Origin of the sequence: Streptomyces sp. NPDC053076, assembly GCF_044546845.1 — a bacterium.
Lineage (GTDB): Bacteria > Actinomycetota > Actinomycetes > Streptomycetales > Streptomycetaceae > Streptomyces.
In genome coordinates, this window is the sequence record NZ_JBITZL010000017.1 from 1 (window position 1) to 57,671 (window position 57,671).

The 57,671-nt window shown below is 69.0% G+C and carries 45 protein-coding genes and 4 pseudogenes (1 of these 49 running past the window's edge); 17 read left to right on the plus strand and 32 right to left on the minus strand.

Translation table 11 applies throughout. The features are described from left to right. Positions 1 to 1,191, minus strand: a 1,191-nt coding sequence (locus ACIGYR_RS37725; protein ID WP_400014453.1) for a helix-turn-helix transcriptional regulator, incomplete at its 3' end; no start/stop codon positions are given. Positions 1,192 to 1,352: 161 nt separating this feature from the next. Here ACIGYR_RS37725 and ACIGYR_RS37730 point away from each other — a divergent pair. Further along, a pseudogene (locus tag ACIGYR_RS37730) lies at positions 1,353 to 1,601 on the plus strand (DEAD/DEAH box helicase family protein); the annotation flags it as partial. Positions 1,602 to 1,830: 229 nt separating this feature from the next. Here ACIGYR_RS37730 and ACIGYR_RS37735 read toward each other — a convergent pair. Both ACIGYR_RS37735 and ACIGYR_RS37740 read right to left on the minus strand, forming a co-directional pair. Beyond that, positions 1,831 to 2,280 carry a hypothetical protein gene (locus tag ACIGYR_RS37735; protein WP_399608430.1) on the minus strand — a complete coding sequence of 150 codons (450 nt, stop codon included), beginning with the start codon at positions 2,278 to 2,280 and terminating at the stop codon, positions 1,831 to 1,833. Between the two features lie 142 nt (positions 2,281 to 2,422). Then, entirely contained in the window at positions 2,423 to 2,806 is a 384-nt protein-coding gene (locus ACIGYR_RS37740; protein ID WP_399608433.1) for a hypothetical protein, read from the minus strand. A 393-nt stretch (positions 2,807 to 3,199) separates the two neighbouring features. Between ACIGYR_RS37740 and ACIGYR_RS37745 the strand changes: the two genes are divergently transcribed. Continuing rightward, a complete protein-coding gene (locus ACIGYR_RS37745) occupies positions 3,200 to 3,766 on the plus strand; it encodes a hypothetical protein (RefSeq protein ID WP_399608436.1) in 567 nt (188 codons plus the stop codon). 117 nt (positions 3,767 to 3,883) lie between these two features. On the opposite strand, the gene ACIGYR_RS37750 is transcribed toward ACIGYR_RS37745, so the two are convergent. The 5 genes from ACIGYR_RS37750 to ACIGYR_RS37770 all read right to left on the minus strand — a co-directional run bounded on the left by ACIGYR_RS37750 (position 3,884) and on the right by ACIGYR_RS37770 (position 12,266). Continuing rightward, positions 3,884 to 6,412, minus strand: a complete 2,529-nt coding sequence (locus ACIGYR_RS37750) for a DEAD/DEAH box helicase family protein (protein ID WP_399608439.1) — start codon at positions 6,410 to 6,412, stop codon at positions 3,884 to 3,886. A 210-nt stretch (positions 6,413 to 6,622) separates the two neighbouring features. Further along, positions 6,623 to 7,153, minus strand: coding sequence for a hypothetical protein (locus tag ACIGYR_RS37755; RefSeq protein ID WP_399608442.1), 531 nt, complete (start codon positions 7,151 to 7,153; stop codon positions 6,623 to 6,625). Continuing rightward, positions 7,150 to 9,606: a hypothetical protein gene (locus ACIGYR_RS37760; RefSeq protein WP_399608445.1), complete on the minus strand. Its 2,457-nt coding sequence runs from the start codon at positions 9,604 to 9,606 to the stop codon at positions 7,150 to 7,152. Before ACIGYR_RS37760 ends, ACIGYR_RS37755 begins: the two co-directional genes overlap by 4 nt. Before the next feature lie 645 nt (positions 9,607 to 10,251). Next, on the minus strand, positions 10,252 to 11,202 hold the full coding sequence (locus ACIGYR_RS37765) for a TniB family NTP-binding protein (RefSeq protein ID WP_399608559.1): 951 nt from the start codon (positions 11,200 to 11,202) through the stop codon (positions 10,252 to 10,254). 176 nt (positions 11,203 to 11,378) lie between these two features. Next, positions 11,379 to 12,266 carry a tetratricopeptide repeat protein gene (locus ACIGYR_RS37770; RefSeq protein ID WP_399608447.1) on the minus strand — a complete coding sequence of 296 codons (888 nt, stop codon included), beginning with the start codon at positions 12,264 to 12,266 and terminating at the stop codon, positions 11,379 to 11,381. 119 nt (positions 12,267 to 12,385) lie between these two features. Here ACIGYR_RS37770 and ACIGYR_RS37775 point away from each other — a divergent pair. From ACIGYR_RS37775 to ACIGYR_RS37790, 4 genes and pseudogenes are all read left to right on the plus strand, one after another. Then, positions 12,386 to 12,920: pseudogene (locus ACIGYR_RS37775) on the plus strand (transposase); the annotation flags it as partial. Between the two features lie 153 nt (positions 12,921 to 13,073). After that, positions 13,074 to 14,183 (plus strand): hypothetical protein, encoded by a 1,110-nt coding sequence (locus ACIGYR_RS37780; RefSeq protein WP_399608450.1) that lies wholly within the window; start codon positions 13,074 to 13,076, stop codon positions 14,181 to 14,183. After that, a pseudogene (locus tag ACIGYR_RS37785) lies at positions 14,152 to 14,244 on the plus strand (hypothetical protein); the annotation flags it as partial. The gene ACIGYR_RS37780 and the pseudogene ACIGYR_RS37785, both read left to right, overlap by 32 nt. Positions 14,245 to 14,490: 246 nt before the next feature. After that, the gene (locus tag ACIGYR_RS37790) at positions 14,491 to 16,152 is read left to right on the plus strand and encodes a WD40 repeat domain-containing protein (RefSeq protein ID WP_399608452.1); all 1,662 of its coding nucleotides are present in this window, start codon (positions 14,491 to 14,493) and stop codon (positions 16,150 to 16,152) included. Between the two features lie 437 nt (positions 16,153 to 16,589). Here ACIGYR_RS37790 and ACIGYR_RS37795 read toward each other — a convergent pair whose 3' ends face one another. The 3 genes from ACIGYR_RS37795 to ACIGYR_RS37805 form a co-directional block, all read right to left on the minus strand. Continuing rightward, positions 16,590 to 20,081, minus strand: coding sequence for an NB-ARC domain-containing protein (locus ACIGYR_RS37795; protein ID WP_399608455.1), 3,492 nt, complete (start codon positions 20,079 to 20,081; stop codon positions 16,590 to 16,592). Positions 20,082 to 20,122: 41 nt separating this feature from the next. Beyond that, positions 20,123 to 20,560, minus strand: a complete 438-nt coding sequence (locus ACIGYR_RS37800; RefSeq protein ID WP_399608458.1) for a hypothetical protein — start codon at positions 20,558 to 20,560, stop codon at positions 20,123 to 20,125. 986 nt (positions 20,561 to 21,546) lie between these two features. Then, positions 21,547 to 21,717, minus strand: coding sequence for a hypothetical protein (locus ACIGYR_RS37805; protein ID WP_399608460.1), 171 nt, complete (start codon positions 21,715 to 21,717; stop codon positions 21,547 to 21,549). A 261-nt stretch (positions 21,718 to 21,978) separates the two neighbouring features. On the opposite strand from ACIGYR_RS37805, the gene ACIGYR_RS37810 reads away from it, so the two are divergent. After that, the gene (locus tag ACIGYR_RS37810) at positions 21,979 to 22,329 is read left to right on the plus strand and encodes a hypothetical protein (RefSeq protein ID WP_399608463.1); all 351 of its coding nucleotides are present in this window, start codon (positions 21,979 to 21,981) and stop codon (positions 22,327 to 22,329) included. An 874-nt stretch (positions 22,330 to 23,203) separates the two neighbouring features. On the opposite strand, the gene ACIGYR_RS37815 is transcribed toward ACIGYR_RS37810, so the two are convergent. Continuing rightward, on the minus strand, positions 23,204 to 23,716 hold the full coding sequence (locus tag ACIGYR_RS37815) for an RICIN domain-containing protein (protein WP_399608464.1): 513 nt from the start codon (positions 23,714 to 23,716) through the stop codon (positions 23,204 to 23,206). A 507-nt stretch (positions 23,717 to 24,223) separates the two neighbouring features. Here ACIGYR_RS37815 and ACIGYR_RS37820 point away from each other — a divergent pair. Both ACIGYR_RS37820 and ACIGYR_RS37825 read left to right on the plus strand, forming a co-directional pair. Further along, positions 24,224 to 26,416, plus strand: coding sequence for a hypothetical protein (locus ACIGYR_RS37820; protein WP_399608467.1), 2,193 nt, complete (start codon positions 24,224 to 24,226; stop codon positions 26,414 to 26,416). A gap of 21 nt (positions 26,417 to 26,437) precedes the next feature. Beyond that, positions 26,438 to 26,986 carry a hypothetical protein gene (locus tag ACIGYR_RS37825; RefSeq protein ID WP_399608469.1) on the plus strand — a complete coding sequence of 183 codons (549 nt, stop codon included), beginning with the start codon at positions 26,438 to 26,440 and terminating at the stop codon, positions 26,984 to 26,986. Positions 26,987 to 27,099: 113 nt separating this feature from the next. Here ACIGYR_RS37825 and ACIGYR_RS37830 read toward each other — a convergent pair whose 3' ends face one another. Both ACIGYR_RS37830 and ACIGYR_RS37835 read right to left on the minus strand, forming a co-directional pair. Further along, positions 27,100 to 29,001, minus strand: a complete 1,902-nt coding sequence (locus ACIGYR_RS37830) for a UvrD-helicase domain-containing protein (protein ID WP_399608471.1) — start codon at positions 28,999 to 29,001, stop codon at positions 27,100 to 27,102. Further along, entirely contained in the window at positions 28,998 to 30,878 is a 1,881-nt protein-coding gene (locus tag ACIGYR_RS37835) for an ATP-dependent nuclease (RefSeq protein ID WP_399608474.1), read from the minus strand. Before ACIGYR_RS37835 ends, ACIGYR_RS37830 begins: the two co-directional genes overlap by 4 nt. A 300-nt stretch (positions 30,879 to 31,178) precedes the next feature. Between ACIGYR_RS37835 and ACIGYR_RS37840 the strand changes: the two genes are divergently transcribed. Beyond that, a complete protein-coding gene (locus ACIGYR_RS37840) occupies positions 31,179 to 31,370 on the plus strand; it encodes a hypothetical protein (RefSeq protein WP_399608477.1) in 192 nt (63 codons plus the stop codon). Between the two features lie 461 nt (positions 31,371 to 31,831). Here the strand turns inward: ACIGYR_RS37840 and ACIGYR_RS37845 are convergent, their stop codons facing one another. From ACIGYR_RS37845 to ACIGYR_RS37860, 4 genes are all read right to left on the minus strand, one after another. After that, positions 31,832 to 32,920, minus strand: coding sequence for a helix-turn-helix domain-containing protein (locus ACIGYR_RS37845; RefSeq protein WP_399608480.1), 1,089 nt, complete (start codon positions 32,918 to 32,920; stop codon positions 31,832 to 31,834). Positions 32,921 to 32,986: 66 nt separating this feature from the next. Next, a complete protein-coding gene (locus tag ACIGYR_RS37850; RefSeq protein ID WP_399608482.1) occupies positions 32,987 to 33,490 on the minus strand; it encodes a hypothetical protein in 504 nt (167 codons plus the stop codon). 367 nt (positions 33,491 to 33,857) lie between these two features. Further along, entirely contained in the window at positions 33,858 to 34,058 is a 201-nt protein-coding gene (locus ACIGYR_RS37855; protein ID WP_399608485.1) for a hypothetical protein, read from the minus strand. Between the two features lie 253 nt (positions 34,059 to 34,311). Next, positions 34,312 to 35,340, minus strand: coding sequence for a hypothetical protein (locus ACIGYR_RS37860; protein WP_399608488.1), 1,029 nt, complete (start codon positions 35,338 to 35,340; stop codon positions 34,312 to 34,314). A gap of 461 nt (positions 35,341 to 35,801) precedes the next feature. Here ACIGYR_RS37860 and ACIGYR_RS37865 point away from each other — a divergent pair, with 461 nt between their 5' ends. Continuing rightward, a complete protein-coding gene (locus tag ACIGYR_RS37865) occupies positions 35,802 to 36,236 on the plus strand; it encodes a hypothetical protein (protein ID WP_399608491.1) in 435 nt (144 codons plus the stop codon). A gap of 236 nt (positions 36,237 to 36,472) precedes the next feature. Here the strand turns inward: ACIGYR_RS37865 and ACIGYR_RS37870 are convergent, their stop codons facing one another. The 7 genes from ACIGYR_RS37870 to ACIGYR_RS37900 all read right to left on the minus strand — a co-directional run bounded on the left by ACIGYR_RS37870 (position 36,473) and on the right by ACIGYR_RS37900 (position 40,860). Then, positions 36,473 to 36,970: a DUF6420 family protein gene (locus ACIGYR_RS37870; RefSeq protein ID WP_399608494.1), complete on the minus strand. Its 498-nt coding sequence runs from the start codon at positions 36,968 to 36,970 to the stop codon at positions 36,473 to 36,475. Between the two features lie 43 nt (positions 36,971 to 37,013). Beyond that, positions 37,014 to 37,838, minus strand: a complete 825-nt coding sequence (locus tag ACIGYR_RS37875; RefSeq protein ID WP_399608497.1) for a hypothetical protein — start codon at positions 37,836 to 37,838, stop codon at positions 37,014 to 37,016. 289 nt (positions 37,839 to 38,127) lie between these two features. Beyond that, positions 38,128 to 39,099 carry a hypothetical protein gene (locus ACIGYR_RS37880; protein ID WP_399608499.1) on the minus strand — a complete coding sequence of 324 codons (972 nt, stop codon included), beginning with the start codon at positions 39,097 to 39,099 and terminating at the stop codon, positions 38,128 to 38,130. Then, a complete protein-coding gene (locus ACIGYR_RS37885; RefSeq protein WP_399608501.1) occupies positions 39,096 to 39,434 on the minus strand; it encodes a hypothetical protein in 339 nt (112 codons plus the stop codon). The genes ACIGYR_RS37880 and ACIGYR_RS37885 overlap by 4 nt, the downstream gene beginning before the upstream one ends. Continuing rightward, positions 39,427 to 39,951: a hypothetical protein gene (locus tag ACIGYR_RS37890; protein WP_399608503.1), complete on the minus strand. Its 525-nt coding sequence runs from the start codon at positions 39,949 to 39,951 to the stop codon at positions 39,427 to 39,429. The genes ACIGYR_RS37885 and ACIGYR_RS37890 overlap by 8 nt, the downstream gene beginning before the upstream one ends. A gap of 427 nt (positions 39,952 to 40,378) precedes the next feature. Then, positions 40,379 to 40,618 carry a hypothetical protein gene (locus tag ACIGYR_RS37895; protein WP_399608506.1) on the minus strand — a complete coding sequence of 80 codons (240 nt, stop codon included), beginning with the start codon at positions 40,616 to 40,618 and terminating at the stop codon, positions 40,379 to 40,381. Beyond that, positions 40,513 to 40,860, minus strand: a complete 348-nt coding sequence (locus tag ACIGYR_RS37900; RefSeq protein WP_399608562.1) for a hypothetical protein — start codon at positions 40,858 to 40,860, stop codon at positions 40,513 to 40,515. The genes ACIGYR_RS37895 and ACIGYR_RS37900 overlap by 106 nt, the downstream gene beginning before the upstream one ends. Between ACIGYR_RS37900 and ACIGYR_RS37905 the strand changes: the two genes are divergently transcribed. Next, positions 40,850 to 41,221: a hypothetical protein gene (locus ACIGYR_RS37905; RefSeq protein ID WP_399608508.1), complete on the plus strand. Its 372-nt coding sequence runs from the start codon at positions 40,850 to 40,852 to the stop codon at positions 41,219 to 41,221. The two genes, ACIGYR_RS37900 and ACIGYR_RS37905, sit on opposite strands and share 11 nt — an antisense overlap. Continuing rightward, a complete protein-coding gene (locus tag ACIGYR_RS37910) occupies positions 41,218 to 41,721 on the plus strand; it encodes a Pycsar system effector family protein (protein WP_399608510.1) in 504 nt (167 codons plus the stop codon). The genes ACIGYR_RS37905 and ACIGYR_RS37910 overlap by 4 nt, the downstream gene beginning before the upstream one ends. 248 nt (positions 41,722 to 41,969) lie before the next feature. Here the strand turns inward: ACIGYR_RS37910 and ACIGYR_RS37915 are convergent, their stop codons facing one another. Then, complete coding sequence (locus ACIGYR_RS37915) at positions 41,970 to 42,221, minus strand: hypothetical protein (RefSeq protein WP_399608513.1); 252 nt, start codon at positions 42,219 to 42,221, stop codon at positions 41,970 to 41,972. A gap of 424 nt (positions 42,222 to 42,645) precedes the next feature. On the opposite strand from ACIGYR_RS37915, the gene ACIGYR_RS37920 reads away from it, so the two are divergent. Next, positions 42,646 to 43,986, plus strand: a complete 1,341-nt coding sequence (locus ACIGYR_RS37920; protein ID WP_399608516.1) for a WD40 repeat domain-containing protein — start codon at positions 42,646 to 42,648, stop codon at positions 43,984 to 43,986. A gap of 551 nt (positions 43,987 to 44,537) precedes the next feature. On the opposite strand, the gene ACIGYR_RS37925 is transcribed toward ACIGYR_RS37920, so the two are convergent. From ACIGYR_RS37925 to ACIGYR_RS37950, 6 genes and pseudogenes are all read right to left on the minus strand, one after another. Further along, positions 44,538 to 47,312, minus strand: coding sequence for an RNAseH domain-containing protein (locus ACIGYR_RS37925; RefSeq protein ID WP_399608519.1), 2,775 nt, complete (start codon positions 47,310 to 47,312; stop codon positions 44,538 to 44,540). Next, positions 47,309 to 50,677, minus strand: coding sequence for a hypothetical protein (locus tag ACIGYR_RS37930; RefSeq protein ID WP_399608521.1), 3,369 nt, complete (start codon positions 50,675 to 50,677; stop codon positions 47,309 to 47,311). The genes ACIGYR_RS37925 and ACIGYR_RS37930 overlap by 4 nt, the downstream gene beginning before the upstream one ends. Continuing rightward, the gene (locus ACIGYR_RS37935; RefSeq protein ID WP_399608522.1) at positions 50,674 to 51,717 is read right to left on the minus strand and encodes a hypothetical protein; all 1,044 of its coding nucleotides are present in this window, start codon (positions 51,715 to 51,717) and stop codon (positions 50,674 to 50,676) included. Before ACIGYR_RS37935 ends, ACIGYR_RS37930 begins: the two co-directional genes overlap by 4 nt. Positions 51,718 to 52,587: 870 nt before the next feature. Then, positions 52,588 to 52,800 (minus strand): annotated as a pseudogene (locus tag ACIGYR_RS37940) (ATP/GTP-binding protein); the annotation flags it as partial. Between the two features lie 1,194 nt (positions 52,801 to 53,994). After that, a complete protein-coding gene (locus ACIGYR_RS37945; protein ID WP_399608524.1) occupies positions 53,995 to 55,032 on the minus strand; it encodes a helix-turn-helix domain-containing protein in 1,038 nt (345 codons plus the stop codon). 12 nt (positions 55,033 to 55,044) lie between these two features. Next, a complete protein-coding gene (locus ACIGYR_RS37950) occupies positions 55,045 to 55,317 on the minus strand; it encodes a hypothetical protein (RefSeq protein WP_399608527.1) in 273 nt (90 codons plus the stop codon). Between the two features lie 1,028 nt (positions 55,318 to 56,345). On the opposite strand from ACIGYR_RS37950, the gene ACIGYR_RS37955 reads away from it, so the two are divergent. The 3 genes in view from ACIGYR_RS37955 to ACIGYR_RS37965 are tightly spaced (each overlapping or abutting the next) and all read left to right on the plus strand, a layout consistent with a single transcriptional unit that may run on beyond the window. Continuing rightward, positions 56,346 to 56,627, plus strand: a complete 282-nt coding sequence (locus tag ACIGYR_RS37955; RefSeq protein WP_399608530.1) for a hypothetical protein — start codon at positions 56,346 to 56,348, stop codon at positions 56,625 to 56,627. After that, positions 56,624 to 57,151 (plus strand): RNA polymerase sigma factor, encoded by a 528-nt coding sequence (locus tag ACIGYR_RS37960; protein ID WP_399608532.1) that lies wholly within the window; start codon positions 56,624 to 56,626, stop codon positions 57,149 to 57,151. The genes ACIGYR_RS37955 and ACIGYR_RS37960 overlap by 4 nt, the downstream gene beginning before the upstream one ends. After that, on the plus strand, positions 57,148 to 57,671 hold the 5' portion of the coding sequence (locus ACIGYR_RS37965) for a hypothetical protein (protein ID WP_399608535.1). 100 nt of this gene lie beyond the right edge of the window; only the first 524 of its 624 coding nucleotides appear in the window; it begins with the start codon at positions 57,148 to 57,150; its stop codon lies beyond the right edge, outside the window. Before ACIGYR_RS37960 ends, ACIGYR_RS37965 begins: the two co-directional genes overlap by 4 nt.

The following is a 57,671-nucleotide window of genomic DNA, read 5'->3' on the forward strand; positions in this document are numbered from 1 at the left end:
GAGAACCGGGTGCCCGTCGGGCGCCTCGCAAGGGGCCGGGTCCATCGGCTCGGTACCGAGAGAGCCGGGCCGGTGCTCGGAGTGGCGCCGGCCGTTGGCGTCCGGTTCGCTCGCGCGGGTCGGTGGGTTGAGCGCGGTCATCAGCTGCAGCCCAGTGACGGCCGCAGATCCGACCGGGGTCATCACCCGCGTCGCGTACAGGCCCAGCACCCGGGCAAGCTCTGCGGGCTCCAGTTGGGCGGCGTGGCCCCAGGCGCGGTCGTCGAGGGCGTGCCAGGAGGGGATGCACAGCTGCACGCATTGGCGCCGCCCGCCGTGGGCGGGGCGGTAGATCCGCGCCCACGGTCCCAGCCCGCGCCGGGTCAGCTTCCACTCGGCACGCTCAAGCTGCTTGATGACCTTGTGCCCCTCCGGGAGCCGCCCGGCGAGCCGCTCCTCGTGCGACAGCTCGGCAGGCAGGCCATAGCGCTCGCACGCCGCCTCGGTGAGCACCAACAGCGGATCGGCGTCCTTCCCCGAACCGTGCAGCCGCTCCGCCCCGAGCCGCGCCTCGGTCAGCGTCCATTCCACCAGCGCGGGCAGGGACTTGGCGGGCACGTCCAGGATCAGACCGCCGACGCCGTAGCCGGTCACGTTCCGGTCGGCGTCCGCGTCCAGGACGAGCAGCGGCCCGTGCGCGTACGCGCCGCCGACCGCGGGCGAGTGTGCCGGGGCCGCCTTATTCGCAGCCGGGCGGCGCGAGGTGGTCATCGGTCGGGAGGCGGGTGCAGGCCGGGACGTCGCGGCCGGGGCGGGAGGAGCAGCAGGGGCAGCGGGCGCCGTGGTGTCGGACGCGCTCGGGGCCGCAGCATCGGGCTCCGGGCCTGACGGCGCGGTCGGGGCCTTCGGCGCCGCAGGGGGAGCGGTCTGCGGCGCGGCGGTGGCTTCCCGCGAGGCACCGGCGCTGTCTGTGGCGGGGTAGAGCTGTGCGAGCTGCTTGAGCAGGCGCGCGTACGCGTCCCGCTGCGGCGGACGCGGTTCGGTCTTGCCCGTTTCCCAGTCGCCGACGGTCGCGCGCCGCACGCCCAGGGCGGCAGCTACTTCGTCGAGGGTGAGCGCGTGAGCCTGGCGCAGCCGCCTGCGCTCCGCCGCCGGCGGCAGCGGCGACCGGGACGCGACCAGCGCGTCCACGGCGTCGAACAACTCGGACATGAAGCACCTCCGACCCCACCCTAGCCCACTAACCGGCCACATCACGCACATTCACCGTACAAATAACATGCATTCCGCGTACGCGTGTGGTGTGGCGGTGATACGGTGCCGCGTACGGAAGCCCCTCCGGCAGCTTCCGCTGCGGATCGAGGAAGAGCTGAATGACTGTGGCCGCTGCTCCCGCATCAAGCCGACCCGGAAGGGCGGTACTGCATCCTGACCAGACCAAGGCCGTCTCGCGGCTGGCCCGTCATCTGAACCGCCCAGGTACCCGCGGGCTGTTCGTGTCGGCGACGGGGACGGGCAAGACGCTGGTGTCTATTCGGGTGGCGGACGAGCTCGGCGCACGGCTGGTGCTGTTCGTGGTGCCCACGCTGGATCTGGCGGCGCAGACCGCGCTGGCCTGGCGCGGGGACGGTCACAGTGAGCACATGGTGATCGTGTCCTCGATGGACGCCGCCGGCCGGGCCGATCTGGTGGCGGCCCGCGTCATGTCGACCACCGATCCGCATGGACGTCGCGGTCCGCGTCCGGGCAGGTTGCGACAAGCACGACGCCGCCTGGCGGCGTCACGCTCGACAGACTACGGACCCGCTCCGCCTCGCGACGGCACATGCGGCAGGTGGTCCGCAGGGGGCCTCACGCCACGTGCAGGTGCCGACCTCGGCGCAGGGTCTCCTCGTCCTTCGTGGCGGGCGGTTCCGGCACGGCCTGGAGGGGGCCCGTCTCGGCGGTGTCCTCGGGCTTGCGGTTCAGCTTCGACCTGAGGCCCTTGAGCTTGCTCTTGATGTGCGGCGCGGCCTTCACGGCGACGGCGCCGAGCGCGGCGGCGGCGACGGTGGCGGCGATGCCGATCACCACGCCGTTCGCGACGCCTTCTTGACGGCCTTCTTCCCTCGCCTCAGCCTTGATTTCGTCGAGTTCGGCGTCGGCCGGGTAGAGCACGGCGTGTCCAGCGAGCACGTTAGCGGCGTCCCGCAGGAGGGCGCTGATCCCCCCGGGACTGCTCGAATCCGAGAGGCTCGTCCCAGCCGGGCGTTCTACCACGAACACGTCTCGGATGGTCCCGGTCTCTTCGTCATAGGCCATGGGAGCACTGTAGGGGGCATCGCCTTTGCCGGGACGGGGTATCCGACAGATGACCCTTGGCCCAGGTGCTCTTCTGCCGGCGGCGCTGCCGCACCACAATCTCGGACTTGCCTTCCCCTTACGAGCTACCGGACTTCGCTGTTCAGTCCACGCCGTTGAGATAGTGGGTGTCGGGACGCTGCCGGGAGACGTCCGGGCGGAGCCGGTGCTTGAGAGCGTGCCAGCGGTGCCGGGCGCCTTGCCGCGAGAGGTGCCATGCGCGGCCGAGGTCCGCGAGGCTGGCGCCTTTCGCGACGGCCCGTGAGGTGTAGATCAGCCGAAGATCGTCCAGCGCTTTCTGGTGGTCCTCCACAGCCGTCAGCAGAGCGAGCATGGCTTCCTTGTCGCTCTCGCCGCCCCACTGGGTTGATGACTGGCTGAGCGGCAGCATGACGCCGGTCTGGACGTGCGGGGAGGCCGCCGACTTCGCCGCGTGCCGCTGGACCAGCGTGTGCAAGAGGCGCAGACAGTCCCGGTGATCCGCCATGCGACAAGAGTACTTGTCGCTTCGTCAGGCATGCTTGGTCCGCTGACCTGGGAGGACAAGAGACGGTCTTGCTTTTTCCGCGACACTGAGCCGAAAATCACCGCATCTCACCCCTGCCCTGAAACACCGCAGGGACAAGACAGCACGGGCGAAGGAGACACCTCCCTCGCCCTTTTTCATGCCCGCATCCGGGCGCAGCCGGTGCCGTCCGGCTGCCGCACCACCCCTTCACGGGCCCCGCTCACCACTGAGCGGGGCCTTTCCCATGCCCGCGTCCGGCCGCGGGCCACACGAAAGGCACACCCCATGCCCGACATCTCCCGTGACCCCGTCTACCTCTGGCTCATTGGCGCCCACCCCACCACCGGACCCGGCGCTCCCACCCCGGCAGACATGTCTGCGCGAAGGCCGGCCGCCGCTTCCGCTGCCGACATCGCCCGCCGCGAGGGCATCGACCTGGGCGACCTCTCCGCCTACCGGCGCCGCGACCGGCGCGGCCGCCGGGGGAGGGGGCACAGGCCCACCATGTTCGAAGCCGTGACCCGCTTCGCGACGGTGGGCCTGCGCATCCCGCGGCAGGCGGCAGTCACGCACGGGCAGCGGTGGGCATCCTCGGGCATCACCGGGCCGGACGAGGCCCTGGAATGGATCAGACTGCTGGGCATCGGCGGCCTCGACACGGCACTGCGCCTGCGCAGCAAGGGCGTCACACCCGCCATGGAGAAGACCCGCCAGGAAGCCGAGGAACAGGCCCGGCTCGCGGCCCGGGCCGCAGAAGACCGCGTCTGGGCCGAGATCGCCGGACGGTACCGCCCCGGCATCGCGGCACAGCTCCGGCTGAACGGCTGCACCCCGGACATACTCGAACGCGTCATCAACGGCAAGACCGCCGACCAGATGCTCCGCGAAGGACGTCCCGTCCAGATCGTCATCAACGCCCTTCGCGAAGCCCACGGCTGAACCCCCTGCGGTGCCGCGCCGCGCCATCCCTCGCGGGGAAGCTGCCTGTGCCCGCCGCGAGCCTGCCAGTGGACGAGGCCCTGCGGCGGGCCCAGAACCCACTTGCCGGGCGTTGACTCAGAGGGAGGAGGACACCGGTTCGGCGAAGGCGGTGAAGAACCGCTCACCGGTCAGCTTGTGGTGCGCCAACTGCTCCCGCACCACCTGTTCGTCCGCCCAGCGGTCCGGACTCCCGGCGAGCGCGGCCGCGTAGCTCGTCACGGCTTCCTTCAGCTTGTCGAACAAGGCCGATGTGACGATGCGCATGCCCGGCACCGCTGTGGCCTTGGCGTCGCTGACCCGGCTGGGGTGCAGCATGACCGCCAGGGCCTCCACCTCCGGGTTGTGGTCGTTCAGCCAGCGGACGCTGCCGCCGAGCTGGTCCATGTCCTTCTTCGCGATCGTGTCGGTGACACACCCGGTCTTCAGCTCGCATACGGCCTGCCGCGCGGCCGAGAGCGCCCACAGGTTGTCCGGGCCCGTGCCGTACAGCTTCTCCGGACGCGTGCTGGCGAAGCCGAGATGCAGTCCGAGCTGCTGCCAGGCCCGCTCGGCGTCGTCGGAGCGCTCGTCATCGCCCCACACGACATCCTCGAACAGCTCCTGCACGCCAAGCCTGAGGCTGACGCCGTCGCGGTAGCGGTCCGCGAGGAAGTTGGCGGCGGCACGCGACTGCACCGCGGCCGCCCTGAGCTGCACGGGGACGGCGCCATGCACGGACCGCAGGACGAACGTGTTGTCGTTCAGCGCCCCGGCCAGTGCCTGCTGGGCAGCCACGGGATCGGTCAGGTGCAGATAGGCGGCCTTCTGCTCGCGCAGCCAGCCCCGCAGCGCCCTGTCCCTCTCGCCGAGATCGTTCACCGCCTTCTGCACCCGCTCGGCCGCGGCCGGGGCGCGGCCGGTGGCCGCGAGATCGAAGGCCTCCCGCAGTGCGACGGCCTCCGGCCGCACCGTCCCGTGGTCGGCGTAGCGGACCTCCGCCAGCGCCCGACGGCTGCGCTCCCTCCACTGCGGCACCCGCCCCAGGCAGGCCCGCAGCGCCTGGCGCACCGCGTCCAGCCCCTCACCCTTGATCTGCCCGGCGATGACCCGGCTCAGCTTTAGCTGCGCCTGGGTCGCCGGGGAGAACAGAGCCAGGTGCCGGGCATCGTGGATCGCCGTGGCGAGCTTCGCCCCCAAAAGCAGGACCGCGCAGTAGTCCTCGCCGTCGCGCACGCCCCGGCCCATGCCTTGCTCGATCCGCTGAACCTCGCGGGCCAGGCGGACCGTGCTGTCGGCCAGCGCGAGAGCCTCGCGCCGCTCCACCCCATCCAGCGGCCTGGGGACCCCGTCGAGGATCAGCAGACGGCAGGCGCCGGCCGGAAGGTTGACCCCGTCGTACTTGTTGACGAGCACCACCAGGCCCACATGGCCGGCCTGGAGTTTCTTCACGCCCGCCTCGAGGTCGCCGACCCGCCAGATGTGGGGGGCGTGGCGTGTCCAGGCGGCGGCGGCCCGTTCGCTGGGCACCAGCACGACCACGTTGACCGGCGTGGTCTCGGCCACACCGTCCCCGTCCTGGTCCCCGTCGGCGAACTGGCGGGCCAGGACCCGTACGGCCTCGTCGCCCAGATCCGGGTTGAGTGCCACCGGGGCCAGAATCATCCGCTCCCCGAGGTCGGCGGCGCTGCCCGGCGTGACGGGCTTGGCGACGAGTGCCGGGTCGGCACCGAAGTCGGTGACCAGGGCGCTGTCGTCGGCGAGCGTCGCCGTCAGGTAGACCCGGCGGCGGGCCCGCACGAACGACGGGATGCGGTCGATCGGCGGGCACGAGGGCCGGATCTCGATCGCCGAGGACGTCGCCGTCGCGGTGCACAAGTGCAGTACCTCCGCGATCAGCGGCCATACGAACTCGAAGGCACGCTCCAGGCGGTGGGGGCGAAGGATCCTCAGCACCTCGTCGTGCTTGTCCGCCCACGCCCAGAACGGGATCGGTGCCAAAGCGGTGGGGTCCCGGTCCTCCAGCGCCGACCAGGCGTTCGCCGACTGGTGGCGCAGATCCTGCGCGAACAGCTCCAGCAGCTTGTCGTACGCCTCATGGCTGGCCGGCACGCGCAGCCGGAATTGGTCCTCGGTGCGGGCCAGCGCGGCGTGGGCGTCGTCGACGACGACGATGCCCAGGTCGGCCGGTTCCTTGCCGTCCCCGACGACCCCGAAGACCGACTTGCCGTTGATCAGCTTCTGGTAGTTCGTCACCAGCAGCGCCTGGGCGGTGAGGAACGCCGGGTCCCGGGGATCCTCCGTGGTCGCCACGTTCAGCAGGGCGGCCTCCTCGCGGACCTGGGTGACCAGGTAGTTGTCCGGCGTCAGGTACACCGCCTTGCCGACGCCTTCGTTCAGGGTGCTCTGTGCGATCAGCAGGCCGACGGCTGTTTTGCCCCCGCCGGTGTTCTGCTTGATCACCACATCGCGGTCGTGGCGCCGGTGATCGAACCACTCGTCCAGCACCTCGCCCTGCTCGTGGCGCAGATACGGCCACGGGCGGTTGGCCAGTCCTGCGTAGATGTCCCGGGGCCGCAGAAGCGCCTCGCTGTCCCCCGTGCCGATCCGGTCCCAATCCAGCGCCATCGCGCCGTCCCTCCCTCTTCTGCCCTGACAGCTCTGAGCCGTCCGGTCCTACGCGTCTTCGATGCCGCCGTGCGCCGGCGATCCGCTCCTGCGCCCGAGGCGTCGCACACCTGCACTGCTCAAGCTGTGGCGGTGGCTCCGACGTTCCCGGGCGGGCGCTTCCTGGCTTGCCGGCAACGGCATCCGGAACCACCCGCCCGGGAACATGCATCAGGCCGGTGCGGCCGACCGGTCACCGGTGCCGTCTCCGGTCGCCCGGGGACGAACGACCCGCGACGCGGGTCGCGACGTGACCTGGGCGAGCCACTGGTCCTGGGTGACCACGGGCCACGTACGCGGCCCCATGCGACCCCGCACCCCGATCAGGTCGGCGGCCCGTCCCTCAGCGGCCTCGATCGCCTTCGGCGGGCTGAACGGATCGGCCGCCACGACGAACACCCCCGCGAAGACCCGGGCCCGCTCCGGATGCCGGAAGTGATTGCGCAGCCGGGCGCCGACGCCGCCGTCACGGTGGGCCTTGCCCAGCCACCGCAGCCGCCCGTCGGCGTCGACCGCCAGGTACAGCCCGGCGAGCACCTCGTCCAGCACCGCGAGCGTCTGCGCCCGATGGCCGGGCTCCAGGCTGTGCAGGACGGGCCAGTCGCCGCGCACCAGCGGGCCCAGCGCCGTCCAGGCATGGCGAAGTACCCGCGCGTCGGCCACCGGCCCGGCTATCGGCTCCGTGCAGCAGTCCCCGCTCACAGCGCGATCACCGCCAGGGTGGCCGCGTCCAGCAGCTGAGCGATCTTCCCGGCCTCCTCTTTGATCTTGCCGAAGTCCTGTACGTACAGCTTCTGCAGCTCGGCGGGCTCCTCCGGGGCGCCAGCGTCCTCACGGGCGCTCACGGCGTCCTGGATGATCGCCAGGAGCTGGCGGAGCTGCTCGACGACGGCCGCGACGCTCTCGGTGTTGCTGGTCACCGCGGAGGCCAGTTCCGCGCGCAGGCGGGTCATGCGGGCCCGCGCGTCCTCTGGGATCTCCTCCGCGAGTTCCACGGTGTCTCCGCCACTGCCCGCGCCCTCGGTGCCGGTGGCGGTGTCCGCGGGCGGCTTCGGGCGCTCGCCCTTGCGGAACGACGTCAGGGGGAAGAGGTTGTCGAACCACTCCTTGTCGGCGAGGACCCCCTCGCGCGGGTGACCGAGCGGGTCGGGTGCCCAGAAGGTGCCCGGCGCCTCACCAGGCACACCGAAGCCGGCGTCGGGCGCGTAGAGGATCTCTTCGGCGAACGCCACCAGCAGTTCGCGGGTTACCCCCTGCGGCGGGGCGGTGTAGGCGTTCACCAGCGACTGGACCGCGCTGGACGGCGAGCGTCGCACACCCTTGCGGTCCGCAGCCTTGAACGAGCCCTCGTTGGGCGTGAGGAACGGCTCAGCACCGCTGATCATGCCGGGTACCAGATGCCGCCGTACCAGGATCTCCCAGGCTGCGGCATCCCCCTGGCGGCAGGCGGTCAGCAGCGAGGCGAGGCTGCGCGCATCGGGCCGCACTCCGAACTGCACCTCGGTCTTGCCGAACAGGCCCTCGGCGGCGGCGAGGGGACCGGGCCGGAGAAAATGCTGAGCGACCACGGCCGCCCAGATCTGCGTCCGCCGCTTGGCTCTCTCCCCGTTCCTCTGAGCCCAGGAAGCCTCCTGCAGGGTGGCACGCACCACCGGCCAGTACCGGCCGGTGGGCATCGGCGCACGCGGCGCGAGGTTCTCCGGACGCGGTGGGACCGGAGGGAACAGCATGACGGTGGCGCAGCGGATCGCCACGTCCCGCAGGGTCATGGGGCTCACCTCGTCGCCCGGCGGCAGCAGGACCTCGAGCGCGTCAAGCGCGCGGGCCCCGACCAGAGCGTCGGCGATCGCGTCCTCGTGCAGCTCACCGGCCGCGATGCGGCCCTGGGCGACTTCCTGGGCGAGCAACTCGCCCAGCCGGCCCGCGGCCTGGTAGGCCTTGACCAGGGTCGACCACAGCCCCAGGGAGCGGTCCATGTCCTCGTAGTCCAGCTGGCCGCGCAGGTGCTCGTGCACATTCAGCTGGCGCAGCGACTCCTCCAGCCGTTCCGGCTTCTTGGCACCGACCACGACCCGGGCCGGCACCTGCGCGATCCGCACCGCCCGCTGCGCACGCCCTTCCGGGTCCCGGTCGGGGGCGGCCAACTCGGCGTTGAGCAGGGCGCTGATCCGCCGCAGGATTTCACCCAGCCCCCGCACGACCATCCGCCGGTTCTCCTCCTCACCAGGCAGGCGCAGCAGAGCCTGAGGCACCCCGGTCAGAAGCTGCTCCGCCGACACCCCGAACGTCTCCAGCCGTGCATCGGTCCGGTTGGCCCCCGTGGCCTGCTGACCCCGCCAGACGTGTCGCCGCGACCCGTCCGGATCGATCACGGGAGTCCGTTGCAGCACGACCACGGTGGATTCCCGCTGGCCCTCCTGCATCAGGGACTCCGCCAGATCGTAGGGGCGCTGCTGCGCCCGACGCCGCAGCATCTTCACGGCGTAGCGCTGCACCTCGGCGGCCACCTCCGCACGGACCTCCTGCGTGGTGAGAGCCGCGAGCGGGGCCCCGTCCTCGGTCACGGCCCGTACAACCGGCAGCGGACGCCGCCCGCCCAGCGCTTGCTCGCACGCCTCCAGCCCCTCCTGCGCGCGCGCCAGTTCTTCCTCGGCGGTCTTCACCGCGGCCACCGCCGCGTCCCTCTCGGCTGGCGCCGCGGTCGAGGCCAGCGCCCGCAGCGACGCCTTCGCCTTCCGCACCCCGACGTCCCAGGCGGCCACCAACCTCTGCTGGTCGACGAGTTCCTCCAGGCGCTCCTGGTTCTCGGCAGACGGATGCAGCCAGGCGCTGCGCGTACGGTCGTTGATGACCCAGGGCAGCGTCCCCGCCCCGTGCAGCTCTACCTTCAGCACCAGCAACGCCCCGTCGGTGTCAGGCTGCTCGATGTGGTAGGCCGTGTGGCGCAGGAATCGGCTCCCGCGGCGGCGCTCGGTGACGCGCTTGGCCTCGTTCCGGCCGAGCGCCGGGGCGAGAGCTTCCAGCACGGCCTGGCGGGGAACGGGCACGAAGCCCTCGGCCACGCAGGTGTTGAAGATGGCCTCGTAGAGATTCTCCGCCCAGGTCAAGTTGGTCGGAGGCGGGAAAGACCCCTCACGGGTCTCTTGGGTAGACATGAGAAACAGACGGTCCCTGATTTCGGGAGCCCTCGTGGTTCCGGGCGCGACTCGGCGCATCCGGCGGCGCCGGGTGCGGCACGCACCCGGACCGCGGGCACTCCTGTCCAGGGAGCACCGGCGAGGGCCGCCGTCACCGTCACGCACCTCGTAAGCGCGTAGCGGCGAAGACCGTCTGCCCCTTCGAGTCCACCGCCGGAGACTGGGCACGCCACCGCAGGCTCAGCCTCGAACAGCAGGCGGCCTCCGCGGCGCACGGCTCGCGCCCACTCCGCCGACGGCGGCACGGGGCTGGCAGGTCGTCAGGACCACTGACGTGCCCCGATAGGGTGCCAGTTACCACACGAATCAGACAAGTTGGATTAAATAATCCATGCAAGACGCGCGTAGAGCACACAGCTCACGCACAGCGGCTAACGCTCGGAGGGGGGCTTGTTGGTGTGTCGCGGGCTTGCTGGTCTGGTGTGTTGTGGGTTCGTTGAGAGAGGCCGGGTGCGCGGTTCCAGCGGGCAGTTAGGGGTGTGAGCTGGGGTTGTGTCGTGTGCACTGAGTGGGGCCGGGCTCGTTGTGGGTTTCGCTAGCGTGTAAAGGCTCGGTTGGTGTTTGTGCTGGTCAGCGCTGTTTTGCCTGTTCGGTGGGCGGGAGTTAGCGGCTGCGGGTGGGGCGTCTGTGTTGTTCGGCGAGGTGGTCGAGCTGTACCGCTTCGAGGGCAGCTTTGGTGATGCGTTCGGTGCCGTCGTGGATGGCGGTGATGGCTGCTTGGCGGATAAGCCTTGTGAGAGATCCGATGCGGCCGGCGGTGCGCTGGTGGAGGTAGGCGGCGTGCCGGAGGAGGACGCCGGGTTTGTGGTGGGTGAGGTCGAGGGCGTTCTCGATGTCGGTGATGACGTCGCGGAAGGGCTGGCGGGTGCCGTGGCGGGCGGGGAGGGGGCCGCAGGTGATGAGGGTGGCGCGTCCGGCGAGCTGGGCGCCGCGGGTGCCGCTGAACAGAGGTGTGTCGGTGACGTTGATGCCGGCGTACACGAAGGTGGCGGGCAGGCGTTCGGTGAGGTCTTTGAGCAGGTCGGCGGTCTGGGCGCCGGTGGTGGTGCGGGGGTTGAGGCGGTGGATCTCGTCGATGAGGACGAGTCGGACGCCCGCTTGGGTGTAGGTGTGGCAGACGGCGTCGGTGATCTGGGTCTGGGTCATGCGGGTGGTGGTGGGGATGCCGAGGTAGCGGGCGAACTCGGTGATGAGGGTTTTCGCGGTGGCGCCGGGCGGGACGAGGACGTACGCCACGGGTGCCGTGGAGTGGGCTGATCCGGGCGGTGCGGGGTTTTTGCGGGTGTGGGCGAGGTGGCAGGTGCGGCCGATGTTCAGCAGGGCGGTGGTTTTCCCGGCTGCGGCGGGTCCGGTGACGATGAGGGAGGGCCGTGCGGTGGTCTGCTGGTGGCGGCCGAGGATCATCAGGGTGCGGACCTGGGTGGCGAGCTGGCTGATGGCGGGGGTGCGGATGGTGACGAAGGCGGAGTGGATGCCGGTGTGGATGGTGGGATACCGTCTTGCACGTCTACCAGGCCGTGCTCGGGAGGCAGATCGGGGTCGGTTAATCCTGATTGTTGAGGTTCAGTTGTTGGCCGGCCTGAGCCGGCCTTCGAAGGCGAACTGGAAGACGTTCAGGGGTGCCTTCCAGCGCACCCCCCTGGTACGAAGCTGCTCAGCGCGCAGAGGGTCCGTGCCGCAGCAGATCATCATGTCAAGCCTGCCCATCGGCACCGGGGCCGCCGGGGGCCTCATTGCCGGGGCTGGCCGGCCGAAGCGCTCTCGAGCCACTGCGCCAGTCGGAGCACTCCGTCAAGATCTGGCTGGTAGACGTGGGGTTGGTCTCCGGCCAGGGGACGGTAAAGTTCCGCGGACTCCTCGGCCGCGATGAGCGCCGCTGTCAGGAGGCGCGCTTCTTTCAGACCCGCTGCCAGCTGGTACAGGGTCAAAGCCAGCTTCGGGCGGTAGACCTCCGGCTGCTCCTGCGCCAGCTGCCGGTAGATGGAGACCGCCTCACCCAAAGCGCCGACAGCTTGCCCGTGTTGGCCATTAGCCAGCCTCAGCCGCACGATGAAGTGGTACGTGGCAGCCAGGTCGGACAGGTGGGTTCTGGATCGAAGAGCCAGGCGGCGTCGGATTGCGAGAGCCTCCTCGGCCGCATGCAACGCCTCCCCCTTCCGCTCGTCGAGATCGTCCAGACGTGCGGCGAGAAGGTACAACGCGCAGCCCAGCTCGGTCAGGCAGTAATCCTGCAAAGACTCGTCCTGCGGGCGAAGGGTGGCGACGGCTTCCTCGGCCGTGGCGAGCGCCTCCTCGGGCCGGCCGCACCCGGCCAGGCCGAGCGAGAGATTCCTCAGGGCGGAGCCCAGGTACGCTACATACGGGTCCGGGCGCTGGGCGGCGAGTTGCCGGTACAGCCCGACGACCTGCTCGGCGAGGCTCCGGCTCTCCTCGTACCGGCCCTGCCTGTGCAACACCACCGCCTGATCCCGCAGGGACTGCGCCCTCTCGGCCATCTCTGCCAGGGATGCCGGGATCGGCTCGGCCTCCTGGCGGCCCAGCTGACGGCGCCTCCACAGACGCGACAGTCGACCGGGCTTGTGCTCCTGGGCGGACGGGCCGGCGGAGCGGTCGGTCATCGCGGAAGCCCCCTCCGGTCGTCATCGGGCGCACGAGGGCGCACCGCCGCCGCGCGCAGTCGCGCCCGCCACCGCACCGGCAACAGGCTAGCGGCCCCCTCTGCCACTGGGCAGATGACGACGACACGCTCTGGGGCGTCAACCGGCGCAAGAAGGAGGCCGCGAACACCCTGACTGCGCTGAGGTCAATCCGGGCGGCCCGCCCGGACGGCGCCCCGATCTACGTCATCCTGGACAATCTGTCCGCCCACAAGGGCGAGACCATCCGGCGCTGGGCAAAGAAGAACCGGGTCGAGCTGTGCTTCACCCCGACCTACGCGTCCTGGGCCAACCGCGATCGAGGCCCACTTCGGGCCGCTGCGGCAGTTCACCATCGCTAACTCCAACCACCGCAACCACACTGCACAGACCCGAGCCCTGCACGCCTACCTCCGCTGGCGCAACGCGAACGTCCGCCATCCCGACGTGCTGGCCGCCCAACGCCGCGAACGCGCCCGTATCCGCAGCGAGAAGGGCGTCCGCTGGGGCGGCGCACTGGCCGGAGGCCGCCCGCGACGCCCTGCACGACACCCTCCATCTCCAGGACATCACGACGAACCTGCTGCTCCTGGCCCGTCTCGACGCGAAGGGCCCCGAACTCGAGGACCGTCCTGATCGAGCACGTCGACCTGCCCGCACTGATCCGGGACGCGGTCGCCCGCCGTGACGTGCCCGACCGCCTCCGTCTGGTCGTCGACGCGGCCGGCGGACCCGCGTCGGTGACGGGCCACCGAGGCCTGCTCGCCCGGGTCCTGGCGAACCTGCTCGGTGGACCACGAACGCTGGCAAGCGGTACTGGAGGTGGCCAACGACGGCCCGCTCATCCCTCCCGAACACCAGGAGACGATCTTCGAGCGGGAGGAGCGCTGGCGGGACGCGGCCGCGGATGTGGCGGCCGAACCGCGCGCCGAGAGCGCGGACGACGAGCCCCCGTACCGGGGGATGGCCCGTTTCGAACCCGCCGACGCCGATCTGTTCTTCGGCCGTGACGACCTCACGGAGCGTCTGTTCCAGCAGGCCCGCACCCGCCGGTTCACCGCGGTCTTCGGACCGTCGGGCAGCGGCACGTCCCTGCTGCGCGCCGGCCTGATCCCGCGGCTGCGCGGCACCGCCGGGCCGCGACCGGCTGCCGTGCGCGTGCTGACGCCCGGTGGTCATCCGATGGCCCGTCACGCCGAGCGGCTGGTACCGGCCGACGGGGACGGGGACACGTGGCTGGTCGTGGACCAGTTCGAGGAGCTCTACACCCTGTGCACCGATCCCGCGGAACGGGACCGGTTCGTGGACGGGCTGCTGGCCGCCACCGACCCTGCCGGCCGACTGCGGGTCGTCATCGCGGTGCGCGCCGACTTCCTCGGCCGCTGCGCCGCGCATCCCCGGCTGACCGCCGCGTTGCAGGACGAGACCGTGCTGGTCGGGCCGATGAGCCGGGACGAGTTGCGCGAGGCCGTCGTCAAACCCGCCCAGGCCGCCGGCCTGATCGTCGAGCGTGCCCTGACGGCCCGCATCCTGGACGAGGTCGAGGATGAACCCGGCGCGCTGCCTCTGATGTCGCACGCCCTGCTGGAGACGTGGCGCCGCCGGAAGGGCCGCTCCCTCACGGTCGAGGCGTACGAGGCGGCGGGCGGTCTGCACGGTGCGATCGCCCGTACGGCCGAGAAGGCGTACGGTCGGCTCACCCGGACCCAGGCCGCGCTTGCCCGCCGGATCCTGCTGCGGCTCGTGACCCCGGGCGAGGGCACCCCTGACACCCGGCGGCCCGCTCCGCGCCCGGAGCTCGACTTCGACAACCCCCGGGGATACGGCCGTAGTCCTGGACCACCTCGCCCGCGCCCGCCTGCTCACCCTGGACCACGACACGGTCGACCTCGCTCATGAAGCCCTGATCACCGCTTGGCCACGGCTGCGGGGGTGGATCGATGAGGCGCGCGAGCGACTGCGCCTTCACCGCCGGCTCACGGAAGCCGCCCGCGCCTGGGACGAGCTCGATCGCGACCCGGGCGCCCTGTACCGCGGTGCCCGGCTGGCCCTTGCCTGGGATGCCTTTGCCTCACCCGGACGACGAGCTGAACTGACTGCTGTCGAGTCGGAGTTCCTGGCAGCCGGTCTGGAGGCGCGCGAGCGCGAACGGAAGGCCGCCCTGCGCACCACCCGGCGTCTGCGTTCTCTGGTCGCCGCCCTGACGGTGCTGCTGCTGGTGGCCTGCGCCGCCGTGGTCGTCTCGCTTCAGCAGCGCGCGACGGCGCGCAGCGAGCGGGCCACCGCGATCGCTCGCCAGGTCGCCGCAGAGGCGGACCGGCTGCGCGCCGCGGACCCTCCCTCCTCCGAACAGGACGAAGCGCTGGCGGCGCAGCTCGACATCGCCGCGTACCGCATGCGGCCCTCGCCGCAGACGTACACGAACCTGGTCGACGAGGCCACCGCTCCGCTGTTCACCGAGGTGTGGACCCGGACCAAGGACGTACCGCTCAACTACTACGCCCCGAACAACGGCCGAGTGGGCTACGACTCGGCCCGTCGCGTCCTGGCCCTGGTCGGATCCGACGTCATCTGGCTGTGGGACACGTCGCGTTTCGGCCACCCCGCGCGGGTGGGCCGTGCCCTGACGGGGTGGCAGGTTGCAGTGAGCCCCGACGGGCAGGTGCTGGCCGTCCAGGACAACGACGGGGCCGTCAGCCTGTGGAACATCTCCTACCTCCGTCATCCGGGCCGGCTCGGCCGGCTGCGCCCGCCCGGAGACGCCACAGGCGATTTCCTGGCCTTCAGCCATGACGGCGCTCTACTCGCCGTAGGGGGTGAGGACACTTCTCTGTGGGACGTACGCGCCCCCGAACGCCCGCAGCCGGCCGTGCGGTCGCTGCCGGGCGACCTCGCGGCACTCAGCCCGCGCGCACCTCTGCTGGCCACGCTCGACACCGCGGACGGCGCGGTGCGACTGTGGGACGTCTCCCGTCCCCGTCGTCCCGCCCGGCTGTCCGTGGTCCGCGTCCGGGACGCGAACGAGGCGCTGCTCGCCTTCAGCCCGGACGGGCGGACCCTGGTGACGGGCGGTACCGAGGACGGCAACGTACGTCTGTGGGACACCAGCGACCCGGCGCATGCGGTGGCCTTGCAGGAGCAGATCAGTACCCCGGACGGCACGCGAGCCGACGCGGTGGCATACAGCCCCGACGGCCGGATCCTCGCCGTCACCGGGGACAGCGGGATCCAGCTGTGGAACGTCACGGACCGGACGCAGCCTGCGCGCCTCGGAAAGCCGCTGGGCCGCCGGTCACGGGGAGAGATGGGCCTGGCATTCGGCCCGGATGGACGGAGCCTGATCGCGGACGACACGCATGCGCTCCGGGTGTGGCGCCTGCCGCCGACCGCGCTCGTCGTCTGTGCCGCCCCGGACCTGTCCGGGTTCAGCGCCGATGGCCGCACGATGGCCTCCACGTGCGAGGGAGGACCGGTGCGGCTCTGGGACACCACCGATCCGGACGCGCCCCGGCCTGTCGCCGGCTCTCTTCCGGGCTGGGCCGCGGTCTTCGCGCCGCACGGACATATCCTCGCCGTCGCGTCCTTCGACGGTGGGGTACGGCTGTACGACGCGACCGACCCGTCCCGGCCGCGTCCCCTCGGCCGCATGCCCGCCGCGGACGACCACGGCGTCACAGCCATGACCTTCGACACCGACGGGCACACCCTCACCGCGTACGAGGAGCAAGGCCCGGATGACACAGGCGACCCCCGGTTTCGCACCTGGGACATCACGGACCCGTCCCGGCCCCGCCTGCTCCGTCGCAGCGTCCTCATGGCCGAGGAGGGCGGGGCGACGACCCCGACGTCAGTCCGGACGGACGCATGATCGCTCTCCCCGTGGGCGAGGCCGGCCTCCTGCTCCGGTACAGGAGCAGCCCCGCCCGCCCCTGGAAGCGTGGTCGTGCCCTCCACGGCAGCGCGGCGGCTTTCAGCCGCGACGGCCGCCATCTGGCCGTCGGCACGCTGGAAGGGACGATCCGGCTGTGGGACACCACGCACCCGGAGGGGCCGACCACCAGGGACGTTTCCTTCCCTTGCTACGTCACGTTCCACGTGCCGGGGCGGTATGGCTGGGCGTGCCTTGGGGTTCTGCCTTCAGGCCCCGGCGGTGCGTCGTGGTGGCTGCGGCGCGGGTGCGGGCGATGTCACTGGTCGGGGCGGAGGTTCACTCTGACGTCACTGGTCGGGGTGGAGGTTCACTCTGACGTCCTTCGGAGCGGTGGCGGGTGCCTGCTTCAGAGGCCGGACTCAACGTTGCCAGCATCAGGTGTACAGAGTCATCAGGTAAAGTCCGCGATCTCCTGCTACGGTCAGGGTTCGGCTGTCCGCGGCCCACGTGCAGGCTTTAAGGGGACCTTCCGTTCGGGCCAGAGTGACAGTGCGCTGACTACGCAGGTCCCAAATCCGCACTGTGGTGTCGTCGCTACCAGTGGCGAGCCATACCCCGTCCGGTGAGATCGCGACAGCCCGCACGGTTCCAGCATGGCCCGCAAGGGTGGTGGTGCAGGTACGGCTGGCCACATCCCAGATGCGTACCAAGTCGTTCTCGACCGTGGCGAGCCATGTCCCGTCCGGACTGATCGCTATGACGGGCACCCAGCTGGCGTCTCCGGTAAGGGTGGCCGTGCAGGAACGGCTGGCTACATCCCAGATCCGAACGACCCCGTTGCGGCTGTGACTAGTGGCGAGCCAGGTTCCGTCCGGGCTGATGGCTACCGCTGGCACCGAGCCCGCACTGCTCGCTCGGCGCGGGAGGACGATGTCGCTGCCGGGTTCGAAGCAAAGGGGAGGACCCGCCATCCAATCTGTCAAGATCACTGGCGGCGATGAGTCTTCGATCGCAGTGAGGGTCGCGTGAGTGCGACTGGCTCGGTCCCAGATCCGCACGGTGGCGTCATCGTCGCCGGTGGCCAGCCAGGCCCCGTCCGGGCTGATCGCCACTGAGAGGACTCTGCCGGGGTGGTGGAAGTCGCCGGTGAAGGAGTTGCTGGTCCGGTCCCAAATGAGAACCCGGCCCTGGTCGTCGTCGTATGTGATCGCGAGCCATGTCGCGTCTGGCGCGATCGCGACTGATGTGTAGAAGCGGGTGTCGGGGGTCAGGGTTTCGGTGCACGTGCCGCTCGCCCGGTCCCAAATCTGCACTATTCCCCGGCTTCCGGCGGTTGCGATCCAGGACCCGTCCGGCGCGATCGCCACTGAGTACAGCTCTTGCGCTCGGTTATTGGCGTCAGGCAGCGGTGTTTGACATTTCGTGTCCCAGACACGCACTGTGGTGTCTTTACTCACGGTGGCGAGCCATGCGCCATCCGGGCTGATCGCGAGAGACAGTACGTCCGCAGTGTGGCCGCGCAGGTTGGCGGTGCAAGCACCGCTCGCCGCGTCCCAGATCTGCACAGTTCCGTACCGACCACCGCTGGCGAGCCACGTCCCATCCGGACTGATCGCCAGTGCATATATGTCGTCGTAACTGCCCATGGCCATCGTGGCGGTCCAGGTACCGCCGTCCCGTTCCCAGATCCGCACGGAGCGCCCATCGGCGCCGGCAACCCACGTCCCGTCCGGACTGATTGCCACCGACATCAAGAAGCTCGTCTGTCCGCTCAGGGGTATGCAGGTGCCGCTTGACCGGTCCCAAATCCGTAGGCCGTGGCTCAGCCCGTGGGAGGCGGTGGCGAGCCAGGCTCCGTCCGGACTGATCGCCAACTCCCACGGCCCATGACTGTCTACGGTCAGAGTGGTGGTCCAGGCAGCACGTGCCCGTTCCCAGATCCGCACGGATCTCCCGCCGGCGATGGCGAGCCACGTCCCGTCCGGGCAGATCGCCACAGAGTGCACGTCCTCGGCGTCGGTAGTCAGTATGGTGGTCCAGGTGCCGCTGACGCGGTCCCAGCACCGCACTGTGCTTCGGGATGCGGTCGCGAGCCAGGTTCCGTCCGGGCTGATCGCCAGATCCCGCGTGCCATCGTTGCCCGTGGTCAAGATCGTGCCGCAGGTACCACTCGCTTGATCCCAGATTCGCACTGTGTGACCGTCGGTACTGGCGAGCCACGTCCCGTCCGGGCTGATCGCCACCGACGTCACCATCTGGGCATGCCCGGTCAGGGTGCGCAGGAGGAGCGGATTGGGGAGGTCTGGTGGCGGCCACGCATGACCTAACACTGGGCGCGAGCCCGCATCCTCGTGCTGGCGCCGCGCAATGATCTGATCGCGCCACTGCGGCAAGGCATCGAACCGATTGTGCAGCACATGCAGCAGGGCATGAGGCGGGTCACAAGCCGTAAGGAGGTGGGCTGCCTGGGCGATCGTGCGGGCACGGGCAGAGGCCCATGCCGTAGGCACACGCTCGAGGTCGCTCCAAGGGGCGGTGGGGCCGCGCTGCATCAAGCGGGCTTCGACCCAGCGCACGTCACTGGCCACGGCTTCCGCCTGGGCGGTGCGGCCAGCAGCCAGAAGGTGCTCGATCAGATGGTCGAGTAGGTAGCTCTCCTGCATCTGCCACCAAGCCCTGGAAGGCTCCGGCAGGGCGGCGGCCAGCGGCGATGTGTGCGGTAGTCGCGCCGCGAGGCTGTCAACCAAGCGGCCGTGTAGAACTTCCAGCGTCCCGTCGTCAAACTCTTTCAGAAGGTACTCGCGGATCACGTCGTGGAGGATGACGCGCCCACCGTCGTCGGCGGTAAGAGACAGTAAGGACAATCGCTGCAGCCTCCGACACAGGCTGCGCGACCCCCTCTCGGTCAGGCTCCCCGTCACCTTCCAGAACTCAGTAATCACAGGCACAGGGATGGCTTCACCCTGCGCAAAGACTGCCAACTCAGCAAATCGCTCGGGCGCGTCGGCCGGCAGCAGGTCGATGGCCGCCGCCACTGTGGCCCTCACAGCGCGATTCCTTTGTCCTGGGTTGTCCAAGTCCAGTTCTTCCGTCGGATCATCGACGGCGGTCGGCCCCGCGGCGCGCAAGTCGTGAAGTGCCTGGCTTGCTGCAGTCGCCGGATCGGCGCCGGTAGCCACTTGCTCAGCGATCAGCCGGTTGGTCATGCGCAGAAGCAGCGCCCAGCGTCCGGTCACTGCGAGCAGTCCGTCCACCACGCTGACGGGCAGTGGTGACAGTTCATGGGTAAGGACGGCGCGCGCTTGCCCGGAGGACATTTCATCCAGACTGACCACTTCGACTGACAGGCCGTTGGGCAGCAACTGGTGGAGGTCAGGGATGCGGGTTGTGAACAGGCGAACACATGGGCGTCCGCCGCGTAAGAAAGGCGCGAGTTGCTCGAGGCTCCAGACATCGTCCAAAACGAGCAAGGTGGGAGGGCGAGAGTCCAGCAAGCGTCCCAGATGGTCACCCGCCATATCCGGATCGTCGAAGATTTCCGTGTCCGCGGTGATGAACCGGGTCACCTCGGCCACCTTGGCTGCGATGGTCTTCGAACCCGCCAGGTCCCGGCCGAGGGTGATGGTGTAGATCCGACCGTTGAACCGCTCGCGCACCTGCGGGTCGGCGCAGACGAGACGGGCCAGGACGGTCTTCCCGAAGCCTCCAGCACCGGTCAGGGACGTACTGATGCCCACTGCAGAACTGCTCCCGCACACCGCGTCCACGACGCGGCGGCGCTCGTCGCGATCGACCACCCACTCAGGCACCGTCATGGGTTCCGGAGGCGGCGGATCGTCAGCTGGAGTCCGAGGCGCCCCGTAGTAGTTGTGCTGGACGCCGTTGCCCTGCAGCGGCCCGTAGAACGTGCTGCCGCTGAAGTGCATCCCCACTCCGGTGGTGGCCCCGGGCTCCGGAAGCCCTCCGGTCACTTTGGTGGCTCCCCGTAGTAGTTGTGCTGGGTGCCCTTGCCCTGCACCGGGCCGTGAAACGTGCTGCCGCTGAAATCGATCCGATCGCCCCCGGCCGAGCCGATTCCCTCGGCGTTCTCCAAAGACCGCAGCTCGTCGACGAGTTTCTCCAGGAGTGCGGCGAAGTGTTCGTCCCGCTCACCGGCTTCCTCAAGTGAGTCCGTCAGCCTTCGCCGGGTCCGCTCGGACAGCTCCGCGCGCCCTTCGGCGGCTTCTTCCTGGGCACGCTCCAGTGCCGGGTCCTGGCCGAGCTTGCGGCTGACCAGATCGTGGAGGCGGTCCATTCCGGAATCCAGGGCCCGGTCGACCTCACTGTCGGCGCGCCCCCCGACGCGCTTGGCCTTGCGCACCGCCCACGCGAAGACGTAGGCCACCGCAAACTCAGCGCCGAACATCACGACCCCCTTGCTGCCGAGCAGAACCCGAAGCCGAGCGTACCCAGTCAGCTCACCTGGGCACCGGCGATTGCGGGGGATGGTGGTGGTGCCAGCGTTCGCGTTCAGCAGCCGTCACCCCGTGACGCCTACACGTGACGCGCCAGGTCGCTGTTCCGTCGCACAGGATCTTGCCCTGTCTCACCTGACGTTCGCCAGTTCAGCGGTTAGGGACAGGGGCAGGTGCGGCACTCCAGGCCGTCGGCGTTCGGGTGACGGCGGGCGTGCTCAAGCCCCTCGGCAAACAACTGGGCATGCCACCGAGTCAGCCCCTGGCCGTGCCAGGCCCGCCGCGGCACCGCCAGCACCGCCGGCCCCCCGCTGCACCCTCCCCGCTCCGCCGCTCCCGCAGCATCTCCAGCCCTGCGCATGCCCTCGACTACGACGGTGTGCGGCGCCCCGACCGCCCCGGCGTCCGGGGACTGGGCCAGCAGACGCAGGCCGGCCCCCACCTCAAGGGCCGGTGCGGGCCACGCACCCACCACACCCCCTGCACCCCGCGCAGCGGCGGCGCCCCACCGGGCCGGCGCCGCTCGCATCGCCGACACCCACCGGGCCAACGGCCCTGCAGGACCGGCCGCCTCCACCTCGCCCAGCCAGGGCCGCCCCAGCCGCCCGCCCAGCGCGGCCGCGAACCGTTCGGCACCGGCCCGGTCACGCAACAGACCACCCGCTCCCTGCCCGGCCCGCTCCCACAGCCGCAGATCACCCAGAGCCTGGCCACCGCGACAATGTCGAGGAACACCATCACATCCCTCGCCACCAGCCGCCACTGCCGATCCCCCCAGCCCACCGGACGGACACCCCGCGCACGCATGGCCGCCACCAACTGCTCCAGACGCGGCCCCCACACCACCTCCCGCTCCCAGAACTCCTCCCGCTCCCACCACCCGCAGACCACCGCACGCGCCAACGCGAACACCTCACCCGGCGCTACACCGCCCGCCCTAGCCGCCCGCAGCACCCCAGCCCCCAGCCCACCGGCGCCGCGCCCGGCCCAGCTCCCCGGCCCAGGCGGCGACATCGGCGAACTCCAGCGGATGCCCCTCACCCACATCCAGCAGCCACCGGCCGTGCCGCACACACAGCCGCTGCCACGGCGGCCGATACACCCACACCGGCTCGCTCCCCGCCCCGTGCCGGGCCGCACGCAGCCGACAGCTGAAGGCCACTGGCCCCCACTGCGATGCGCCCAGCCGCCACCACGCCCGCCCCGCCCCGTCCTGTCCTTGGCCCGCCCGTGCTCGGCGAGCGCCCGGGGCCCGGCCGCCCAGGACGGCAGCGCCCGCGCCAGATGGACGGCCGGCACCCGGCACCAGTCGGCCAGCTGCCCCTGCGCCACCGCGTCGAGCAGCACCTCGCCGTCCGGGCGTCAGAGCGTGGAAGCCGCCTATCGCAGCGGCGCGGTGTCCTTCGGCCGGCCGCCCGTCTCGCAGGAAGGCGTCGAGCAGGCCCGCGCAGCGCTGCAACGGGCGGAGACCCGCTTCACCGACATGCGCATCAGCCGCCCGAACACCATCCGCGCTCTCAAATCCCTCGACGGCGCAGCCCGTGAACCTTCTGGGTCCGATGCGCCGGCCGCACGCGCCGCCCGGATCGCAGCGCAGTCCCGTGAACGCTCCAAGGCCACCGCGCCCGCCGTACCCCGCACCGATCCCACCGCGGAGCAGGTTCGCCAGGCCCACAACTCCTCCGCGCAAGCGCACCATCCGGGCGTACGCCCAGCCTGACCGCCCAAGAGGCGTCGGCGCCCCTCTGATCGCCGTCCACGTCCACGCTGCACTCCGTCTCGCGCACGAGCCCCTGCTGTTCGGCAGCCCGTACGAACAGGCGCGACGGGCATCGCGCTGCGCCATGGCGTGCGAAATCGCGGGGGGATCTTGTGTCGTACCGATTGCGTACCCCGGCGCGGCGGGTGACCAGGTTCCTCCAGCAAGACGTGCCAGGAGCGGGCGGGGAAACGTGCCAGGGAGCGGCTGCAGAAAGTGGTAGGCCCCTGCATGCCCGGGGTGGGCGCGTTGCGCGTGGTCGGCTCGTCGGCGTTCCCGGCTGCAGCATTTCCTGCAGAATTCCTACGCGGAAACGGCCGCAGATTCTGTGTTGCGCGCGCCGGGCTGCCGGGCGTCGTCGCGACTAGACACACCCCCTCTGGCCAGCAGTTTTGTGGGTCGACGGGCCTGAGCGGACGTGTCAGGGTGCTTGCCGGGCGCAACTCGGCGCCCTCGAGCAAGGGGGAGACATGGACACCATCATCGGGGCCACCATCACCGGCGTGTTCACCATCATCGCCACGATCATTGCCACCCGGCGCCGCGGTTCGGGAGACGATGCGCAGTGAGGTGACGTGACGCGAAAATGCAGCTCTGGCCGCGTCACGTCACCTCGTCGAGAGGCGAGCGAACAAGCTGCGCCCCGCAGGGCGGCGGGGCAATGGCCCGGCCGGGGGCGGCGTCGACGTCCAGGCCGCGGACGAGGGCGGCTGCGGCCCGGGGGCCGGGGCGGGCCGGAGGCCGGGTTCGCCGGGCTGGCTGATGGTTCGGCGGCCCCGGCCAGGGACGGTCAGAAGTACTGGTGAGCGCCGGACGTGAAAGGCGGGCGTGGGGGTCAGTTGACGAGTGTGAATGCCTGGTGGCCGGGTGAGCTGGGGCCGTCCAGCACGATCGGGGCGAGGAGTCCGGGATGTCCCTCTTCGACGGTCCAGTAAAGGGTGTTGTGGGCCTCGATCTGGACTGTGCCGTCGCCTAGGTCGTGGATTTGGAACTCCTGGAAGTTGTAGCGGCTGTCGCAGTCTCCCTGCACGATCGAGTCGTCGAAGGACGGATCGCTGTCCAAGACTTCCAGGCACTTGCCGGCGAAGGTCTTGATTCTGACGAGGCCGTCTCCGGCGTCTTGCGTCGTGAAGAGTTGGTTGTCCGTGCCGAGGCAGCGGTACTGCTGGAGCGGGGCGTCGTTGTGCGTACTGGCGTCCGCGATTTCCAGGCATCCACCGGCGTAAGTCTCGATCCGGAAGGAATCCTGTGCGGCGGCGGGATGCGCGGTGACGACGGCGAGTACGGCCGCGGCGATGAGGGCGGCGCCGGCGCGTGTGCAGGCGAGGTTCATGAGGGGCCTTCCCATCGACAACTCGTAACGATCAGTAAGTAACTGTACGCACAGAGTAATGATGGTGTGTCTGGACGCTCGGCCCTTACCTCACTGCCCGCGTCCGCGGCCGTCCGGACGTCCGGGCCCGAGCTGCGCACCAGGCCCGTGCTCGCGGACCCGTCCGGGTCACGTGACCGGTGGCGCGCGGACAGTGGCGGTGCCCGACCGAACGGCCCAGGTACGCCCCATGTGCGCGATTGGTACGCAAGAACGTAGTGAGGTGACCCTTTACCGCGCCTCGGCGCTACATGCTGACCGTGTCCAGGAGGTGGGGGCCGTTATTGCGGACGTTGTAAGCGCCGTGCTCACCCGGAACACAGCCGCCCATCCAGCGGGAGCGGCTGTTTGCGCGTCAGTGTCGAAGCGCGGTCACCAGGAGCGCCAGCACACCACCGAAGCCGGCCGTCCCGCTCTGCTGGCCCAACTCGCTGACCGGGACAAGGGACTTGTCGATCGCATGCTCGAAAGAAGGCTCGACTCTTGACCGTCACCGTAGCTGCAACGGCCGCCGCTCTTGCCCTGATCGATCCGGCACCGGACACACCGGTCATTCCCTCGGAACGGCTGCGGCCCGGCGTCGCGCCAGAGACCGTGTCGCGCTTTGCCGACGACTGGTGGGACCTGGGGCCGCTGGAGCGCAAGGAGACGAGCACGACGAAGACCTTGCACTGGAAGACCTTCCCTGAGGTGCTGCGGCCCTCGATGAAACGCATCGCCTGGGCAGTGATCAACAAGCCGACTCCGGACGTGCTGCTGAGGCGTCCGAAGACCACCTCACGGCCCTTCATCTCGGCTCAGACGTTGCTGCATGCCTCCAAGACCTGGTGGGACCTGGGTGACTGGCTCGCCCAGCGGCAGATTACGAGCCTGGATCAGGTCGACCAGGAGATCTTGGAGGAGTACGCCGACAAGGTGCGTGAGCTGGGCAACAGCTTCGGTCATGCCCGCAACAAGCTGTTCGTCGTCACACGCATGTGGGCCTATGCCCCTTTTCGGCTGCCGCAGGACCGACTTTGCATGCCGCCCTGGGACGACCCCGGCGCTGAGATCACGGACTTTCTCGGGGAGAACGACGAGCCGCGCGGGGAGAACACCACCGCGGTGATCCATCCCGCGACGATGTCGCCGCTGCTGGTCTGGGCTCTGCGTGTGATCACGGATCTGGCGCCGGACATCCTGGCCGCCTGGCGGGAATCGCAGCGTTTGCTGGCGAACCTCCCGCCCAAGGCGGAGAGGGGGCGGAAAGGGAAGGCGGTTTACCAGCGTCTGCGCGAGTACTTCGACGGGCTGCGGGCGGCGGGGAAGGCGGTCCCCACCTATGGCGGCTATCTGGCGCCGAACCTCGCCAAGGCCGCCACAGCCCGCGGGGCGACCCGGGAGGAGGCGGTGTCCGCAAAGTTCGTCGGAGGGATGCTGGGGGTCAACCAGAAGCAGGTCAGCAGCTTCCTGAAGCGCTGTCCGGAGGTGCTGGAGGGACAGAAGTTCGCAGACGGCGCCCCGCTGGAGCTGCCGATCACGGCGATGATCGATGGGCGGCCCTGGACGGAGAGCATCGAATTCACCGAGGTCAAGCAGCTGGGGCTGCACCTGTCGACGGCGGCACTGGTGGTGATCGCCTACCTGTCTGGCATGCGGCCGGAGGAGGTGCTGCACCTGGAGCACGGTTGCGCGAGCCGCGAGGAACGCGGGGACGGCACGGTGCGCTACCGGGTCAACGGCAGGCACTTCAAGGGGGTGGTCGATGAGGAGGGCAACATCATCCCGGAGGGCGAGATGCGGCCCGAGCCTTGGACCGTGATCGAACTGGTGCATCGTGCCATCGAGGTCGTCGAGGGACTGGACCAGGGGCCGCTGCTGTTCTCCCGCAACCTCACCACCGCCCCGCGGGCCGACCGTCGGCACGGCAAGGCCCTGGCGCCCGGCGCGGTGGTTCAGCGGCTCAAGTCCTTCATGAATTGGGCAAACGAGCTGGCCGTCGCGCACGGCCGGGATCACGAGCTCATCCCGCCGGACCCGGACGGCAACGTCACCATGCAACGGTTCCGCCGCACGGTCGCCTGGTTCATCTATCGCCGGCCGGGCGGGCGCATCGCCCTGGGAATTCAGTACGGCCACGTCGGCTCTTCGATGGGGGAGTCGTACGGGGGACGCTCCCGGTTCGACATGCTGGAGATTCTCGACTTCGAGGAGGGCCTGGTGATGGCGGAGAACCTGGCCGCCGCCAGTGAACGCGTGACGTCCGGGGAAGGCATCAGCGGCCCGGCCGCCACCCGCTACGTTGCTGCCGCCCGCGAGTTCCAGGTCCGCTACGAAGGCGGGTTCATGACCAAACGGCAGCACCGGGCCATCAGAGCCGACCCCACCCTCCGCGTCTATGAGCATCCCGAATCGCTGCTGACCTGCAACCATGACCCGTTCAAGGCACTCTGCGACCCGGACCGGGGCCGCGGCGCCGGACAGCGCACGCCCAGCTTCAGCCGGTGTGACATGGCCTGCGCGAACATCTCCCGGACCGACACTCACATCGAGCGGGCCAAGGCGGAACGGCAGGCCATCACCGAAGAGCTCGCCGACGGCCTCAACCCCCATTCCGGTGGCCCAGCGACTCCGTCAGCGCGACCAGAAACTGGAGTCGATCATCAACGAGCACGAGGCCACCTGCATCGTTCCTGAGCCGAGGACGGAGGACGGCCAGTGACCGATTCCCCAGCACCCGCCGAAGAGCGCGAGGACGCCACGGTCCAGGCACCGTCTGGGCAGCTGACGGAGATCATCGCCTCGGCGCTCGGCCCCGCCGCCGAAGCCGCACGGGCCCAGTGGCCGGACGACACCGATGAGATCCAGGCGATCACCGATGCGATGGTCCGGCTGCTGACCGGAGTGCCCTTGCGGTCCGACGGCCAGTTGACGATCAAGTCGCTCGCCGAGGAGGCGGGCTTGAGGCGCAACAAGCTCACGCACAAGCACACCGGCCTCAAGGATCTGTTCTATGCCCTGGTGCGGGCCCAGAACATTCGCCCGAAGGACACCGAGCGGCTCCAGCAGGAGCGCGACGAACTCGCGGAAGCACTGAAGAAGGCCCGCCGAGAGCGCAACGAACTACGCGAGGAGGTCAAGCGACTCGTCCGCATCATCCACGTCCTGGAGGTGGAGAACGACAACCTCAAGACCACTTCCGGCGCCAGAGGCGGCACAGTCCGGGCGCTGCCACAGCGCTCGGCGCCACCGCCCCCACAGCGCTGAGACCGGATGACGCGGCAGGACGGCGATCATGCGGCGACGCCAAGCTCCTTTTGGGTGACGGAGACGCCCTCCAGCCAGGGGGCGGGACGATTCCGCCGGGACGGATGCAGGGGTCAGTGTTCGGTGAGGTCCCGGACGTCCCAGCCCGAGTCGATCATCACCTCCGCGTATCGCTGGCCGCGGTCTCGGTGGGCGGCGAGCACCAGCAGGTGGGTGGGGCGCGTCGCCCCGACAAAAACGAGCTGCACAGCGGCCTGGACACTCTTCAGCTCCCGCTGGGGGTCGCTGCCCTCCGCGACCATGCGGAGCGCCTCGGTCACGTCGAACTTCTTGCCGGTCTTCTCAAGGCACTCCAGGATCAGCGTCGCCGCGTGGGTCTCGCCCTTCGCGCTCTGGATGGTCCCGGGTACGGACCGCACCGCCGGCACTGCGGCGGAGCTCCTGGGGACGCCGCCCATTGTTGCGGCAACCTCGGCCGCGGGGGTGAACTCCAGGCCGACGGCCTTCAGCGGCCCGTCGGCGAGCAGTTTCATCTGGACGGTGAGCTGCTCGGTGATCATGCCCCAGCTTGCCTCGTTGAACGTGGCTCCGTGGGTGAGGAGTTCGCGCAGCAGGATCCGTACCTTGCCGCCCGGGGTCGCCGCAGACCTCTCAAGGCGGCCCAGCGTCGGTAGCCCTTCGCCGGTCAGGGGCGTGAAGGACGCGCGCAGGGCGTTCCACAATTCGGTGGCCGCTTCGTGGCTGTCTGCGCCGGACCTCCACTGGGTCCCTGCCGCGCGGGCCGCGTCGATCAGGACGCGGTGGGCCGTCGGGCGGCCGGGCGGGGTGTAGCCGGGCACGTAGCATGAGATCGACTGCGGGTAAGTTTGGGAGCCTCCCCGGCCCTGCCGCGCGCCCAGCACACGCGGGGGACGCCTGAGGAGGATGTCCTCGGGGACGATCACGGCGGCCATGCGTTCGAAGGTCGGCACAACGTCGGTCGCTGTGGCCTCGTCGAACAGCAATACCGCCACCTGGCCGTCGGGACCGGCTCCGTGGACTTGCTGGGGGCGACGGACGGCCAGGCGGCTGGCCACTGCCGCGATCTGCGGTCCGAAGCGGCGGCTGACTGGCAGCTCCGCGGCACCAGACAGTGGGAACGAGGCAGGTCCGCTCACGGCATCGGCGTCACTGTAGATGCCCTGATTGGTGTCGCCTACTCGCTGCACCACGGTGGGCGAGGAGGCGAAGACGAGGTCTAGCAGTTCGTGCTGGGTGGCGCTGGTGTCCTGCATCTCGTCGAGGAGAACGAACGGGAAGCGCGCGGAGACGGCCGGGATGATGCCGGGGTGCTCAGCGAGGTACTGCTTGGCGATGGCGTACATGTCCTGGTAGCGGAAGACGCCTCGACGGGCCAGCGTCCACTTGAGCCTGGACAACTGCTTGCCGCTGGTTGTCTCAGCGCGGAAGGGGGGTTCCCTGGTCGCGCCGGTGACCACGAGTTCGCCGTCCTTGTAGGTGAACGTCGCCCCGCTGACGATGCCGGTGCCGTCGCGCTGACGTTCCACGTAGCTGCGCAAGGTGGAGTAGCTGGGGTGCTGCAGGAGCCGGATTGCTGCGGTCTCGAAGGCCGCGTCGTCGACGGACCGGACCTCGACGCCCTTGGCCCGCACGGCCGGCAGCGCGAGGAAGGTGTGCACGAAGGACTGGATGGTGCCGATGAAGTGCGGGTAGCGCAGCAGGCTCCGCCCCGCGGCGAGGGAGGCCACCCGGTCAGCGATCTCGTTCTTGGCTGTGTTGGTGTGGGACAGCACGCACACCCCGCACGTCACGGAGGTCCACGCGTCGGCCATGAGCGCGAGCTTGAGCCCGATCAAGGTGGTCTTGCCCGACCCCGGGGCGGCCTGGAGGTCCTGTGTGGTCTCGCTCTGCAAGAAATCCCACTGCTCGGCGTCAAGCGGGTCGAGCCCGAGAAGCTTCACCATGGCCTCCACTTTGTGGGTGGCGAAGGCATCGGGCAGGTATGTGCCGGTCACGCGGCCACCTCGCCGCACAGGTGCTTGAACGCTTCAACTAGATAGGGTGGGATGTCGCTCTCCGTGAGCGAGGTGGAGGCGAGGAGCTGTGCGGCGAACTGCGCGGTGATCGACTTGCTGGCGCTGTTGAGCTTGAGCGGTCTGTAGATCTTCAGGGCCGCCTGTTCCAGAGTGAGGTGCTGGTCTGCCCACTCGTCTACGTCCTTGTCGGCCCGTGCAATGACCTGATCGGTCTTGGCAGCGTCCGGCCAGGACCGTTCTGCAACGGATGCGAGCTTGACCGCGCGGTGCATCAGCCTGGCCATGGTCCAGGAGGTGACAGCGAGGTCGTACTCCAACGTCCACCAGTTCGACACGAACGTCTTCACTGGCCCGTCGTCGTCGCTGGCGAGGTCCGCGACGTGCGCGGCGATCTCAGGCTCCGTCATCTCGTCCCAGCACTTCAGGCCGCCACGCATCTCCGCCGAGGTGCCGGCGGGGACGAGGTCGCGGTCGCGGATGCAGGCGACGGGGACGGGTATCTGCTCGCCGGAGCGCTGGAAGACGCGGCTGTACCGGAACAGGCCGACGTGGCCGACGTTGACTACGCTGACGCCGTGCTCGTTGAAGGGCACGCCCAGGGCGGCGGCGAGAGCGGGCAGGAAGATCGCCTCGGCGTCGCCCTCGACCATCGCCAGGCCTCGAGCGAAGAACATATTGGCCTTGGTGACGTCCAGAAACCGGGTCAGGAACGCGTAGTCCTCGCCGGTCAGGCGCGTGATACCACGCCGCAGCGGAAAGGTGCGGCCCCCAACGACGAGTGTCAGACACTCGACGGACGTCGACGAGGCGAGGTTGGGGCTGTGGGTGGTGAGGATGACCTGGACCGGGGCCCTGCCACCTTCCTGCGGCCCCTGGGCCTTGTCGCGGAGCAGGTCCATGATCCGGGTCTGGAGCTGGGGGTGGAGGTGCGCCTCGGGCTCCTCGATCAGCAGCAGGGGTGCCAGTTCGCTCTTGCCCAGCAGGAGAAGCTCCGCTGCCATGAACAAGGCATTGTTGTAGCCGAGCCCGCGGCGTGTCCACTCGTCGGACTCAGCGAAGAGGTTCAGTTCGAGCCGTTCCAGCGCGCGGGCCAACGTCGCGTCGGTGGCGACGCTGATCTTGGCGCGCAGGACGTCGTCGCCGATGGCGAACCGCTGCAGGTAAGCCGAGTTGATGTCCTGGCTCACATCAGAGACGGCATCGTTGCATCGGATGTCGTGCTCGGCGCGGCGCAGGATCCCCACCAGAGTGGACGGAGGGTCGTCGCCCTCGGGGTCGTAGTCATCGATGCCCTGGTCCTTCATCGCCGGGTAGCCGGCGAGGATCTGGGACAGCCGTGATCCGCGGCCCGAGCGCAGTTCCGCCTCCGCGTCGCGAAGGGGGCGCAGGTAGGTGGCACGCAGGAGTTCGCGTGCGGCGCCGTCCAGGGCGGGGCCGTTGCCGTCCGGTCCGGTCCGGGTGGTGACCGAGACCCGGTTCCGGACCGGGTCCATCCGCTGGGCCTTGAACGTCACACAAAGCCAGGCGGCGCCGCCGCGGTCGTGGGTGAGCAATTCCAGAAAGACCGCCTGCTCCTCGGTCGACAGGGCGGTGAACCCGCACACGATGGTGAAGGTCTCCGCCCGCCCGTCCTTCCCGAGGTGGAAGTCGTCTTGGGAGACCCGGTAGTAGTCCGTCGCTGCGGTCTGCAGGCACAACCGGATCGCGTCGATGATCGCCGTCTTCCCGCTGTCGTTCTCGCCGACTAGCACGTTCGTCCCGGCCGTGAACGACAGGTCCAGCGACGCGTCCGTCTCGCCCTCGCTCTGGGCCGCAGCTCCGAAGACCCGGAAGTTCTCGACCCGAAGATGCGCCAAGTACACAGATTCCCCCGCAGACGGGGCCGCGGCGCCCTCTTCTCCGGGAAGGAGTCCCCCGGGCTGCGCGGCCCGTGATCGATATTTTCGAGATCCTATGCTCTCCGGGGTCGCCGCCTGGGGGAATCCGACAGATTGCGGGAGACAAGGGTCTCGCGTGCCTCGTTGGCCCGGACGGCCGTGCTCCTGCGGGCCGCCGTGATGGCCTTGCCTGACCCGGCCGACCAGCGCGGGAAGGAGGGCCGACACTTCCCGCAGACCTCGCCCTGATCGCCGACGTCGAGTCCAAGGAGTGACGGCGTGCTGCTCACCGGGGATATCGGCGGGCAGGTGGGCGAGTCCGAGACCGTTGAGGCGGCGGCTGATGCTGGCACGGACATGAACGCCGAGGCGGCCGGCCTACTCCAGAGCACGCAGAAGCCACATGAAGATGCGGAGAACGCCGCCAGGCTCTTCGACGGCATGCCGCTTGTGCCGGGGGTTTCAGACTGACCATTGACCAACAAGGCGGGCAACGCCTGGCATTGCGTCAAGTCTGGGGCACAGGGCTGGAGGTAGAGCTCGGCTCACTCCCCGCCGGACGGGTAGGTGGGGGGCGCGTCCAGCCCGGTGAAGGCCAGGGGCCTTTCTGCTACCGGATCGGCGCTGCTCACTCATCACCCAAAGTGACCAACCGTGGCGATCCCACCGGATATGCGACACCTGCCATGCGAGCCCACCAGTCCCAGGGCCGGATCTTACTGTGCCGCCCCCCTCAGCTCGCCCTCGTGCCGGGCGGAAGACAGGTGGTGAGCTCCGCTGCAGCTCCGCCCATTCCTGGCCGTTCTTCAGTACGCAATTTTCGCCAAGATCGAAAGCAGGCTGAAGCTTGCTCTCACGCCACCCGATGCGACCGCTGACTTGGGACGCGGTTGTCCAAGCGCGGGCCACGACACGTGCCCGAATGTGGCATTTCAGCGGACGATCGACAGGCTGCGCTTCACAGGGGCCGACGGCCGTCGAGCCTCACCATCGAAGGTGGTGAAAGTGAGTCCGAACAGGAGCCGGTTCATCTCTTCACTGGTGAGCCCGAGCTCGGTCGCCACGGACGAGGGACGAACATTCTTCGAACGCAGTGCAGCGAAGACCTTCGTCAGCACCTGCGACGTTTCCCGTTGGTCCATGCCCTGCGGTTCGCCGGACCGGTACCCCAAACGGCTCAGCTCGGCGCACGTAGCCCGGTACTGCCAGTCGGAGAGCAGGCCTAGGTCATGCATGCGGTAGGTCAGGGCCATAGCGGAGACGTTCCAGATCTGCTTGCCACGAAGAATCTGGTCGACATGCGCTCCCGACGGCATGTGCCCCAGAACGCTCGCTCGAGGCATCAGGAACGCGGAGGCGAAGTCGTTCGCTTGCCGTTCGGCCTCGGGTCCCGAGCACGCGTGCTCGCTGCCATGCATGACGAGATGGCCCAGTTCGTGCGCTGCGTCGAAGCGGCCCCGCTCGGCTGACTTGAGCGTGTTAAGAAATACAAACGGGACGCCGTCGCGCCATACCGCAAATGCGTCGACCTCAGCGTGATCGGGATCCAAAGAGAACACCCGCACCCCGTGCGCCTCCAGGAGGTGCACCATGTTGGGCGCTGGCGCTTCTCCCAGATTCCAGCGGGTTCGGACCATGCTGGCGGCTGTCTCCGGGTCCGGTTTGCCCAGTGAGGGCACGCTCGCCGCAGGGAGGCGGAATCTTTCGTCGATCCAGTCGTACAGCATTGCGCCCAACGTGCCGGCAGCCCGAGCAGCTTCGAGGACTCTCGCTGACGTCTTGCTGCGAGCCCGCCAGGAGATGCCTTCCGCAGGGAGCTCGTCCAGAGCAGAACCTTCGAAGAAGGTGGCAGGAAACTCCAGTGCTGAGGCGATCTTGTCGAGAGTGTCAGGACGGGGCGCGGTGCGTCCCGTCTCGTAGTTCGACAGACTCTGCAGTGAGACCCCGGCCCGGTCCGACAAATCAGCGAGGGTAAGGCCCCTGCGCTTACGGGCCAGGGTGATACGGGACGGGGTCACCATGCGGGGCTACCTCAGAGATTGGTGGTGCAGGGTGGGGCGACGGGCTCGCGGCCCCACCAATGGGCATCAGCGGAAGTCGACGGCGATGTCGATCTCTCCAGGCCCATCATCGTTCAAAGGTTCGATTCCGTCCATGATCAGGGCCGGAAGCGGAATCCGCCTCCCCCATTCTTCTACAAAACCGTTCTCGAACCTCTTTGGCTGTGACAGCTCGCAGTCGATCCGCACCGTGTCGCCGACCTTGAGACGGCAAGACAGCAGGAACCACGTCTTCAGTGCACATGCTTCTTCTTCGCTCAGCGCTACCCCGTTTGGGCCAGCTCCGGCTGCAAACAGGGCTGTCTGTACGTTCGGAGCACCCTCGCCGGCGTTGGCACGAGCGACCATGTCAGTAGCAGGTCCGCGCCGGCGCGCGTTCTTGGGGAACAGACTTGCCTGTCCCGTAGCAGCGTCGCCGACCATCACACCCATCGCGACTGACCGATCCGGACTGCAGACCAGTTCGAGGCGGCCGTGAACGAGTCGGGCCCATCCTCCCTGCTCGATGTGCAGCTCACGGATGGTGCGCACGTGCGCCTCGTAAGCCCGTCGTCCGGCCGTTCCGGTTGGGTCGTTGGGGACGGCAGTGCGCCTCGCCGCCTCACCTGCGCGCAGTACGTTGTGCAGGAACTCCAGCCTGGTCCCCATACCGCCCAACTGGGCATGCACGTCACCGGGTTCAGGGAGCGCGTTCACGAGGGGCAGGACCAAGGAGACCTCCAACAGGCGACAGTAGTCTTATAAGGACTCTACCTCAAATGCGGGCCGAGTTTTATAAGGATCGCTGCTCGTGTACCGGCGCGCGCCCGTTGTGGCACGGACCTGTCACCCGCAGGCGCCTGCTGGGCTGCCAGACCGTCGAGACCGTCACCGTCCGCCTCGCCACGGGTCTGGTCGGTCAACGCAGATGAAGGTACACACGAGAGCGAACCGACCAGCGGGAATCTGCCTTCAAGAGCTCCTGAAGGGAAGGCTCGTCCGCGCGCATCGCCATGTACTGACGGGCCAGTGCGCTGCGGTCCCCGGCGAGAACCAGCCCAGTGACGGAGTCAGCATCCTCGGCGTCGCACCACAGACCCGCCGCCAGAAGTCGGATCATGTGATCAGAGTGGATAGCCAGGGAGGCCGGATGCAGGTGCACGTCCTGCCAGCGCAGTTGGAAGAGGGCGGGGGGTGGAGTTGATCAGATGGAAGTGGATGGCCAAGGACTTCTTAACCGGCCAGTAGGCGAGCACTCCGCGGCGGGAATCACGCGGGTTCAAAGGATTCCTGGACGCCAACGAGGCGAACCCACGTGCGGCTAGGAGTTCAGCGACTGCCGTGAGCCGGGTTCATCGGGCTGTGAAGCGAGATCACCTGGCCGTGCGGCCTGTGACGCGCAGGACGAGGGCGATGAGCGAGGCGAGCCGTAGGAACAGGTAGTCGGCTGCGGCCTCAGTGGGGAGGTCTTCCTGGTCGTGCTCGTGGTGTCGAATGGTGAAGGTGTTGCCGGCCTTCGTCAGCGCCTGGAACTCCGTGTTCAGGAGATCGCGGAACAACTCCGAGCCGGATGCGGTGTGCGCGACCAGCTGGGCAGCGGACGGCTTCTTGAGCGCGCCACCGCCAAGTTCGAGAGTCTTGAGTCGCTCAAAGGCATCCCAGAGCTTCTCAAGGGCGTCCCGCCGATCGACCGGGTTCCGGGACAAGAAACGGGCCATAGCGTCGTTGAGCTTGTCGTCGAGCTTGGAGTCTCCGGTCGAGGGCCTGAGGTCGGAGATCAACGGGCGTGCCTCAGGCGGTCCGATCCGCTGAATGCGCAGGTCGTCACCGAGGGTGAAGGCGATCCCGTTCCTGGCGAAGAGCAGGTCGATGTCGTGCTTGAACTGAGCCTTCCCTGAGCTCAGTCCACCACCAGAGTGTGCTTCGTGCCGTTGGTCCTCAAACGAGAGGTGAGTGTGTCCGAAATAGCTGTGGGATGTGCGTACCGGCTGGTCTATGTGAAGGGCGACAAAGTCGATGACGTCCAGTGCGGTAGTGGTGTCCGGCGCCTTATCCGGGTCGAGTGGAGACCGAGTCGGCTCGGAGGAGTGGGCCATTGACGGCCGGCCGAAGCTGTCGGGCTCTGTTTCCTGATCTTCGCCAGTGATTGCATGGGGCTCGAGCAACCCAGGAACGTAGGCTTTGAGGGATCGGAGAAACATCTCCTCATCCGTGCCGGTGATGATGTTGCGGCCAGGGTCGTCCGGACAGCCGTACTGGGGGAAGGCCCGTGCGAGCGCACCATCGTTGATCCGCTGCAGAATCAAGTCGGTCAGGCCAGCCCATGCCTCGGTTGAGATGATCTCGCTGCTTCGCGGTTTGCCCCGCCCTGCACGATCAGAGTAGAAGACGCTCTCGGTCACGGGACTCAGCCTGACAGCGGACTGAGCAGTTCTCCAACTGGGTTTCAGGCGGGGTGGCTGCTGTGCCCGGTTCCAGGGGACAGGCATGTCACGGCCGGTGAGTGACGGTGAGGCCGTCGAGTCGCCGGCACATGACCGGACAGTCGATGGTGCGGGTGGCCTCGGTGGATAGGTAGCGCCCAACTCGTCTCAAAGTGGAGAGGTTCGACAGGCTGCGCAGTCCGAGCTGGCCGACTCCCGCAGACGCAAGCCGGACCCGTGCAACACCTGCGGTCAGTAACCTTCCGTGCACAAGCGAGGAGCTCCTCCCAGCTCTCGACCTGGCCACCAGCGTCGCTTGCGGTGTGCCGACCGGTTCATCGCTGGTGGTCGCCAGAGTCTCCCGTTCTCGACTCCGGAGAAGCGGCATCCGCGTAGGATCACCGGTGCTGTAACACGGTTTACGGGGGAGGCGCACTCAGATGGCACTGGTCGCAGGCGAGTACGAGTTCACGTGCAGCGACTGCCGGGGGGACGGATCCGTGCAAGTCGTCGGAACCGATGGCGAACTCCACTGGGATCAATGCGACGACTGCCGCGGGGTCGGTTCCGTGTGCGTGGACGAGGAGGACGCAGCCGAACGGATCGACCTCGGTCAGATACCGCTGCGTACGCCCCCAACGAGCGAACTGCACAGTGGCCCCTTGAAGGATGAACTCGACCAGTGGTTCGACTTCCTGTGCGCCCGTAAGGAGGAATCCTCAGCCCCGGCCAACATCATGATCGGCTACGCCTACGGGTTCGCCGAGGCAATGCTCCTGGCTGACCGCGAAGAACCGACTCGGGAGAAGTTGGATTTTTTGATCCGGGCGGCCGAGGAATTCAAGGGTCGCTCGGATTTTCCCGGACGTCGGTGAGCTGTTCGGACAGTCACTCGTTGTCTAGCATTGGAGCAGACCGGGAGAGTAGAACCTGGAATGAGGTGGCCCCCACCCATCTGTCATCACTCTCCAGACAGCCGATGACCCCGGTCAGCCTTCAAGTCCACCTATGGGAGATCGGCGTCCCGCCGCACAACGCGGCAGGACCTCCGTGATCCGCCAACTCGTACTGCCCATCAGTCCCGAGGCCGGTATCCGCGCTCGTATACAGACTAGCCGCCGCTGACCTTGTCCCCTTCGTCCTCCCGGCGGACAGGCCCGGCCAGTGCTTCGGTCTCCTGCAAGAGCCGGTCCGTGGGCGTGAAGTCGCCCAGCTCGACCGCGAGCGCGGCGCGCACGAACGCGGCGAGCGCGATGCTTTCGTTTCGCACCTCGAAGATGCGCAGCACCCCGTCCGAGTGCGCGGCATGGTGTCGGCACCCAGCCTGCACGCAGTACCCCTCGGCGGCCAGGGCGAGCCGCTTAAAGGCGGCGTTCTTCTCGTCGGTGAGCTGGGCCGGACAGCCCAGGTGATCCAGTGTGATCCGGGTGTGGGCGCCCATCTCGGCCGGGCGGACGGTGAGCCGTCCGCCGCCGGGCGTGATGTAGCGGCCGGGCGCCACTGGGGCGTACGGATGGATCAGCGGCAGATCCTTATTCACTGCGTGCAGGGCGGTCAGTCCGTCGTACTCGAAGTAGGGGCCTGCAATGCCGTTGTGCTCGATTGTCATGCGGTCCTCGTTTCGATCGCGGGGCGCGCTCCGGGCCGCCCCGTTACGCGCTGGTGACGGGCACGTTCCGCAGCAGTGCGGAGGTCATCGCCAGGAGCGTTTCCGCCTCGGCCCGGTCGTACTGGAAGGTCTTGGTGACCGCATCGTTGTGCAGGGCGCCGCAGGTCTGGCTGTACAGGGCGTCCTGGATCCGCCACCACCGCTCGGTCTGGTTGCACTGGCTGGCTTGCTTCCTCGATCCGGGGTTGTTCCAGGTGACGTTCTCCCGGACCCACTCCAGCGCCCGCCTGACCTCTAGGATCGACGCCCGGACCTCGCCCACGGTCAGTAGCCGCTGCGCCTCTCGCAGCGTCCGGCCGACCTCGTCCCGCTCCGGATCGCCGATCGGGTACGGCACCGCCATCTCGAACGCCGCAGACGGCCCAAGCTGCGCGAGCTGCTGTTCCCATCGGCTCTTGGCAATGGCGATGTGCGCCGTATCCTGGACGCTCCCCGGGTACCCGGGCGCCTGCGGCAGGGTCGCGTTGAGGTCGATCTCGAAGCGGACGTCGCCGGTGCGGCCCTCCTCAATCGCGTGGACCTGCAACGAGGCCAGCGAGAACGACAGGTTCACACGGTGGACGGTCACCGCCGGGGTGTACGCCAGGTTCGCTGTGGTCCGGGCGAGCCGGGAGCGCTGCCCCGTCGCCTCGAAGCCGAACAGGTCCGCTTCCAGGGCGAGGATTTTCCCGGCCTCGGTGAAGGGCGACACCCCGATAGCGAGCTGAACACGCAGCTCGTGGGCTCCCAGCGCACGGTGCAGCCACGTCTGGTCACTGCTGACCGACGCGGTGAACCGAATATCGTCGTCGAAGCGGAGTTCCTGCATAGCTCCCCCAAGGGCGTGTCGATCACCCGATTCTGCCGGGCGGGCCGCCGTATCACCGCCAATTTTCCCGGCCGCGAGCAACAGGCCTGGCTCCAGCCACACGAGCCGCGGTGCCGTCCGGCGCGCATGACTCCGGCCCAATACTTCCTGACCGCGGTACTGCGGGCGCGGGGGCCCAGGGGCCGGCGAAGGCGGCTGGCGAATGCCCCGACAGCCATCGGGTCCCACCTGGTGCGGCGCCGTAGGAGACTCGCACACCGTGTACCACCTCAACCAGCCCCTTCCGGGGTCAGTAGCGCTGATATCGGTACTCAAAGCAGTCGCTGCACATGTGCGTTTCAGGGATGGCGAAGCTGGCAACCGCAAGCTCGCAGTAGCCACAGAGTCCCACACACTCGATGCCACAGAAGAGGCAGAGCAGCCTGGCGTCGCTGCCGTCGCCATCGGTGGGGACATCTGTCACGGCCTCCCTACCACACTCGCCGCATTGGTGCACCGGGGACGGGCCACCGTCGGTGACGATCTCGTGCTCTGAGGTGTCCGCGTAAGCCCAGACTGCTTCGGTCGGCGGTCCCAAGTGAGATTCGCAGACCACGCAAGTCAGATCGGCGCTGCCATCCAAGGGCACTGCGACCGCCGCGCAGATGGGACAAGGGAGGATAGTGGACCACTTGCCCAGCAGTTTCCGCGCCGGCTCCATGCGCAGGTCTACGAGACGTTGGATGCGGCCAAGGCCAGGGCGGATGCGCTCCACGGCGTCCTCAGCGAGCGTGAGCTCTTCCTCTTCCACCTGGGGGAGCAGGTCCTCGCGTACGAAGGTGAGCAGGTTGTCGAGCACCGGCGTCGTGAGCACTTCCACTGCGAGGGCGGTGTCGGTGACTCCGAGGTGCGCGAAGCGGTTGCGCATCTGGGCGAGAGCCTTGAAGTGTCGTGGTGCCAACAGCTCTGTATCGAGGTCGAACTCCGCGATGACCCGCTTGCGGGCGTCCTGCCAACCGCAACTCTGGAAGTCTCCGCGTGCATGGTTGCCTGGGTCGTAGGTGTCGGGCTTGGCCCACACCAGAGCCGGCTTCTTCATGGCGAGCCGGGCCTTGAACAGCGTCTCCGCGGCGGACGCCAAGTGCACCACGGCGTACTTCAAGTTCCTGGGCGGGACGTCTCCCTTCACGGCGAGCAGGTCAACGGTGCTCTCCAGGAAGTCGAGCCCGTTGAGCACGGGCGGGAAGTTGACGCTCGGCCCGCTGTCCTTGGTCGCGCTCACTGCTGCACCTCCCCGGGAACGCTGCGCAGATGGGGCAGATGTTCGTCCATGTCATCCGGGAAGGCCTGGATGAGCTGATTGATGGCGGCAGCAAGACCGGGAAGCAGAGTTCGGATTCCGCTCTCGTTGGGCATGGTGAAGCCTTCGAGCCCGAAGTTCATCGCCCAGGCTTGCAGGAACGAGTCGTCTCGTCGTGCCTGGTCGATTGCAGCGTCGTACAGGTCGAGGACTCCGAGGAGCGCCTGGCAGACGGGTTCGGGAAGGGACCCCTTCTTCTCAGCTTCGGCAATGGCCTCGCGCATATAGACGGCGCGGCGTGCTGTGAGGTCAGACATCGGTTCCTCCCTGCTCAAGGAACTTGCTGACCTCGTCGGCGATGCCCTTGCCGCGGGTCTTCTTCACCGTGGCCCGGCCGGTGGATTCGGGGATACCATCGCTGCCGACCCACACGTACGGGTCCGTGCCTCCATTATCGAATTGCATGGCGATCTGGATATCGATGGTCTTGAGGTGGTTGGCAGGGGCGGCGGCGAAGATGGTGGCCGAGGCCCGGCGGAGCGGGTAGAGCCGGAAGTTCCTGATCCAGGCCGAGCCGTACTCGTCGAGGAAGGCGCTGTGGCGGTCTTTGCCTGCACGTATCTGCACCTCGTTGTCGCAGAGGCGGACGTCGAAGTACTCCTCGGCGCGGTTCTCGACGGTGACCTGGAAGCTGAAGTACGTCAGGCCCTTCGCGTCGTCGTCACGGCCTCTCTTGGGAACGTCGCCCTTCTTGAAGCTGTGTACCCGGACGCGGAGGCCTGTGAAGTCTTCGTCGTACTCCTGCCAGTCCCCGAGGACGTTCGGATGGAGCATGCTGTGGTCTTCCCCCCTGGTGACTGCCGACGGGCAGCGGTTGCAGGCGTGAGTAGTTGCGCTACAGGATGCGAGATTGGCGTCCCGCCGCTGCGCGGCAGAGCCTCCGCGATCCGTCAGTTCGTCCTCCAAGTTTTGGCCCCCATTATCACGAAGGCACTCGGTATTACGGCAAGACCGCTCCCCGCCTGGCCACCGAAGCTGGCGGCACCTGGAGCCGATGCCCCCCCGCGGCGACTACACATGGTGATTGACAGGCCTGTCAATTACCGCCACATGGGCCTTCCAGGCTGAGTAGGGCGGTCGACGATCAGGTGCCGGCTGGCTGAACCGTCATGGCTCCCTCGGCGGTGTCGATCCTGGCCTGAGTGCCGAGCGGGATGGTCGGAGGATGCAGGCCGTGTCCGGCAGGGAACACCCAGGCGCGTTAGCCGGTCGCGCAGTACGTCGGCGATTCCCCATCCCCAAGAGTTGAATCACCGGCATCCTGGCCGAAGCCGGGGAACTGGCCAAGTGCGACACCGCGCAGCCCCTCCAAGGCCCCAGTGCGGGTCAGCTGGGTCAGTCCGCGGTCGACCTCCCCCAGCCCTGTGCCTCTCGGGTGTTCGAGAAAGAGGTTCGTCCCTTCAAGGCCCTGTCGGCCGGTCGGTTGATGCTGTCTCGGCACGCCCCGAAGGATTCGGCAACACGCTCGAACTTGACACGGAAGAGGAGCACGAACCGCTCCCCGAAGCCTGCAACGTCCTCATTCATGGGGTACGGGTAGGCGGTCCCATCGCCGAAGTCTTTCGTGTTCTTGCTGACGAAGTAGACCTTCTCGTCAGGATGCTCTCGCGCGTACTCGATGGCCGTTAGCCAGATCGCGGCGTCTCGTGCGCCTATCTCTGCGAAGGTAGCGTTGCAGATCAACTACGCGATGCAGGAGATCGTGCAGCCCTGCTTGTACTCCAGGCTGCCGCACCTGGAGCGCGACGGCTTCAAACCTCGGATGTGCGTCGGCATCGCGTCCGGCGAAGCGTTCATCGCCCGCGCCGGCGTCCGGGACAGCAGCGACCTCGTCTCGATCGGCCGCGCTCCGAACGTGGCCGCCAAGCTCAGCGACATCCGGGAGACGGGCCGGTACCGGACGTACATCACCGCCGCCGTCTACAAGCAGCTCAGCGAGAAGACCAAGTTGTCCAAGGGCAAGGACATGTGGGAGGCCCGAGGCGCCGACGTCGGTGGTGAGCACATGACGATCTACCGGTCCAGCTACAGGTGGAGCGTATGAGCACGCCTCAAGAGGCAACGGAGACTGCGTGGCAGATCCACACCGCCCTGGGAGAGTGGACGGCTAGGGTCGACGCCAAAGCATCCTTCGCCCTCACCCTCGAATCGGCGGCCACGGCCGGCATCATCGCGCTGTCCACAGACGATCACATGTTCGCCCACCTGCACGGTTGGGGAGTCCGGGCCCCACTGTGGGCTGGCACGAATCTCATCCTGATCGGCGGGATTTTCGCCACCCTGGTCGTCGTCCCCCGACTCCGCTCCGCTAAGGACCTTGTGGCAGAAGCCCCCAACCACTTCATCTACTTCGGCCACCTCCGGCACCGCGAAGCCGGCGAGCTGACCACGGCCTTGCTCCAGACCGACGTACTCCCTGTGCTCAGCCAGCAGCTGATCAACATGAGCGACATCGCCTGGCGCAAGCACCGCCATGTGCAGTGGTCCTTCATCTGTTTCGGACTCGGAGCGGTCACCGTGTTCGTCGCTGGCCTCTTCTCCTGACGACACCGACACAGGGGCTGGTGCGAAGCCCAGCAGCCGGGGCTCGAGCCCTTCGAACCGCCCTGGCTATCGCCGCGGGCTCCCCTCCAACGCTGTACACCGACGGGCTGCACGGAAATCCCGTGCAGCCCGCCGCTGCGGTCGTCTGGGCGAGGTCTACGGGCCACTCCAACCCATCAGCCTGCGTCTTGGACACCGGCCGTCTGCTGGCGTACTCCCGCGCTGCCAGCAGACGGCACAGGTGCCGATCAGCCGATCAGCTTGTGCAGCACGGGAACGCTGAGCCCGAAGGAGCCCAAGCCCGCGGCGACGGCCTTGGGCACGGACTTCTCGGAGAGGAGCACGAGCCCGCCCATGATGAAGCCGATGAAGCCGGCTGTCAGGAAGACCACGGCAGCGTGCACTGACAGGAGCGGCGGTGCCTCGGACGGCAGGCCCATGCTGGGCGGGCCGGGCGGCTCCGGACGAGCGGGTACGGGGGGTTGCGAGTCCCGAGACATTGGGAATCTCCTACGAGGCGGAGAAACAGAGACGGCGGACACCTGTTGTGGTGTCGTCCGCGTGGGGGTGGTGCGCGCCTCGCGGTCGGCGGTCCTGCTGCTCTCTGCCTGAGAGCGTCCCTGTGGGGCTTCGGCCCGAGCCCAGGGTGGCGTGTTCAGCGTAGCCGTGATCGGCGCGGGTGTTCCCTCGGTCGTCTGGCCAGTTGTCATCACCGGTACCTCCTGGGCACCTAGTCGAGCCCAGCCCCGGCCGTTCTCCTGCACAGCGCGAAAAGACGCACACACAGCCGCACCGGCGTGGATCTGCACGGTTCTCCAGCTAAATCCAGCAGACATCAGCATTTTCCGATGGTCTGCACAGACGGCTCTCTAACCTGGGCAGACGGCCGAGACTGCCGCCGCCGTACACGGACATGGGGGCGATGTGCGCACAGCCAAAGGCGACTTCGGACGGGAGCTGAGGCTCGCTGCTGCAGAACTGCGCACGCTCAGGGCGCTGCACGGTGACCCGACGCTCGCACAGATCGCCGCCCGGGCCCCGCGTGGCCAGCACCTGTCCGCCTCTGGGATCAGTGCGACCCTGCGGGGCCACAGCCTGCCCAGCCGCGACTACTACCTCACCCTGGTCCGCGTCCTGCTGGCCTACGACACCAACAAGGTCGCCTCACTACAGCATCCGGACCTACCCCAGTGGCGGGATCGCTGGCAGCGACTGTCTCTGCTGCGGCACGCCCAGAACAGCACCCTCACCCGTCTGCCGACAGAGCATCATGCCGCTCTGTCCGAGCAGGTCGTCCTGGCCGCGCTGCGGCGGGGCCAGCATGTGCAGTTGCCGCCGACCGCCGAGGACCTTGGAGGGGTGTGGGCAGTGGCGTTCTCCCCGGACGGTCATCTCTTGGCCACCGGACACGGCGCCAAGACCGTGCAGCTATGGGACACCGTCGCACAGCGCCGGGCGGGACCAGCACTCTTCGGACACACCGGCCGTGTGACGAGTGTGGCCTTCTCTCCCGATGGCCGGCTCCTGGCAACGGGAAGCGAGGACGCAACCGCCCGGCTGTGGGACGTGGAAAGCCGGACCCTCGTCGCAGAGCCTCTCCAGAACGCCGGCTTTGTCGACAGCCTCCTCTTCGCCCTCGATGGTCAGTCCCTCTATGTCCAGGGGCGCACGATCCGCCGGTGGGACATCACTGACCCCCGTCAGCCACGAAAAGCGGAGAAGCACTTCGCTAACAACCTCACATGCGCCCCAGCCCTCACCAACCATGGCCTGCTGATCACCGGCCATGCCGAAGGCGTTGCCCAGGTCTGGAAGGCACAAGAACAGACGAGGATCGATGCCCCCCTACGTGGCCATGCATCAGACGTCACCGCTCTGGCTCTCGCACTGGGCAGCGACGTTCTGGCCACCGGCAGCGATGACGTCCAGCTCTGGGACGTGCGCACACGGCAGATGATCCACGAGCCACTCGAGTGCCCGGGTGACATGGTCACAGAGATGGCGTTTTCTCCGGACGGACGCATCCTCGTAGCCATCAGCGGCGACCGGGTTTCGGATGCCCCGGAGGAGCCGGACTTCCGCTTCAGCATCTGGGAAACAGCTACCTGGACTGAGCTTCCCAGTCCGCAGATCGGCCACAGCGGCCACGTGACAGCATCAGCCTTCTCACCGGACAGCAGACTCTTCGCAACGGGCGGCGCAGACGGCCTGCTACGGATCAGAACCCTGCCTACAGTCACATCGAACGAACCGCCAGCGACCTGACGGTCCTCAGGGGCCAGCATCACCCGAGGCAAGCCCGTCCACCTGCGCGCGAGCTTATGTTGTCCAGCGCATGCCGATGGCAGACAGCTGCTCCTGTCCAGGATCAGTCTTTGTGATCAGTAGGCGGTGATCTGGCCTGCGCTGATCAGTTTATGTGTGGCTGGCATCAGGTGATCGTGATGCCTTTGTACAGGCAGTGGCTGTGGGCGCTGATCTTGGGGTGGGGTCTGGCTGCAGGTTTGTCAGTTTTCTGGTTGGTGATCAGGCCGTGTCATCTGTGCTGTGCATGGTTCAGGTTCAGTGATCGTTGGGATGTGGTGGTGTCTGGACGAGCCCCTTGTGCCTGGGGCCGGGCATGGCTGTGTGGGCTGCACGCTCGGCTTGAGGAGCCGCTGGCGGATGAGCGTGCCTGGGGGGCAAGTGATGGCGGACGGTAGCGGGCCGTTCTGGTGGCGCTGTCCGCCTTGATCTCGACCGACGTCTCCTCACCGTCGATCCGCTATGACGGAAGGCTCCTCAAGCGCCTCCTCGTCGGGGTGAGTGCGCGTTGGTTACAGGCTGGTCGTCTCCTCCTGCGCGGTGTTCCCGTCTTCGGCGGCATCGGCGGCATCGGCGGCATCGGCGGCGTCCTCGGCGCTCTCCGCGGTGCGGCGGTAGTAGGGGTGGGTGGAGTCCATCCTGCGGGCGAGGTGGAGGGGGGTGGGGGTGCTTTGGCGGACGTCGGAGGTGATGCCCTGGTTGGTCAGGACGGCGGCGGCGGCTCCGATGAGGTCGCAGTCGGCGTCGGGGCTCTGGGCGATGACGGTGAACCGGGTGGCGGTGTGGGCGTAGCCGTTCTTGTTCTGGCTGCTGCTTTCGAAGCGTGTCTCGTCCTTGCCGAAGCGGCCGGAGGGGCCGGCGGCCCAGGTGCGGGGGACGTTGACGAGCAGGAGGTCGGGGTAGGTGAGGGTGCCGTCGTCGGTGGCGAGTTGGAAGAGGCTGTTGGTGGTGTCGGTGGCGCGCCAGGTGCCGTCGCTGGTGCGCATGTGGGCCCCGGTGGGGCGGCCGATGCGTTCCAGGTCGCCGATGACGCGGACGGTGGCCAGGGGTCGCTGGGCGCGGGGGAGGCTGTGGCCGGGCAGCCAGGACGCCGGCCGGGGCATGCCGGGCGGCGGGTCCTGGCCCAGGGCTTCGTCGGTGAGGCCCGCCCAGATGTACTCGGCGGCGTCGCCGTCGACGTAGAGCACCGCGGGGGCTGGTGCGGGGAGTTGGGTGCGGGTGGCGATGAGGGCCTGCTCGACGATGTCCGCGGCGGCGCGGGCCTGGAGTGTCTCGTCCGCAGCGGCGCGGTATCCGCTGACGTCCCAGGCGAGGTCGGCGGCGTGCAGCGCGGTGGTGGCCGGGTTGTGGGGCTGCCACTGCCCGGCCTGGGGGCTGTAGGCCCAGATCTGCCAGGGGTCGTTTTTTCCGCCGGTGGGGCGCATGGCGGTGAGGGTTGCGGTGATCGGTGCCGGTTCGGTGGTGCGGCGCTTGCCGGGTGTGCGGCGCTGGGCGTGGCGGCGGACGTGGATGCCGATGTGCCACCAGTTCTCGAGCGGCAGTTTGCCGAACGCGGCACCGAGGCGGTGGTCGGTGGCGCCGACGCCGCTGAGAATCTCGCGCAGCACGTTCGCGGTCGAGCTGTCGAGTCCGCTCTGGCGGGAGGCGACCTTCTTCGCTCGGTACTTCTCGTTGTAGGGCTTGCCCTCCCGGGTGTGGGTGGGAACCGGCGGCGGGGCCTGCTTGATGTACTGGGAGGTCGCTGCGAGGCGCGCGAGGGCCTGCTTGGAGGGCCACTTGCCGTCCTCGTTCTCGGCCTTCTCGCGGGCTTCGACGCTCGGGTACCAGCGCTCGGGGTCCCAGTCGGTCTCGCAGATCGCCGCGACGAGCGTGTCCTCGCGGGTGTGGGGGGCGAGCATCTGCGCCAGGTCCCGCTCGCGCTCCGCGCTGGTGCGCGGTCCGTGGCCGAGGGCGCCGGCCTTGTCGTGGAGGAAGACGACCTTGATGCGCCCACCGGCGGCGGGTTCGGCGACGCCTTCGACGGCCTTCCAGTCCTCGCGGGGGCCCCACTGGGCGGCGATCGCGGCCTTCACCCGAGCGCGGACCTCGTCGGTGCTCCACAGGACGGGGACGAGGAGGGTGCCTACGCCGGCGGCGTCCAGGGCGGCGGGGATCCGTTCGAGGGGGATCGGTCCGCTGACGCGTGAGCCGCTCTCGGTGGGCGGCACCTTGATGCCGGGGACCTCGATGAACACGGGGCTGCGGTGGCTGTACTTCTCGCACCGGGTGTCGATGGCCTCCTCGACGCGGCGGAAGAACTCCATGCCGTGTCCGCGGCCCAGGCCGGGGGTGCGGACGCTGGCCGGGGCGACGGCCCAGACCGGCCCCGGGGCGGTGTCGGCCAGGGCGTCGTCGGCGAGGTGCTCGGGGAAGGGCGGCACGTTTGCGCTCAGGCGGGGCAGGGCGGCCAGGCGGCGGCTGGCGGCGACCGCAGGGACGTGCAGGCGGCGTTTCCATGGCGGGCCGTCGGTGGCCGCGGCGACGACGAGCGGCTGGTCGGGGTTGGCCAGCAGGACGGTGGCGACACCCTTCCAGGAGGTGGCGAGGAGGGTGGTGGTGGCGTTCACGGTCAGCGCGTGGCGCCGGGAGTGCCCGCTGGCGGCGGTGCCGATGGTGATACGGGGCAGTAGGTGGTGCACGATGCCCTTGCGGTCGGGTTCGGCGGGCAGTTCGTGGCCGATCGCGGCTAGGCGGCCGTCGGTGCACAGGGCGAAACGGACGGGGGCGCCGTTGTTGCGGGGCCACTCGAGGGCGGCGAGTTCTTCGGCCAGGCGCCAGCGGGCGAGTTCGCCCGGCCACCAGCCGCGCGAGCGCTTGCCGGCGCTCGGCGGCGGGGGCAGGATGGCGGAGCGGGGCTCGGCCCGGGCGAGGAGTTCGGCTAGCTGTTTGCCGATGCGCCGGCCGTCGGGGCCGGGGACTACGGCTTCGGCCCAGTAGCGGAACACGTCGCGTCGGTCCTCGGCGCTGATCGGCGCCGCGCACAGGAGTTCGTAGCAGCCGTCGTTCCACTGCCAGCGCGCCCAGGTGCCCGCCGCCGCGCGCAGGACACACTCCAGTGCCCGGTAGGGCGGCTGCACGTCCAGACCGGTGCTGACGTTGCGCTTGTACTCACGCGAGAGCTCCATGGCCAGGTCCATGACGGGGGCGTCGGGCCGGTAGGCGATTACCTCGCCCAGGTCGGCGGGAGCGGTGCGGAACTGCAGCAGGCGGGCCTGCTTGCGGGCGACGCTGTCGAGCGGGCGACTCATGCGTACTCTCCCAGGTAGGCGTCAAAGCCCGCGCGCAGCGCGGGGAGCAGGTGCTGGGCGTGGGCGTACTCGGCGATTTCCTCGATGGTGTGGCCGTAAGAAGCGCCGAGCTGGGCGAGGTCGTCCTGCGGGGACTGATCGAGCAGCCCGCGGATCAGGGTGGGCAGGTCGGATCCCCAGGTGGGGTCGTGGAAGGCGCCGTCGATGAAGTGGAGCTCGACGTGGGTCTGCCCACGGCGTCCGCGGCCTGCCAACTGGACGCTCTGCCCGAGGAGGGTGGCGACGAGTTCGTACTTCAGCTCGTCGGGCAGGGCGGAGAAGCGCTTGGGCGCGTTGAGGTTCAGGCGCAGGTGCGCGTCGGCCGCCGCGCGGGCCCGGGCCAGGACGGCGGCGGGGTCGTCGCCAGGCACGGTGTCGCGCCAAGCCCGGGCGGCGACACTGGCCGCCAGCACCGCCGGGTCGTCGGCCGGCATGACCGGCCGGACACCCATGGCGATCAGGGTGATGGCCGACACGGCGACGCCCTCGAACACGGTCAGCACGTTCAAGCCCCGCTCGGTGCGCGGCAGCGGCGAGATGAGCACCTCGCCGTCGAGGTCCGCCAGCTCTGCGAAACGGTCGCGGGTGAGCTGGCCGATCGCGTCGCAGACCGGCGGCAGAGAGGGATCGGGGGTGTCCGCGACGGCGACGTAGATCCGCAGCCGCCGCCCGAGGGCGAGCGCGGTGTCGTACAGGGTCTGAGCGAACAGGCGGGCCTGCCGGTAGGAGTTGACGGTGATCAGGGCCCGCGCGCGATGCCGGGTGCGCGCCTCTGCGGCAAGCCGGTCCAGGTCGCGCACCAGGCCCGGTGCATAACCGGCGGCCAGTGAGATGACCCGCTGGTCGCGTTCGCGGTAGGGGGTGCTGCCGACGGCCAAGAGCTTTCCGTCGGCGACGGGGCTGCTGTTGAAGATGGTCAGGCCGCCCGGGAGGGTGTCGGGCATGGCCCAGTCGGGGCGGGCGAGCAGGTGGGTGCGCGCCGCGCCCGGCATGAAGCCGGTGGCGGACATGCCCAAGACGGTGCGCTGGCGGCCGCACAAGGCGAGGGAGACGACGCTGCCGAGGAACTGCGTCTCGGTGTGGGGGTCGGCGCGCAGCACCTCCATCTTCAAACTCGCGTGATTGCCGGGGTCGTCCAGTCCCTCGAAGCGGAACCCACCCAGCTGGCGGCCCATCGGGCCGAACGGGACGACGGTGCCGGCGCCCTGGTGGCCGATCGCGTCGGCGAGCTCGGAGGCCGCGTCGATGCCGTGCCCGGCGAGTTCGCCGGCCCTGTCCGTCAGGTTGAACATCGTGTGGACGATGGCCGTCAGCCACGTCTTCATCATCAGCGCGTGCAGGACGCCCGCGGTGACCTCGGTGCGCGTGAGCGCCCGCACCGGCTCCGGCCGGTCGAGCCCGCGCTGCGCCGGCACCGTGGACTCGGCAGGTGCTCCGTCGGCTCCGCCCTCGGCAGCACAGAAGGCGGGCAGCGCGGCGGAGACGATCTCCCGCAGTTCGTCCTTGAGGTGGGCCAGCTGCCACTCCCCGCCCTCGTCGATCGTGAGCATCCGCTCCAGCAGGCCCGGGACGGGCAGCAGCCGATCCGGCAGGACGGCGCAGGAAGGGCGGTCGCCCGGTCGGGTGGCCACGCGCGGGAGCAGGGCCTGCAGGCAGTCGGCCTGCTCGGCTGTGGCCGCGACCTCGGGATCCACCCCGATCAGGTTCTCCAGCAGATGCCGGTCCCACTGATGGGGCTGGTACCAGCGCTTGCGGTCCTGCAGGACCTGCCGCGTCCGGCGCGGGTCCTGCCCGCGGGCCAGGGCCCGGGCCTGGGCGACCTCGGTGCAGACCTCCTCCCCGGCCACCAGGTCGAGCAGCTGCTCGGCCAGGAACACCGCCCGGGTCAGAGGCCGGCGCACGGCCACCGCCAGCCGCGGCGGCGCCTGGTGCAGGCTGTCGCGAATGCGCCGCAGCACCGTGGTTGGGCGGGAGCGGGACGCGAGCTCCAGCACGCCGCACTCGTCGAACCCCCGCGACTGGTAGGCGTCGACCTCATCGACGACCACATAGGACGCCAGGCGCAGAAGGAACTCCCGCACGCTGATGCTGTTGCGGACTTCCCCGTCGACCTCCACCGGAACCTTGATCATCCCGGACTGGAAGCAGGCGTGGGTGGTCACGATGATCCTGGCCGTCGTCGCGGCCTCGACGTGGGAGAACTTCCCGCAGGACGACACATACGGGCACAGCGCCCGCTCCGGCCGCTCGAAGGCGTCCGACGCCGTGACCGTGCACGGCTCCCTGCCACCCTCGAAGGCGTCGCGTCCCTCCAGCTGCGCATGCACGGCGCACCCGTAGGCCGAGTTGTAGACGAGGAAGGCGATGCCCGCCGAGGCCTGCGCCAGCGGCACGCCGGTGCCCTCCAGCTTCGCGGCGGAGCGCAGCGCGAAGTTGTAGCGGCTGTTGGGGGCGATGAACGGCGTGGCCGTCTCCTTGACGCCCGCCGCCCGCAACTCCTGCTGCAAGGTGGCGGCCTCGCCATAGACGTCGCCGTTATCACTGACCACCAGCACAGTGGTGCGGCCCAGACCCGCCTGCTGGATCGCCAGCCCCCGGCCGAAGACGTTCTTGCCCACGCCCGGAGGCGCACTCAGCAGGTGCATCCGGCCCGGCGGCAGGACGACGGGTTCCAAGGGGCGCTGCCCGCCACCGATGGTCCCGCACAGCAGCAGCGCGATCTGCCTCTCACGGAAGGCCGGGCTCTTCATGTCCTGGTCGGTGTCCCGACTCTGCCAGCCGAGCTCATCGGCGTCCACCACCAAATCCACCGACGGCGCGGTCACGACCCGAGGCGGCCTGTACACCCCCCGCTCGTCGGGGAAAGCGAGCTGGACCCGGCCACGCGATGTCGGCGCCGACCAGCCTGATCCGCTCGCGACCCGCAACAGCCGCCGGCGCCTGGCCGGTGCGAGCAGGCGTTCGGCGACGTCCGAAGGGTCCTGCCCGTGAGCCGGCAGCACTTCAAGCGCCCGCCCCCGCTCGCTGCACCCGAGCGCATAGAGAGCGGGCAGCGGGCCGTCCGCGTCCGGGGTGTGGAAGACGTCGTAGACGGTCCGTTCGACGTGGTGCAGTAGCGCCTCCCCCCGATGGCGGGTGCCCAACAGCGTGCCGAGGCGCTGCTTGTCCGCCTCCGACCACTGCTCCCAGGCCGCCACAACACGCGGCGCGTGCCCGCTCAGCAGGACATGAGCGTCCGCGACGCGCACCACCTGCCGCCCGTCGCGGAACCGGGCGGGAAGAAGATACTCGGCCAAGGCCAGAGCCCCGGCAATCGTCCTGCTCACGTCCCCTCCACCTCCGCCACCAGGTCGGCATCGGTCAGCACGCGCGCCCCGCTGCCCCGCACCACCCGGCGCAGCAGCGGCAGGTACCCCCGCAGGTGCTCAGGCACCACGAAGCACAGTTCGCCAGGCCCCTCGGGATCCTCGCGCAGCTTCTGGGCCAGCCCGTACGGGTCGGCCCAGGTCTTGACGTCGACGCGCCACGCCCCGGACCGGCCGGGACGAGTGACATGCAGGTCATAGGCGTCGCCGAACGGCCACAGCCGCACCTCCGCGCCCAGGCCGACCAGCCGGTCGCGCAGCTCGACCTCCAGCAGGCCCGGGAGCGTCACCCACAGCCACAGGGCGTAAGGCAACGCCACGTAGCCCTCCACGGGCAGCAGCTCCGGCACGGTGCGCAGCTCGCCGCACGGGGCCAAGCGCCAGCCCTCCACCGCAGTCGGCTCGGCCCGGTACCGGGCGCCCAGCAGGCTGTGGCGCTCGTCCTCACACTCGACATCCACCACGCCGTTGGGGCGGTAGGTGGCCCGCATCGTCCATCTGCACATCGGACACGCTGCCCACAGGCCGCCGAACTGCCGCGTTGGGGAGATACCGGTGTACGCGCCCAGCTCGACCAACGCGGTGTTCCGGGACAAATCGCGCCGTGTCAGGACGGGCGTGCGGACCATCGCCTCCCGACCCCGGGTGTATGCCTCGAAGCCGGCGGCCCCCAGCGCGCGGAAGATGGCGTGCTGGACGGTCTCGCCGGAGATCCGCGACAGCACGGCACTCACCGGCAGCATCCCCACCGCCCGCAGCAGGCTGTGCAGATGGCGGATGTCGGCACCGATCCCCGGGGCTTGGTGGCCGTGCTCTGAGGCCTCCACCGCGAGCCGGTGCAGCGCCGAGCTGGGCATGCCGTCGTCATCGAGCAGCCACAGCTTGCGGAGCACTGATCCCTGCGGCCGTCCCGGCAGAAGGTCGGCCACCCGGCTTCCGCGGAGCCGACGGGCGAACACCTCGTACGACGGTGCCTGCTCAAGGACCCCGAACGATCGCACGTAGCGACCATGGCACTCCATCAGCAGCCGCATCCGCCCCTGTGTCTCGCCCTCACTGCTACTCAAGGCCAGCGCCGCGACCACGCAGGCGTCGAGCGCTGCGCGCTGGTCCCCATCGAGTTCTTGAACGGCCGCTGCCGTCCCGGCCACCGCCGACACCCCGGTCCTCCCCGCACCGCATCGAGCCCATGCCACAACCTCAACCCCTCCGCCCTGTGGGAGGGCACGGGAGTTCGGGGACCTTCCCCCAATCCGGTGATCTCGGTCCGACGTGCGCGGTGCGGTGGTCTTCCGGACAGATTCGTGTCCGGCTGCCTCCGGATCGGGGACAGCAGCGTCGTGCCCCCAACAGCGCTCCGCAGGCAACGCGGAAGCTGCGCGGGCCCCGATCGGGTGTCTCGGCCCGATCCCACCGTGTCCTGACGAGACGGCAGAATCCGGATATGAGACTTAAGCCGGGCATCTCCCTGCAGTAGGCCGAGGCACTCTTCGCGATGCCGTCACCGAGTGGGGCAATGCCCGCGGCGCACGGGACTACTTCCGCGCCTTCACCGACGCCGTGGAGAAGACCTTCCCGGCCTTGGAATGCGCCTTCGCCGCCCCCGACCTCGCGGCCGGCCTGCGCTCTCCGGCGTACTGGTAACGCTCGGAGGGGGGCTTGTTGGTGTCTCGCTGGCTTGTTGGCCTGGTGTGTTGTGGGTTCGTTGAGAGTGGCCGGGTGCGCGGTTCCGGTGGGTAGTTCGGGGTGTGAGCTGGGGTTGTGTTGTGTGTGCTGAGTGGGACCGGGTTTGCTGTGGTTTCGCTAGCGTGTAATGGCTCGGTTGGTGTTTGTGCTGGTCAGGGCTGTTTTGCCTGTTCGGTGGGCGGGGGTTAGCGGTTGCGGGTGGGGCGTCTGTGTTGTTCGGCGAGGTGGTCGAGCTGTACCGCGTCGAGTGTGGTTTTGGTGATGCGTTCGGTTCCGTCGGTGATGGCGGTGATGGCGGTGATGGCGGTGATGGCTGCTTGGCGGATGAGGCGGGTGAGGGATCCGATGCGGCCGGCGGTGCGCTGGTGGAGGTAGGGGGCGTGGAGGGGGAGGGCGCCGGCTGCCCGGCGATGGTCGCGGCCTGGTGTTCCTGCCGCAGCCACCACGGGTCGTTGTCGTACCCGGGCGGCCCGCCGCCGCGGCGAAGACGGATGACGCTGCCCATCCACGCCAGAAGCGGCCCGCCGTGGTCTGCCGCGGCCAGCGGCCCCAGCCATCCCCGCCCCACCCGCTCACCGAGTCGGCGGCAGAACAACCCGTCCACGGGCAGCGCCCGCGGCCGCCCGGCACCGCTGTCCACCCACACCAGCTCCGCCATACCCGGATCCAGCAGCGCCTCTGCCACCGCCACCACCTCCGGAAAGATGACCGCGTCCCGCCCCACGAACCGCCACCGCGCCAGATCACCCCCCGCATCCCCGCCCGCAACCAGGTGCAGGCGCCGCGGCCACACTGTCTCCCGCTCCCAGCCGTAAGCCTGCTCCCACCACCGGGCCACCACCGCCCGCGCCAGCGCGAACACCCGCTCCGGCTCGGCCCCGGCCCGCACCGCCCGCCGCGCCACGGAGGCCCACCGCCGCTGCGCCGCCACCACCTCCGGCAGGCCACGCAGGTCGAGGTGCACCAGCGGCTGATTGGTGTCCGCGTCCAGCAGCCATCGCCCATGCCGCACGCACACCCGCTCCCACCGCGGCGCATACCGCACCACCCGCACCGCAGTTCCTGTACGCCGGGCCGTGCACAGCCGGCAGCCGAACGCCACCGGACCGGCCACCGCGCCACCGATCCGCCACAGCCCCACCGGATCATCATCCTCGGCGCGCAGCCTTGCGTCCCCTTCCGCCCAGGACGGCAACGCCCGCGCCAGAACGTCTTCCTCCACGCCGCACATGCCGACCAGGAGCCGGCGTCCGGCCGCGTTCAGCAGCACCTCGGCGTCAGCCCGTGCGCCGCCGCCCTCGTGCCCAGGCGGGTAGTTGCGCCACTTCCAACAGGCCCGCAACACCTTCGCTTCCATCCCGTAGCGGCCGGCGATGCGGCTGATCAAACACGCCGTGGTCTCGCCGGGCAGGGGAGCGACACGAAGGACTCCCCGGCGTCCCAAAGCGAGGGCTGCTGTACCCGAGAAGGGGACTATGACAGGCCTCGGTCTTCTGTTGGTGTTGCGTGGTGAGGGCTGGAATGCACGTCGTCATGCCGCCCGCGCCTTCGACCAGGGCTCCGAGGGCAGGCCGACGGCGGGGGCGGCATGGTCAGGTGACTGCCGCAAGAACGGGCGGGGGCCCGGCCGGGAGGGGAAGCACCCGCGCGGCGGGGTTGCCCCCGCTGCCGGACGGCGTGTGCGGTGCGATGCCCGCCGTTCCACCCGCCGGAGGCTGGCCCGACGGCCTGGAGGTGCTCTTGACCTCCACCACCACGGGCTGGCCGTTGTGGTGCACCAGGTAGTCGGGCCGCCAGGACACCGGCTGCGCTGGAGCCTTGCCGTTCCGCGCGGCCTGCGAGGCGAGGTAGCTGTGCACCCCGCTGCCCACGATCTCTTCCAGCACCACCGGCTCGAGAAGCGATAGGAAATGCCTCCACTGCTGGTCGCTTGATCCCCGGGTGTGCCTGGGCTGCGCCGTCGACGGATCAGTCAGCAGCCGGGAGGACGTACGCTGCAGCCGCCTCAGCGCGGCCTGGCTGCGAAGCCGGCGCCACTCACCGGGCAGCTCGCCGGCCGCAGGGGAGCGCCGGGTGATCTTCTCGAAGGCGCTCAGCCACGGCGTGTGCCGCTCGGACGGGATGCCGCAGCCGGTCAGGAAAGCCCGCAGCTGCTGCTCATCGGCCGGGATGGCGTCGCGGTTGACGATCCGGGCCGCGCTGCTGACCGGCAGCGCGATCGGGTTGCCCGAGCGTTCCTTGATCTCCCGAAGGCTCGGCGCCCCGGCCTGTTCCCACACCACTTCCAGCGCTCTGCTCAAGTCCCCCTCATCACCGATGAGTTCTGGGCGCGGCGCCCGCAGCTGTACTAGCCGGCCGCGTTCCTCGACGCGGGCCTGGCGCCACAGTTCATCCGCGGCCCGCACCGCATCTGGCTCACCACCGCAGCCCTCAACGTAGGCATCGACGGTGGTGCGGCGGGGCACAACAGCCCCGGATGCCGCCCGCTTGAGCGTGGCAGGCGACAGGCCCGTGCGGCGGGCCAACGTTTCGTAGGTCATCCCGGCCGCATCCCGCAATCCGCGCAGGTGCACGGCGAGCCGACCGCGGGCCGGCCGGCTCTGGTCGACGGGCTTTTCTTTGCGTCCCATTTCCTGTGCCGCCTACTTCCCGGCCGCGGCGCGCAGCACCGCGACGGCCAGTTTGCCCAGGCGGAGCCGGCCACCTCCGGCCGCGACGGCCGCCGCAGCGCCCAGAGCACCGCATCCCCCGAGCAGCAGGAAGATGTCCTCGAGCGGCATCCCGGTCATGTGCAGGGCGGAACCCAGGACGGGGAAAGAGACGGCGGTGAAGGCCTGCGGCGCGCCGAACCGGGATGGAGGAGTGCCCATCCGGTCGGTCCCGCATCGCGGTACACGGGGGCTGTTGCTCGACATGCGAAGGTCCTCTCACGGGCCCCGGTGCCAAGGCGGCGGACCAGGGCGGGCGAACTGCTACTGGCTGCAAGTCCCTCTGGAGCAGGGGCGATTGGCGTCGCCACCCGCGCCGGGCATGTCTCCATCATTCCAGCCCCGCGTCGCTTCCCGCAGAAAGATCACCTGACGGAACGCCCCCTATGCCGGTAATGCCCATTGATTGGTTCTGTGGTGTCCAAGCAAGCGGTTCTCACCACCTCACCTGCCCTTGCCCCTCGAAGACCGGGCAACCAGGGCTGCTGCCGCGGCGCCGCTCGCTCCGGCCGGACGCTGCACGCGGATAGTCCATCTGTGTCCATGATCTGCTTGCCGCAGTCCCTGTCTATGAGTGATGGTGGGCCCCAGAACACGACGAGGCCGGTGCTCCCGGCCCGCGAACGTCCTTGAACTGCTACTGGCTGCAACCGACGCTGACAGGGACACCGGCAGATCCACGTTGGCGCGTGATCTGCCCGCACGACGCCGGCACCCGCCACTCGGCGGTGCCGGTTTCGTCGTCTCCAAGCCCCGTTGCAACAAACCCTGGTACATCCGGGCGGCTCCACAGCGCAAACGACACACGAGGTGCATGACCGCCCGGGCTGTCGTGGCTGCCGCTGGCCCCATCCGGCGCCCGCCATCCGCCCGGCGTGCACGCTCCCGCGATGACGTTGATGTTGTCACCTCGCCGAAGTGAGGCAGCAACGCTCCACCTGCGCACCCGGCGGGCCCGGCGGCGCCGATGTCCACGACGGCGGACACGTGCATCCGCAGCTCGCCCCTCCGGCCAAGGACGCCGGCCCCCAGGCGGGACTCCCGCGGGCGGGCGCCCTGCCCGTCTGCGACGCGGCGACTTATGTTTCCGCTGGTCAGAGGGGAAACATCGTGGCAACTGGGGCTGACGGAAAAAAAGTTGGCCCATGGCATCCGGATCAGGGCCTGTCGGCGCGTGTAAGGGGGTGAGGGCGTCAACGCCCTCATCAACGAGTCGATGATGGGAGGCCGGTCTGGTGACCTGGCTCGAGTGGATGGGAGCGGGTGGGATCTCGGTCCCGCTGATGTTCCTGGCGTACTACGCGCTGCGCCGTACCAAGAGCGTGGTGGAGATGTGCCTGAGGGCGTACCTGCGGGCCCGCACGGAGCGCGAGCAGCGCGCGACGATGATCGCGATGGCGGCGGCGCTGCCGGAGGGCGGGGCCGCGGCCCGCTTCGAGGAAGGGCAGCCGGCCTGGCTGTTCTACAAGCACTCGGAGCAGGGCCAGGTGGCGATCGTCACGCGGGAGGCTGCGTGACCGAGCCCGACCGGGGCACGGACTTCGAGGCGTTCGTCCTCGAGACCAGCGCGGCGTTCTCCCGCGTGGCCCGGGCCGAAGCAGGTGGCGACCTGCACAGCGCGGAAGATGCTGTGCAGGTGGCCTACATGCGTATGTTCACGTCGTGGGAAAAAATCGTAGCGCGGCCCGGAAACCGGGCCGCCTACGGCCGCACCGCAGTCAGGAACGCGGTGATCGACCAGTTCCGGCGTAACCAGCGCATTACTCCTGCACCGTTACAAGACCTGCCCGAGCAGGAATCCCAGATCGGCATCCCCGATGCCGCCTATGAAATGATCAAAGAGGGTATCGATGAACTAGTCGCCAAACTTCCCGACCGGCAGCGGCAGGTCATCACCCTGTGCGTTCTCCAGGACATCAGCCCTGAAGACGCCGGGAAGCGCCTGCGCCTTAAGGAGGAGTCGGTGAAGAGCTACATCCGCATGGCCATCAAGAACCTGAAGAAGTACGTCGACGAGACCGGCGAGGAGGAAACCGCATGAGCACCTGGGGCAAGGAACACCAGCAGAGCGCCATCCGGCTCCTCGCCGTATGGGCCCTGCTCGAACGCTCCGAGCAGGCACTTTCGAAGAGTCCGCGGACACCCGAGGACTCGGCACAGGCGGAGGGGGGCCAGCTTGCCGGCTGGCCCCCGGCCCCCGCCCCGTGCCCGGACGACCGAGAGCTAACCGAAGCTAAGTGCGAACTCGTACTCCTGCTGGCACGTGAATGTGCGCATGAAACCGACGCGCAGGAAACACGCCGAATCGCGGAACTCCTGGAATATCTAGACCGGGACGAGGAGGCATTGAGTTGGTGGCAATGGGCGGCAGAGCGAGGTGACGAGGATGCGCGGGACTATCTTGAAATGCTTCATGCCGAAAGGCAGGAGCAAGAGAGCCCGCCAGAGTCTCCAGCAGCCTCGGGACTGGAAAAGAGTGCGGCACTGTATGTGTGGAAAGCCAGCGGAACAAGCACTGGGTCACACACATTCGCGGCCGTGCAACTGGCATTGAGTGCTGC

What these genes read in the sequence shown, in the direction of transcription:
- ACIGYR_RS37735 (WP_399608430.1), bottom strand. Translation starts at nt 2,280, where the DNA reads ATGGCCTATGACGAAGAGACCGGGACCATCCGAGACGTGTTCGTGGTA.
- ACIGYR_RS37740 (WP_399608433.1), bottom strand. Translation starts at nt 2,806, where the DNA reads ATGGCGGATCACCGGGACTGTCTGCGCCTCTTGCACACGCTGGTCCAG.
- ACIGYR_RS37745 (WP_399608436.1), top strand. Translation starts at nt 3,200, where the DNA reads ATGTCTGCGCGAAGGCCGGCCGCCGCTTCCGCTGCCGACATCGCCCGC.
- ACIGYR_RS37750 (WP_399608439.1), bottom strand. Translation starts at nt 6,412, where the DNA reads ATGGCGCTGGATTGGGACCGGATCGGCACGGGGGACAGCGAGGCGCTT.
- ACIGYR_RS37760 (WP_399608445.1), bottom strand. Translation starts at nt 9,606, where the DNA reads ATGTCTACCCAAGAGACCCGTGAGGGGTCTTTCCCGCCTCCGACCAAC.
- ACIGYR_RS37770 (WP_399608447.1), bottom strand. Translation starts at nt 12,266, where the DNA reads ATGACCGACCGCTCCGCCGGCCCGTCCGCCCAGGAGCACAAGCCCGGT.
- ACIGYR_RS37795 (WP_399608455.1), bottom strand. Translation starts at nt 20,081, where the DNA reads ATGCACTTCAGCGGCAGCACGTTCTACGGGCCGCTGCAGGGCAACGGC.
- ACIGYR_RS37800 (WP_399608458.1), bottom strand. Translation starts at nt 20,560, where the DNA reads ATGTTCGGCGCTGAGTTTGCGGTGGCCTACGTCTTCGCGTGGGCGGTG.
- ACIGYR_RS37815 (WP_399608464.1), bottom strand. Translation starts at nt 23,716, where the DNA reads ATGGGAAGGCCCCTCATGAACCTCGCCTGCACACGCGCCGGCGCCGCC.
- ACIGYR_RS37845 (WP_399608480.1), bottom strand. Translation starts at nt 32,920, where the DNA reads ATGGTGACCCCGTCCCGTATCACCCTGGCCCGTAAGCGCAGGGGCCTT.
- ACIGYR_RS37855 (WP_399608485.1), bottom strand. Translation starts at nt 34,058, where the DNA reads ATGATCCGACTTCTGGCGGCGGGTCTGTGGTGCGACGCCGAGGATGCT.
- ACIGYR_RS37865 (WP_399608491.1), top strand. Translation starts at nt 35,802, where the DNA reads ATGGCACTGGTCGCAGGCGAGTACGAGTTCACGTGCAGCGACTGCCGG.
- ACIGYR_RS37870 (WP_399608494.1), bottom strand. Translation starts at nt 36,970, where the DNA reads ATGACAATCGAGCACAACGGCATTGCAGGCCCCTACTTCGAGTACGAC.
- ACIGYR_RS37875 (WP_399608497.1), bottom strand. Translation starts at nt 37,838, where the DNA reads ATGCAGGAACTCCGCTTCGACGACGATATTCGGTTCACCGCGTCGGTC.
- ACIGYR_RS37885 (WP_399608501.1), bottom strand. Translation starts at nt 39,434, where the DNA reads ATGTCTGACCTCACAGCACGCCGCGCCGTCTATATGCGCGAGGCCATT.
- ACIGYR_RS37890 (WP_399608503.1), bottom strand. Translation starts at nt 39,951, where the DNA reads ATGCTCCATCCGAACGTCCTCGGGGACTGGCAGGAGTACGACGAAGAC.
- ACIGYR_RS37910 (WP_399608510.1), top strand. Translation starts at nt 41,218, where the DNA reads ATGAGCACGCCTCAAGAGGCAACGGAGACTGCGTGGCAGATCCACACC.
- ACIGYR_RS37915 (WP_399608513.1), bottom strand. Translation starts at nt 42,221, where the DNA reads ATGTCTCGGGACTCGCAACCCCCCGTACCCGCTCGTCCGGAGCCGCCC.
- ACIGYR_RS37925 (WP_399608519.1), bottom strand. Translation starts at nt 47,312, where the DNA reads ATGAGTCGCCCGCTCGACAGCGTCGCCCGCAAGCAGGCCCGCCTGCTG.
- ACIGYR_RS37945 (WP_399608524.1), bottom strand. Translation starts at nt 55,032, where the DNA reads ATGGGACGCAAAGAAAAGCCCGTCGACCAGAGCCGGCCGGCCCGCGGT.
- ACIGYR_RS37950 (WP_399608527.1), bottom strand. Translation starts at nt 55,317, where the DNA reads ATGTCGAGCAACAGCCCCCGTGTACCGCGATGCGGGACCGACCGGATG.